Source organism: Streptomyces violens (assembly GCF_000717745.1).
GTDB lineage: Bacteria > Actinomycetota > Actinomycetes > Streptomycetales > Streptomycetaceae > Streptomyces > Streptomyces violens.
In genome coordinates, this window is the sequence record NZ_JOBH01000019.1 from 57,672 (window position 1) to 115,342 (window position 57,671).

The 57,671-nt window shown below is 69.9% G+C and carries 45 protein-coding genes and 2 pseudogenes (2 of these 47 cut by a window edge); 18 read left to right on the plus strand and 29 right to left on the minus strand.

The genetic code is table 11. The features are described from left to right. From IF04_RS0130170 to IF04_RS0130185, 4 genes are all read right to left on the minus strand, one after another. Positions 1 to 483: the 5' portion of a DUF4396 domain-containing protein gene (locus IF04_RS0130170; RefSeq protein ID WP_030264937.1), read on the minus strand. It extends 60 nt beyond the left edge of the window; only the first 483 of its 543 coding nucleotides appear in the window; it begins with the start codon at positions 481 to 483; the stop codon falls past the left edge of the window. Positions 484 to 915: 432 nt separating this feature from the next. After that, positions 916 to 1,044 (minus strand): hypothetical protein, encoded by a 129-nt coding sequence (locus IF04_RS40165; protein WP_281179729.1) that lies wholly within the window; start codon positions 1,042 to 1,044, stop codon positions 916 to 918. A gap of 259 nt (positions 1,045 to 1,303) precedes the next feature. After that, a complete protein-coding gene (locus tag IF04_RS0130180; RefSeq protein WP_106975698.1) occupies positions 1,304 to 3,559 on the minus strand; it encodes a heavy metal translocating P-type ATPase in 2,256 nt (751 codons plus the stop codon). A gap of 116 nt (positions 3,560 to 3,675) precedes the next feature. Continuing rightward, the gene (locus tag IF04_RS0130185; RefSeq protein WP_030264944.1) at positions 3,676 to 3,966 is read right to left on the minus strand and encodes a heavy-metal-associated domain-containing protein; all 291 of its coding nucleotides are present in this window, start codon (positions 3,964 to 3,966) and stop codon (positions 3,676 to 3,678) included. 252 nt (positions 3,967 to 4,218) lie between these two features. Here IF04_RS0130185 and IF04_RS0130190 point away from each other — a divergent pair, with 252 nt between their 5' ends. The 5 genes from IF04_RS0130190 to aspA all read left to right on the plus strand — a co-directional run bounded on the left by IF04_RS0130190 (position 4,219) and on the right by aspA (position 10,190). Then, entirely contained in the window at positions 4,219 to 5,223 is a 1,005-nt protein-coding gene (locus tag IF04_RS0130190) for a hypothetical protein (protein ID WP_037961221.1), read from the plus strand. A gap of 326 nt (positions 5,224 to 5,549) precedes the next feature. Beyond that, on the plus strand, positions 5,550 to 6,227 hold the full coding sequence (locus tag IF04_RS0130195) for a FadR/GntR family transcriptional regulator (RefSeq protein WP_030264950.1): 678 nt from the start codon (positions 5,550 to 5,552) through the stop codon (positions 6,225 to 6,227). Beyond that, positions 6,224 to 7,663: an amino acid permease gene (locus tag IF04_RS0130200; protein WP_030264954.1), complete on the plus strand. Its 1,440-nt coding sequence runs from the start codon at positions 6,224 to 6,226 to the stop codon at positions 7,661 to 7,663. Before IF04_RS0130195 ends, IF04_RS0130200 begins: the two co-directional genes overlap by 4 nt. A gap of 44 nt (positions 7,664 to 7,707) precedes the next feature. After that, a complete protein-coding gene (locus tag IF04_RS0130205; protein ID WP_030264958.1) occupies positions 7,708 to 8,724 on the plus strand; it encodes an asparaginase in 1,017 nt (338 codons plus the stop codon). Positions 8,725 to 8,780: 56 nt separating this feature from the next. Continuing rightward, entirely contained in the window at positions 8,781 to 10,190 is a 1,410-nt protein-coding gene (gene aspA / locus IF04_RS0130210; protein WP_030264961.1) for an aspartate ammonia-lyase, read from the plus strand. 354 nt (positions 10,191 to 10,544) lie between these two features. On the opposite strand, the gene IF04_RS0130215 is transcribed toward aspA, so the two are convergent. The 6 genes and pseudogenes from IF04_RS0130215 to IF04_RS0130235 form a co-directional block, all read right to left on the minus strand. Beyond that, positions 10,545 to 11,021: a hypothetical protein gene (locus tag IF04_RS0130215; RefSeq protein ID WP_078600981.1), complete on the minus strand. Its 477-nt coding sequence runs from the start codon at positions 11,019 to 11,021 to the stop codon at positions 10,545 to 10,547. A 197-nt stretch (positions 11,022 to 11,218) separates the two neighbouring features. Next, a pseudogene (locus IF04_RS40170) lies at positions 11,219 to 11,449 on the minus strand (RHS repeat-associated core domain-containing protein); the annotation flags it as partial. A gap of 68 nt (positions 11,450 to 11,517) precedes the next feature. After that, positions 11,518 to 12,864: an LCP family protein gene (locus tag IF04_RS0130220; protein WP_078600985.1), complete on the minus strand. Its 1,347-nt coding sequence runs from the start codon at positions 12,862 to 12,864 to the stop codon at positions 11,518 to 11,520. A 45-nt stretch (positions 12,865 to 12,909) separates the two neighbouring features. Then, a complete protein-coding gene (locus tag IF04_RS0130225) occupies positions 12,910 to 15,009 on the minus strand; it encodes a bifunctional polysaccharide deacetylase/glycosyltransferase family 2 protein (protein ID WP_037961230.1) in 2,100 nt (699 codons plus the stop codon). A gap of 11 nt (positions 15,010 to 15,020) precedes the next feature. Further along, on the minus strand, positions 15,021 to 15,350 hold the full coding sequence (locus tag IF04_RS0130230) for a hypothetical protein (RefSeq protein ID WP_030264977.1): 330 nt from the start codon (positions 15,348 to 15,350) through the stop codon (positions 15,021 to 15,023). 924 nt (positions 15,351 to 16,274) lie between these two features. Continuing rightward, a complete protein-coding gene (locus IF04_RS0130235; protein WP_051831674.1) occupies positions 16,275 to 18,404 on the minus strand; it encodes an ATP-binding protein in 2,130 nt (709 codons plus the stop codon). 400 nt (positions 18,405 to 18,804) lie between these two features. Between IF04_RS0130235 and IF04_RS0130240 the strand changes: the two genes are divergently transcribed. After that, a complete protein-coding gene (locus IF04_RS0130240) occupies positions 18,805 to 20,541 on the plus strand; it encodes a VanW family protein (protein ID WP_030264981.1) in 1,737 nt (578 codons plus the stop codon). A 91-nt stretch (positions 20,542 to 20,632) separates the two neighbouring features. Here the strand turns inward: IF04_RS0130240 and IF04_RS0130245 are convergent, their stop codons facing one another. Next, complete coding sequence (locus IF04_RS0130245; RefSeq protein ID WP_030264984.1) at positions 20,633 to 21,574, minus strand: LysR family transcriptional regulator; 942 nt, start codon at positions 21,572 to 21,574, stop codon at positions 20,633 to 20,635. Positions 21,575 to 21,648: 74 nt separating this feature from the next. Here IF04_RS0130245 and IF04_RS0130250 point away from each other — a divergent pair, with 74 nt between their 5' ends. Beyond that, the gene (locus IF04_RS0130250; protein WP_106975702.1) at positions 21,649 to 22,533 is read left to right on the plus strand and encodes an EamA family transporter; all 885 of its coding nucleotides are present in this window, start codon (positions 21,649 to 21,651) and stop codon (positions 22,531 to 22,533) included. Between the two features lie 24 nt (positions 22,534 to 22,557). Here the strand turns inward: IF04_RS0130250 and IF04_RS38475 are convergent. The 4 genes and pseudogenes from IF04_RS38475 to IF04_RS0130265 form a co-directional block, all read right to left on the minus strand. After that, a pseudogene (locus tag IF04_RS38475) lies at positions 22,558 to 22,668 on the minus strand (IS5/IS1182 family transposase); the annotation flags it as partial. 55 nt (positions 22,669 to 22,723) lie between these two features. Beyond that, positions 22,724 to 23,695, minus strand: coding sequence for an MASE1 domain-containing protein (locus IF04_RS0130255; RefSeq protein ID WP_245654557.1), 972 nt, complete (start codon positions 23,693 to 23,695; stop codon positions 22,724 to 22,726). 83 nt (positions 23,696 to 23,778) lie between these two features. After that, a complete protein-coding gene (locus IF04_RS0130260) occupies positions 23,779 to 24,594 on the minus strand; it encodes a PP2C family protein-serine/threonine phosphatase (protein WP_030264989.1) in 816 nt (271 codons plus the stop codon). A 367-nt stretch (positions 24,595 to 24,961) separates the two neighbouring features. After that, on the minus strand, positions 24,962 to 25,846 hold the full coding sequence (locus IF04_RS0130265; RefSeq protein ID WP_051831675.1) for an oxidoreductase: 885 nt from the start codon (positions 25,844 to 25,846) through the stop codon (positions 24,962 to 24,964). Between the two features lie 114 nt (positions 25,847 to 25,960). Here IF04_RS0130265 and IF04_RS0130270 point away from each other — a divergent pair, with 114 nt between their 5' ends. After that, positions 25,961 to 26,875: a LysR family transcriptional regulator gene (locus tag IF04_RS0130270; protein WP_030264993.1), complete on the plus strand. Its 915-nt coding sequence runs from the start codon at positions 25,961 to 25,963 to the stop codon at positions 26,873 to 26,875. Between the two features lie 102 nt (positions 26,876 to 26,977). Here IF04_RS0130270 and IF04_RS0130275 read toward each other — a convergent pair whose 3' ends face one another. From IF04_RS0130275 to IF04_RS0130305, 6 genes are all read right to left on the minus strand, one after another. Continuing rightward, entirely contained in the window at positions 26,978 to 27,868 is an 891-nt protein-coding gene (locus IF04_RS0130275) for a glycoside hydrolase family 18 protein (protein WP_245654558.1), read from the minus strand. A gap of 390 nt (positions 27,869 to 28,258) precedes the next feature. Continuing rightward, positions 28,259 to 31,180, minus strand: a complete 2,922-nt coding sequence (locus IF04_RS0130285; protein ID WP_030264997.1) for a M48 family metalloprotease — start codon at positions 31,178 to 31,180, stop codon at positions 28,259 to 28,261. Continuing rightward, a complete protein-coding gene (locus IF04_RS39370; RefSeq protein ID WP_063829546.1) occupies positions 31,177 to 31,740 on the minus strand; it encodes a hypothetical protein in 564 nt (187 codons plus the stop codon). Before IF04_RS39370 ends, IF04_RS0130285 begins: the two co-directional genes overlap by 4 nt. A gap of 162 nt (positions 31,741 to 31,902) precedes the next feature. Then, on the minus strand, positions 31,903 to 32,643 hold the full coding sequence (locus IF04_RS0130295; protein ID WP_030265003.1) for a hypothetical protein: 741 nt from the start codon (positions 32,641 to 32,643) through the stop codon (positions 31,903 to 31,905). A gap of 22 nt (positions 32,644 to 32,665) precedes the next feature. Continuing rightward, positions 32,666 to 37,321 carry a DUF6531 domain-containing protein gene (locus IF04_RS0130300; protein ID WP_030265007.1) on the minus strand — a complete coding sequence of 1,552 codons (4,656 nt, stop codon included), beginning with the start codon at positions 37,319 to 37,321 and terminating at the stop codon, positions 32,666 to 32,668. A gap of 181 nt (positions 37,322 to 37,502) precedes the next feature. After that, complete coding sequence (locus tag IF04_RS0130305; RefSeq protein ID WP_030265010.1) at positions 37,503 to 38,141, minus strand: hypothetical protein; 639 nt, start codon at positions 38,139 to 38,141, stop codon at positions 37,503 to 37,505. 153 nt (positions 38,142 to 38,294) lie between these two features. On the opposite strand from IF04_RS0130305, the gene IF04_RS0130310 reads away from it, so the two are divergent. Next, a complete protein-coding gene (locus tag IF04_RS0130310; RefSeq protein WP_030265012.1) occupies positions 38,295 to 38,603 on the plus strand; it encodes a hypothetical protein in 309 nt (102 codons plus the stop codon). 109 nt (positions 38,604 to 38,712) lie between these two features. On the opposite strand, the gene IF04_RS0130315 is transcribed toward IF04_RS0130310, so the two are convergent. The 6 genes from IF04_RS0130315 to IF04_RS0130340 form a co-directional block, all read right to left on the minus strand. Then, a complete protein-coding gene (locus tag IF04_RS0130315; protein WP_245654559.1) occupies positions 38,713 to 40,122 on the minus strand; it encodes a hypothetical protein in 1,410 nt (469 codons plus the stop codon). A gap of 87 nt (positions 40,123 to 40,209) precedes the next feature. Continuing rightward, on the minus strand, positions 40,210 to 41,508 hold the full coding sequence (locus IF04_RS0130320) for a glycoside hydrolase family 1 protein (RefSeq protein WP_051831677.1): 1,299 nt from the start codon (positions 41,506 to 41,508) through the stop codon (positions 40,210 to 40,212). A gap of 105 nt (positions 41,509 to 41,613) precedes the next feature. Beyond that, on the minus strand, positions 41,614 to 42,870 hold the full coding sequence (locus tag IF04_RS0130325) for an MFS transporter (RefSeq protein ID WP_078600989.1): 1,257 nt from the start codon (positions 42,868 to 42,870) through the stop codon (positions 41,614 to 41,616). Then, complete coding sequence (locus IF04_RS0130330) at positions 42,867 to 44,576, minus strand: FAD-dependent monooxygenase (protein WP_063829547.1); 1,710 nt, start codon at positions 44,574 to 44,576, stop codon at positions 42,867 to 42,869. Before IF04_RS0130330 ends, IF04_RS0130325 begins: the two co-directional genes overlap by 4 nt. After that, the gene (locus tag IF04_RS0130335; protein ID WP_030265027.1) at positions 44,573 to 45,439 is read right to left on the minus strand and encodes a fumarylacetoacetate hydrolase family protein; all 867 of its coding nucleotides are present in this window, start codon (positions 45,437 to 45,439) and stop codon (positions 44,573 to 44,575) included. The genes IF04_RS0130330 and IF04_RS0130335 overlap by 4 nt, the downstream gene beginning before the upstream one ends. Next, entirely contained in the window at positions 45,436 to 46,290 is an 855-nt protein-coding gene (locus IF04_RS0130340; RefSeq protein ID WP_245654560.1) for a dioxygenase family protein, read from the minus strand. The genes IF04_RS0130335 and IF04_RS0130340 overlap by 4 nt, the downstream gene beginning before the upstream one ends. Positions 46,291 to 46,473: 183 nt before the next feature. Between IF04_RS0130340 and IF04_RS0130345 the strand changes: the two genes are divergently transcribed. Further along, positions 46,474 to 47,256 carry an IclR family transcriptional regulator gene (locus tag IF04_RS0130345; RefSeq protein ID WP_051831679.1) on the plus strand — a complete coding sequence of 261 codons (783 nt, stop codon included), beginning with the start codon at positions 46,474 to 46,476 and terminating at the stop codon, positions 47,254 to 47,256. On the opposite strand, the gene IF04_RS0130350 is transcribed toward IF04_RS0130345, so the two are convergent. Next, on the minus strand, positions 47,253 to 48,422 hold the full coding sequence (locus IF04_RS0130350; protein WP_051831680.1) for an ROK family protein: 1,170 nt from the start codon (positions 48,420 to 48,422) through the stop codon (positions 47,253 to 47,255). The two genes, IF04_RS0130345 and IF04_RS0130350, sit on opposite strands and share 4 nt — an antisense overlap. A 173-nt stretch (positions 48,423 to 48,595) precedes the next feature. On the opposite strand from IF04_RS0130350, the gene IF04_RS0130355 reads away from it, so the two are divergent. The 8 genes from IF04_RS0130355 to IF04_RS0130390 all read left to right on the plus strand — a co-directional run bounded on the left by IF04_RS0130355 (position 48,596) and on the right by IF04_RS0130390 (position 57,241). Continuing rightward, complete coding sequence (locus IF04_RS0130355) at positions 48,596 to 50,272, plus strand: glycoside hydrolase family 13 protein (RefSeq protein ID WP_051831681.1); 1,677 nt, start codon at positions 48,596 to 48,598, stop codon at positions 50,270 to 50,272. Between the two features lie 11 nt (positions 50,273 to 50,283). Beyond that, positions 50,284 to 51,609, plus strand: a complete 1,326-nt coding sequence (locus IF04_RS0130360; RefSeq protein ID WP_211259873.1) for an ABC transporter substrate-binding protein — start codon at positions 50,284 to 50,286, stop codon at positions 51,607 to 51,609. Positions 51,610 to 51,634: 25 nt separating this feature from the next. After that, a complete protein-coding gene (locus tag IF04_RS0130365; RefSeq protein ID WP_030265047.1) occupies positions 51,635 to 52,570 on the plus strand; it encodes a carbohydrate ABC transporter permease in 936 nt (311 codons plus the stop codon). Further along, positions 52,567 to 53,448: a carbohydrate ABC transporter permease gene (locus IF04_RS0130370; RefSeq protein ID WP_030265050.1), complete on the plus strand. Its 882-nt coding sequence runs from the start codon at positions 52,567 to 52,569 to the stop codon at positions 53,446 to 53,448. Before IF04_RS0130365 ends, IF04_RS0130370 begins: the two co-directional genes overlap by 4 nt. A gap of 51 nt (positions 53,449 to 53,499) precedes the next feature. Then, positions 53,500 to 55,167, plus strand: a complete 1,668-nt coding sequence (locus tag IF04_RS0130375; protein ID WP_030265053.1) for a glycoside hydrolase family 13 protein — start codon at positions 53,500 to 53,502, stop codon at positions 55,165 to 55,167. Then, positions 55,164 to 56,420, plus strand: a complete 1,257-nt coding sequence (locus IF04_RS0130380; protein WP_030265055.1) for an MFS transporter — start codon at positions 55,164 to 55,166, stop codon at positions 56,418 to 56,420. Before IF04_RS0130375 ends, IF04_RS0130380 begins: the two co-directional genes overlap by 4 nt. Positions 56,421 to 56,709: 289 nt before the next feature. Next, positions 56,710 to 56,958 (plus strand): hypothetical protein, encoded by a 249-nt coding sequence (locus tag IF04_RS0130385; protein WP_030265057.1) that lies wholly within the window; start codon positions 56,710 to 56,712, stop codon positions 56,956 to 56,958. Positions 56,959 to 56,965: 7 nt separating this feature from the next. Next, on the plus strand, positions 56,966 to 57,241 hold the full coding sequence (locus IF04_RS0130390; protein ID WP_030265058.1) for a hypothetical protein: 276 nt from the start codon (positions 56,966 to 56,968) through the stop codon (positions 57,239 to 57,241). 70 nt (positions 57,242 to 57,311) lie between these two features. Here the strand turns inward: IF04_RS0130390 and IF04_RS0130395 are convergent, their stop codons facing one another. Beyond that, positions 57,312 to 57,671: the final stretch of a nitrilase-related carbon-nitrogen hydrolase gene (locus IF04_RS0130395; protein ID WP_030265060.1), read on the minus strand. 486 nt of this gene lie beyond the right edge of the window; only the last 360 of its 846 coding nucleotides appear in the window; its start codon lies off the right edge, out of view; the stop codon is at positions 57,312 to 57,314.

Below are 57,671 nucleotides of genomic sequence, written 5' to 3' on the forward strand. Positions count from 1 at the left end.
GGGTGTGGTGATCACGAATGCCACGGCGAACCCGCCCAGGAGCGCCGACCAGAACAGCCCGTCCGACAGGTGGGCGTCCATCGCTCCCGGGACCAGGGCGATGATGCCGTTGTCGACCAGCTCCATCACGGCGATGGAAACGGTGTCAGCGGCCAGCGCCACCTTGATCGCGGCCTTGAAGTCCAGGCCCGCCCGGCGGACCGCGAACAGGGTGAACGAGTAGCCGAAGAGGAACGCGAGCGTGATCGCCAGGACCATGGTCGGGACGTTGCCCCACATCAGGGCGGTACCGATGACCATGCCGAGGATCTCGCCGATGGCGCACCCGGTCAGGCAGTGCAACGTCGCCTTCGCTGCCATTGGCCAGGAGGCTCCACCGTGCGCGTGCTCGCCGTGGTGGGTGGCGTGGCCGCCGTGCCTGTGGTGGTCTTCGTGAGAGGCGTGGTCATGCGCGGTGCCGGTGTGGTGAGCGCTGTGATCCATGACCTTCATCCCCATTCTCGTCCGGTACGGTCCGCTTCCGAGCCCGCACCATGACTATATACCCCCGGGGGGTATAGCGCCAGAGGTGTCGACGGGAGGCCCGTTCGTGCGCCGGCGCCACGTCCAGCTGCCGCCGGCTCAGCGTACGGACAGTGCCCGAACTGACGACGATCTGCGGCGAAGGCCGGGCAGGCAGGCAGTACACGGTCGGCACCGCGTGCTCGATGACCACCGCGCCCAGTGGCGCGGAGCGTCGCCCCACCAGCCGCAGCAGATCGGCGTGGCGCCTCCGGGCCCGCCGGGTCCTGCGGTGTTCCCTGGCCAGGGCCTGTACGGGCCAGAGCGCCGCCGCGGCCAGCGAGGCACCCAGCAGGAGATACAGCCGGCCGTTGGGCTGCGCCGCGTGGCCCTCCGCGGTCGTGCAGGCCACGATCAGGGCCAGCGCGTCGTGGGCCCCGGCGAGCGGCAGGAGGACGCCCAGCGGGCGCGGGCCAGGAGACCGGGCGCGAGCAGGGCACTGCCGAGGGCGATCCCCAGCGGCAGTACCAGGTGAGGGAACATCGGCTAGTCCGGCTGCCGAGTGGTGCGGAGCGCGGCGTTCAGCGCTTCGACGTCCTCCGGGGGCATGTACTCGACGAAGTGCAGCAGTGCCGTACGCCGGTCCTCGGTGTGCGCATGATGTCGTCCTTGTGGTTCTGGTAACCGGTCACTGGCGCCTCATCTCATCTGAACGTGCCGGATGGGTGGTAGTGCCGGGCATGGCGTCTGGAACGCGGGAGGGGCCGGAGGGGAAAGTCTCCGGCCCCTCTTCGGTCGGGCGTCAGGACTGGGGGGTGAAGCCGCGCAGGCGCAGGGAGTTGCCGACCACGAAGACCGAGGAGAAGGCCATGGCGGCCCCCGCGATCATCGGGTTGAGCAGGCCGGCGGCGGCGAGGGGCAGGGCGGCCACGTTGTAGGCGAAGGCCCAGAAGAGGTTCGAGCGAATGGTGCCGAGCGTCTTGCGGGAGAGCCGGATGGCGTCGGCCGCGGCGCGCAGGTCCCCGCGTACGAGGGTGAGGTCACCGGCCTCGATCGCCGCATCCGTACCCGTGCCCATGGCCAGCCCCAGGTCGGCCTGGGCCAGTGCGGCGGCGTCGTTGACGCCGTCACCCACCATGGCCACCGACTTGCCCTCCGCCTGGAGGCGCTTGACGACGTCCACCTTGTCCTCCGGCATGACCTCGGCGATCACCTCGTCGATGCCGACCTCCGCGGCGACCGACTTGGCCACGGCCTCGTTGTCGCCGGTGAGGAGGATGGGGGTGAGACCGAGGGCGCGCAGCCGCCGGATCGCCTCGGGGCTGGTGTCCTTCACTGCATCGGCCACCTCCAGTACCGCGCGTGCCTCGCCGTCCCAGGCCACCGCGATGGCGGTGCGACCGCGCGCCTCTGCTTCGTTCTTGGCGCGGTCGAGCTCGGCGGGCAGGTCGATGGCCCACTCGGCGAGCAGCTTCTCGCGGCCGACGAGGACGGCGTGGCCGTCGACGACGCCCTGGACGCCGAGGCCCGCGATGTTGGCGAAGTCCTCGGGGGTGGGCAGGGTGCCCACCTTGGCGCTCGCACCGGCGGCGACGGCCTGGGCGATGGGGTGCTCGGAGGCGTGCTCCAACGCGCCGGCCAGCCGCAGCACCTCTTCCTCGGTCGTCGTGGCGGCCGTGTGCGTGACCAGCAGCGTCATACGGCCCGTCGTCACGGTGCCGGTCTTGTCCAGGACGATGGTGTCGACCTTGCGGGTGGTCTCCAGTACTTCGGGGCCCTTGATGAGGATGCCGAGCTGGGCGCCGCGGCCGGTGCCGACCATGAGGGCGGTCGGGGTGGCCAGGCCGAGGGCGCAGGGGCAGGCGATGATCAGTACGGCGACGGCGGCGGTGAATGCGGCGGTCAGTCCGGCGCCGTTGCCGAGCCAGAAGCCGAGGGTGGCCAGCGCGAGCGCAATGACGATCGGTACGAAGACGGCGGAGATCTTGTCGGCGAGGCGCTGGGCGGCGGCCTTGCCGTTTTGCGCGTCCTCCACCAGCTTTGCCATCCGGGCGAGTTGGGTGTCGGCACCGACGCGGGTGGCTTCGACGACGAGCCGGCCGCCGGCGTTGAGGGTGGCGCCGGTGACGTTGTCGCCGACCGTGACCTCGACGGGGACGGATTCGCCGGTGAGCATCGAGGCGTCCACGGCGGAAGCGCCCTCGACGACGGTTCCGTCCGTGGCGATCTTCTCGCCGGGGCGGACCAGGAAGCGATCGCCGACCTGCAACTCAGCTGTAGGAACGGTCACTTCGCGTCCGTCGCGCAGTACGGTGACTTCCTTGGCGCCGAGTTCCAGCAGCGCCTTCAGGGCGGCGCCCGCCTTCCGCTTCGAGCGCGCTTCGAAGTAGCGCCCGGCCAGGATGAAGGCGGTGACGCCGGCCGCGGCCTCCAGGTAGATGTTTCCGGCGCCGTCGGTGCGGGCGATGGTCAGCTCGAAGGGGTGCGTCATGCCAGGGGTACCGGCGGTCCCGAAGAACAACGCCCACAGCGACCACAGGAATGCGGCCGTCGTGCCGACCGAGATCAGTGTGTCCATGGTGGCCGCGCCGTGCTTGGCGTTGGTCCAGGCGGCGCGGTGGAAGGGCCAGGCGGCGTACGTGACGACGGGCGCCGCCAGCATCAGCGAGAGCCACTGCCAGTACTCGATCTGCAGGGCCGGGACCATCGCCATGGCGATCACGGGGACGGCGAGCGCGGCGGCGGTGATCAGGCGCTGGCGCAGCGGCCGCAGCTCGTCGGGCTCGTCCGCGGCTCCCTCGGTTTCCGCCGCGCTCTCCGTACGGGGCGGAGCCGGCTCCTGCGCGGTGTAACCGGTTGCCTCGACAGTGGCGATCAGGTCGCCCACGGAGACGTCCGTGCCCCGGTAGCTGACCTTCGCCTTCTCCGTGGCGTAATTGACGGTGGCCTCGACCCCGTCCATGCGATTGAGCTTCTTCTCGATACGGGCCGCGCACGAGGCGCACGTCATGCCACCGATGGCGAGCTCGACCTCGTGGGATTCCGCGATGGTAGTCATCACTGCTCCTCGAATGCGTCAGGTCCTCGAAAGGTCAGGTCCTGGGGTGCGACAGGTCCTGGGATGCGCCAGGCCGCCGGGCCCGCGCGGTCGCGGGGCCCGGCGACGGCGGCGGGTCAGGCGGCCCGGCCGGTCAGTTCGTAGCCGGCCTCGTCGACGACCTCGGCGATCTTCGCGTCGTCGAGCTCCGCCGCGCTCACGACGCTCGCGGTGCCGGCCTCGACGTCGACCTCGACGCTCAGCACGCCGTCGACCTCACCGATCGCCTTGGTGAGCGTCGCCTTGCAGTGGCCGCAGGTCATTCCGGCGATCGCGTAGACCGTGGTCCGGCTGTCGGCGACGGCGGTCGTGGTGCTCTGCGCGCCGTCGGTCTGGCAGCTGCCGTCGGGCGTACAGCAGTTGGACATGGTTCCTCCTGGGGACTGGGAAGCGATCGGACTCTGGAGACGTACCGGACCCCGATACCCGAGGGGGGTATCGGCGGCGACCCCGCTATGTATACCCCCGCCCCGTATCTATGGCAAGCTTTCGATCGAGGCTTGCATATACCCCGTGGGGGTATAAGCTCCGTGGCTACGTACGGCTCAGCCGCTCGAACGCGGTGACCGACGATTCGACGATTCAAGGCTTCAAAGATTCAAGGATTCGAGGAGAACCCGATGAATACCCCAGCGAAGATCACCGCCTTCGTCGCCGCGCTCGCCGCCTCCTTCGGGGCCGCGTACGGCGTGGGCAACGCCGTCACCCCCATCGCGGCACCCGAGCCTGCCGCGCACGCCGGCAAGCACGGCAGTGACGCGTCGGGGGGCGGCGGTGATCACCAGGAGGGCGGTGATCACGAGGAGGGCGGCGGTCATGACACGCCGCCCGGTGGTCTGCAGATCTCCCAGAACGGCTACTCGCTCGACCTCAAGACCCCGCGGGTTGCCGCGGGGGAGGAGTCCACGATCCGCTTCGCCGTCCGCGACAAGACCGGTCGGCAGATCACCGCGTACCAACGCGAGCACGGCAAGGAACTGCACCTGATCCTCGCCTCGCGGGACCTGGGTACGTACCGGCACCTGCACCCCACCCGCGCGGCCGACGGCACCTGGAGCACGGACACCGAGCTCCCGAAGGCCGGCGGCTACCGCCTCTTCGCCGACTTCAAGCCCGCCGCCAAGGGCGCCGAGAACCTCACACTGGGTGCCGACCTGGCCGTCACCGGCAGTTACCGTCCCACCGCACTCCCTGCCCCCTCCCGGACGGCGAAGGTCGACGGCTACACCGTCACCCTCGACGGGCGCCTGCGCCCGGGCGCGGAGGACGAGCTGAAGCTGAAGGTCACCAAGGACGGCCGCCCGGTCACCGACCTCCAGCCCTACCTCGGCGCCTACGGCCACCTGGTCGTCCTGCGCGCCGGCGACCTGGCCTACCTCCACGTCCACCCCAACGGCGCCCCCGGCGACGGCAGGACGAAGCCCGGCCCGGAGATCTCCTTCACCGCCACGGCCCCGAGCCCCGGCGCCTACCGCCTCTTCCTCGACTTCCAGCACCAGGGCGAGGTCCGCACCGCGGCCTTCACGGTGCGCGCCAACGGCACGGCGGATGACACGACGGGTGACACGTCGGCCAAGGGGGACGGGAAGCAGGAGTCGAAGTCACACGGCGGCCACCAGCACTGACGCCAGGGCTTGCGACTCTGAAGCGCAGAGCCGGCGCCACACCAGTGCGGTGCCGGCCGCCGCGACTGCTCCTCGGGAGGGCGGGTCACAGCGACCGGAACATACGCTCCCGGGCCTCGTAGCGGAACACTCCGCTGGCCGTGGGGGAGCCCGGAGGGGAAGGCCACGACCGCCAATCGGTCGTGCGACGGAGACGATGAACTCACTGTCGCTCGGTGAAGCTCTCCCCTGCACTCTCTTGACACCGCCGTCCCGCAGCCCGCAGGATCGCTCCCGTGAACCTGTCAGACAGCCAGACAGCCGGAATGCCGCGACGCGTCAGCGCGATGGAAGCGGTGCTCGCCCACCTCCGTGGCGCCATCGAACGCGGCGACTACGCCATCGGTGACAAGCTCCCCTCCGAGGCGGAGCTGTGCCGCACCCTTGAGGTCTCCCGGCCCGTTCTGCGGGAGGCGCTGCGCGCTCTGCAGACCATGGGCCTGACCGTCTCCAAGACCGGCAGGGGCACCTTCGTGGTCGCGACCACCGTCGAGGACCCCACCTTCGGCGACTACGCGGCCAGTGACCTGCTGGAGGTGCGCCGGCATGTCGAGATCCCGGTCGCCGGGTACGCCGCACTGCGCCGCACCCCGGAAAACCTGGACCACCTCTCCCACCTCCTCGACCGGATGGAGCGGGAGACGGACACCACCGCGTGGGTCGCGATGGACACCCTCTTCCACCTCGCCGTGGCCGAGGCCGCCCAGAACCCGGTCTTCCGCCGGGTCATCGAGGAGATCCGCGACGCACTGGCGCGTCAGTCGGCGTTCCTCAACGAGCTGGGCGGCCGGCGCGAGCGGTCCAACCAGGAGCACCGGGCGATTGTCGAGGCGTTGATCGACGGTTCCGAGCACGACGCGGTGGCGGCCATGTCCCACCATCTCGACCGCGTCGACACCACCCTCACCGACATCGTGCGCCCCACACGTACGGACATACCTACGGAAGGCAGACCCGAGGCGTGAGCGAACAGCATCTCAAAGACGAGACGCGCCCCTCGTCCGGTCACATCGACGCCGGAGACGCGGGTTACAGCAAGTCCCTCAAGGCCCGGCACGTCAACATGATCGCCGTCGGCGGTGCCATCGGCACCGGCCTCTTTCTCGGCGCCGGCGGCCGTCTTGCCGACGCCGGCCCCTCTCTGTTCATCGCGTACGCCGTCTGTGGTGCCTTCGCCTTTCTCGTCGTGCGCGCACTCGGCGAACTCGTTCTGTACCGCCCGTCCTCCGGCGCCTTCGTGTCGTACGCCCGGGAGTTCCTGGGGGAGAAGGGCGCGTACACAGCGGGCTGGATGTACTTCCTCAACTGGGCGACCACCGGCATCGCCGACATCACCGCGGTAGCCACGTACACCCACTACTGGGGCATGTTCTCCGACATCCCGCAGTGGGTGATCGCCCTCATGGCCCTGGCCGTGGTCCTCACCGTGAACCTCATATCGGTGCGGATCTTCGGCGAACTGGAGTTCTGGTTCGCCATCGTCAAGGTCGGCGCGCTGGTGATCTTCATGTGCATCGGCATCTTCCTGCTGGTCACCCAGCACCCGATCGACGGCGCCACGCCCGGACCGTCCCTGATCACCGACAACGGTGGCCTCTTCCCCAGCGGCCTGCTGCCCATGCTGCTGATCGTCCAAGGCGTCGTCTTCGCCTATGCCTCCGTCGAACTGGTCGGCGTCGCGGCCGGGGAGACCGAGAACCCCGAGAGGATCCTGCCGAAGGCGATCAACTCGATCATGTGGCGCGTGGGCATCTTCTACGTCGGCTCGGTCGCACTGCTGTCGATGCTGCTGCCCTGGAACACGTACAGCGCCGGCGAGAGCCCCTTCGTGACCGTGCTGTCCCGCATCGGCGTCCCGGCGGCCGGCGGCGTGATGAACCTCGTTGTCCTCACCGCGGCCATGTCCTCGCTCAACTCCGGCCTGTACTCCACAGGTCGCATCCTGCGCTCCATGGCCGTCAACGGCTCCGCCCCGCGGTTCACCGCCCGCATGAGCCGCAGCCACGTCCCGTACGGCGGCATCCTGCTCACCGGCGGCATCTGCGTCCTCGGCGTCGGCCTCAACTTCGTGGTTCCCGCCGACGCCTTCGAGATCGTGCTCAACTTCGCGGCGATCGGCATCCTCGCCACCTGGGGCATGATCATGATCTGTCACCTGCGCTTCTGGCAGAAGACCGAGAAGGGCGAGCTGACCCGTCCCGGCTACCGACTGCCGGGTTCTCCCTGGACCGAACTCGTGACGCTGGCCTTCCTCGTCTCCGTCCTGGTCCTCATGTACGCCGACGGCGGCGCCGGACGCACCACCGTGCTGTGCGTGCCGCTGGTCGTCGGAGCGCTGGTCGCGGGCTGGTACAGCCTCCGCGGCCGCCTCGCGCGCACCTCCACCACGACCGACGCGTGACCCGCGTACCGGTCCACGACAACCCAGCAATGATCGAGACAGTGATGTACAGCAGTTCCCTCGCGGACGCACCCGCGATCCGCGAACCCCTCCACGCCCCCGTCGCCCATGTCGTCCGAGGTGGCGTGGTCGAGGGCATCCACTACGGCTCCGCCGCCGTCCTCGGCGCCGACGGCGAGGTCCGGTTCCAGCTCGGCGACATCGAGGCCGCCTGCTACCCGCGCTCGGCGCTCAAGCCCGTCCAGGCCGTCGCCATGGTGCGGGCGGGGCTCCCGCTCGACGGCGAACTGCTCTCCCTCGCCGCGGCCAGCCACTCCGGCGAGGAACGCCACCTCGCCGGTGCCCGACGGATCCTCGATCTGGCCGGCGTCGCCGAGGACGACCTGCGCAACGTCCCGGACCTGCCGTACGATCCGGCCGTCCGGGACACCTGGATCCGCGAGAACCGCTCGCCCTCCCGGCTCGCCCAGAACTGCTCCGGCAAGCACGCCGCGATGCTCTACACCTGCATGCTCAACGGCTGGCCGCTGGAGAGCTATCTGGACCCTGCCCACCCGCTCCAGACGGCGATCGCCGAGGCCGTCGAGGACCTCACCGGTCAACGCGTCGCGCAGGTGACCGTCGACGGCTGCGGCGCTCCGCTGTTCGCCGTTTCCCTGCACGGCCTCGCCCGCGCCGCCGCCCGCCTCACCACCGCCGCGCCCGGCACCGCCGAGGCACGCGTGGCGCATGCGATGCGCGAGCACGCCGAGATGGCTTCCGGTACCGGACGGGACGTGGCCGCGCTGATGCGTGCGGTTCCCGGGCTGCTCGCCAAGGACGGCTTCGAGGGCGTCCAGGTCGCCGCGCTGCCGTCCGGCAGCGCCATCGCCGTGAAGATCGCCGACGGTGCGAACCGGGCGCGCATCCCGGTCGCCGCGGCCGCCCTGGCCCGGGCGGGCGTCGATCCGGAGCTGCTCACCGGGTTCGCGGGGGAACCGATGCTCGGCGGTGGTCGGCCCGTCGGCAGCGTACGGCCCGTACCTGCGCTGGACCTCCCGGCCGTGGCCACCCCCGCGTGACCCGACGCACCTCCAGAACCTCACTCACCCACCCCAGGAAGAGGACCCGCACACCCATGACCGGCGCCACCCGCAGCGAACACGACCTGCTCGGAGACCGTGAGGTCCCCGCCGACGCGTACTGGGGCGTCCACACCCTGCGCGCCACGGAGAACTTCCCCATCACGGGCACCCCGATCTCCGCCTACCCGCACCTGATCGACGCCCTGGCCGCCGTCAAGGAGGCCGCCGCCCTCGCCAACGAGGAACTCGGCCTCCTGGAGTCCAGGAAGGCGGCAGCGATTGTCGCCGCCTGCCGCGAGATACGCGAAGGCAAGCTGCACGATCAGTTCGTCGTCGACGTCATCCAGGGCGGCGCCGGCACCTCGACCAACATGAACGCCAACGAGGTCATCGCCAACCGCGCGCTGGAGCTGCTGGGGTACGCCAAGGGGCAGTACCAGCACCTGCACCCCAACGAGGACGTCAACCTCGGCCAGTCCACCAACGACGTCTACCCGACCGCTGTCAAGATCGCGACCGTCTTCGCGGTGCGCGGCCTGCTCCAGGCGATGGCCGTCCTCCAGGACGCCTTCGCCGACAAGGCCGTCGAGTTCCGCGACGTGCTGAAGATGGGCCGTACTCAGCTCCAGGACGCGGTACCCATGACCCTCGGGCAGGAGTTCTCGGCGTACGCCGTCATGCTCGACGAGGACCGCAGCCGCCTCGCCGAGGCCGTCGAGCTGATCCATGAGATCAACCTCGGGGCCACCGCGATCGGCACGGGCCTCAACGCCCACGCGGCATACGCGGAGTCGGCCCGCCGCCACCTCGCCGACATCACCGGGTTGCCCCTGGTCACCGCCGCCAACCTGGTCGAAGCCACCCAGGACTGCGGTGCGTTCGTCCAGATGTCCGGCGTGCTCAAGCGCATCGCCGTCAAGCTCTCCAAGAGCTGCAACGACCTGCGCCTGCTGTCCTCCGGGCCGCGCGCGGGCCTCGGCGAGATCAACCTTCCGCCGGTGCAGGCCGGTTCGAGCATCATGCCCGGCAAGGTCAACCCGGTGATCCCCGAGGTCGTCAACCAGGTCGCCTTCGAGGTGATCGGCAACGACGTCACTATCACCATGGCCGCCGAGGCCGGGCAGCTCCAGCTCAACGCCTTCGAACCGGTCATCCTGCACTCCCTGTCGGAATCCGTCACGCACCTGCGCGCCGCCTGCCTCACCCTTGCCGAGCGCTGCGTGGCCGGTATCACCGCCAACACGGAGGCGCTGCGCGCGACTGTCGAGAACTCCATCGGCCTGGTGACCGCCCTCAACCCGCACATCGGGTACACGGCCGCCACCGACATCGCCCAGGAGGCCCTCGCCAGCGGCCGGGGCGTGGCCGAGCTCGTCCTGGAGAAGGGCCTGCTCCCGGCCGACAAGCTCGCCGCGCTACTGCGGCCCGAGGTCGTGGCCGGCAACGGCGCACCCCTGGCCTGACCTGCCGCGCCGGGCTGCGGGCGGGGCGCCAGGTACTTCAACCGGCGGGCTGCCGGGGGCAGCTGGTGGGAGGCGTCGGCCACCTGGGGCAGGACGACCGGGCGCGAGTCGCGGATTCGGCCTGCTCACCGCGCTCAACGCCCGGGAAACCTGGAGCGGGCTGCGTGGCCGGTCGCGGGCGGACGGACCGGGGGTACCGTCGCGGGGCGGACCCTCGACGGTGGAGCGATCACGGCTCGCCCAGGGAGCGCCAGAACCAGCAGGCCAAGCCGATGTGCGAAGAATGGCATCCCTCACCTTGGTGCGAGCGGGGGCACGAGCTGTTCGGCCGGCGCTTGCCGAAGCGATCGGAGGTCAGTCGAAATACTCACTGGGCGCCGCAAGCGCGTAGTGGACATAGCGGGGATGCCCATCGTGGGGGTCGAGTGGCGCTTCGCGGCTGGTTTCGCGAGAAAGCAGCAACGCGAGACCTGGGTAGACGGTCACCTCGTCGTCGCTGGTGTCTGCCTCGTGCCCGGCTTCGCTGATTCGCTGAATGAGGTCATGTGCAGGAGTGCGGAAGACATCCATTCCATCGAACTCCACCTGCACATCGGCTTCTTCGTTTTCGAAGCGCCAGGTCTCCACCCCCGTGAGGGTCTCCCCGTCATCCGCCAGGAGGACTACTTCGAAATCGGGATGCACGATCAGCACCTTGAACGCCGTGCTCCCTTGTGCGGGTTGACCCACCCTCACCTCGCCCCACGCGGAAGCAACCTCCGCGGCGTCGGCGATCGCCATGCCGAAGCACAATGGGCCGACGCCGGTGGGCGGGTTGAGGTTCAGCTGCATTGTCATCCCTCGCTTGAGCAGGTCGTAGTTAATACTCCAGCCGTTGCTGCTGCTGCCATTGTCGGGCCTCGGCGCCGTAACCGGTGCTGGTCACCAGCCTGTGGTCCGGTTCTCCATGCGGATGGCAGGACCCGGGTGCGGAGCGAGCTTTGGGTCGACGAGATGCTTGTAGGCCGACTTGGTCGGTATGTGGTTGATGCGGGGGCGAGGCCGAGCGGATCGGGGTTGAGGTAGCGGCCCGTGGCAGGGTTGTAGTAGCGGTGGACGTTGTAGTGGAGACCGGTCTTGCGGTCGTCGTACTGGCCAGGGAAGCGCAGTGGTGTGTAAGCGCTGGCGCTGCGGTTCCAGGCGGTGGTGCCCCGCAGTGCGGATCGGCTGCGCCGGTTGATCTCGCCTGTCTTGTCGCGCAGTTCGGTGGGGGTGCCAACGCTTTCGAGCCGCCGCACCTGACGGCCCGCTCCACCGGCAGGCGGTACCGCTACTTCCTCTACGTCCGCTACTTCCTCGGGGGCTTCGTCGGCGTCGTGACTGGGCGGTCGTGTTGGAGTTCGGTGAAGAGTCTGCGGGACTGCTTCTCGTCCCATGTGATGACGCTGCCCTTGCGGGTGGGGATGCCGATGCCGGAGACGGGGACGTTGATCTGCTTTCCCTTGCCGGTGGAGACGCTCTGGACCGCGCGGAACAGGTTCGTGAGGTCCTGCAGGTTCATCCCCTTGTCGACGATGAGGGTGTCCAGACCTGCTTTGACGGCCGGGTAGATTTCGGACGGGTCGAAGACGGTGCCGGGCTTGGCGGCCTGGTGGGCGAGGGACGAGAGGAACTTCTGCTGGTTCTGCGTGCGCCCCAGGTCGCCCTCGGCTTCCTGGTGTCGCTGGCGGACGAAGGCGAGTGCCTGCTTGCCGTTGAGGGTCTGGCACCCTTTCTTGAGGTCGGCGCCGGACTTCTTGTCCTTGATGCCCCGCTCCAGGCACATCCGGACGCCACCGACGGCGTTGACGATGTTCACGAAGCCCGCGAAGCCGATCTCCGCGTAGTGGTCGATCCGCAACCCGGTGTTGTACTCGATGGTGCGGGTGAGGAGTTGGGGGCCGCCGTAGGAGAACGCGGCGTTCAGCTTGTCCCCGGTGGGCCGCGAGGTCTTGCCCGTGGCCGGGTTGGTGTGGCCGGGCACGGTGACCCAGGAGTCGCGTGGAAGGCTGACCATGCTGGTGCCGTTGGCGCCGGTGTGCAGCACGATCATCGAGTCCGTGCGGCGGCCGCCGCCTCCGCCCGCGTGCAGGTCCTTCTGGTCGTCCTGGGAGAGCCCGTCGCGGCTGTCGGAGCCGACGATCAGGTAGTTGGTGCCCTTGCCGTGCGGGGGGCGGTTCCCGTACGAGTCGAGGTCGACGTCACGGTTGAGCTCGGTGTCGGCCCAGCCGTAGGTGCCGACGGCGCCCGCGATGACGGCGGCGAGAAGGCCGAGCGCGGCCCGCCGCAGCCGGTGTCGCTTCTTGGGGTGGCGGGCGTGGGCGCGGCGTGGCCCGTAGTGGGATGAGGGGCGACCTGCATAGTTCGCGGGGACGACGGACACGGGGTGGCCGCCATGCCGGGTGGGGAGCACTCCGTTGAGTGCGTAACTCGTCACGTCCTGCGCCACGTCCCGCGTCACGTCCCGCGTCACGTCCTCGTACGCGCTTTGCTGCCACGTCCTGTCGTCGGCGTACAGCGTCTCCGGGTCGACGTGGACGGTTTCTCCGGAGGCGGGGCGTGCGCTCCAAGTGGCGTGGGGCCGCTGGGCGGTGTTGCCGCCGGGCGGGCCTTGGCACGGGACTTCCTCGGCCCACAGGTCGTGCGGGTCGCTCATGGTCCGACTCCTCGCTCGCTCCACTGCTTCGGTTCGGTTCGTCGGTCACTTCGACAACAGGTCCCGGTTCGGAGAAAGGTCCCGGTCCGGGGATGGGTCCCGGTTCGGGGACTCATCCAGCAGGTAGGGGTCCGCGGTGCCGGCGCGGTCCATGCTGTGCCACTTCAGCCGGGTGCCGAGCAGCGCGGTGATCACCGACTGGATGACCACGAGGTACAGCAGCTGCCGGTAGACGAAGAGCTGGAGCGGCAGCGTCCACATCGCGCGCAGCTTCTCCCGGTCGAGCCTCAGCGCGTAGGCGGCGGTGATCATCTGCACGGCGAGGCAGCCGAGCCAGACGAGGATCGCCTGCGTCGGGTCCCGGAACAGCACGCCGTACAGCGCGAACACGTCCACGACGGGCGCGAACAGCGGCAGCAGGACCTGGAACAGGCAGAGGTAGGAGAGTGCCCGGCGGCCGAAGCGCCCGGACGGCCCCATCTCGAAGACCGAGCGCCGGTGTTTCCACATGGACTGGAGCGTGCCGTAGCACCACCGGTAGCGCTGCCGCCACAACTGGCCGAGCGAGCCGGGCACTTCCGTCCAGGCAACGGCCGACTGCTCGTAGACGACGCGCCAGCCGGCCCGCCACAGCGACATCGTGAGATCGGTGTCCTCGGCCAGCGTGTCATCGCTGACGCCGCCGATGCCCATCAGCGCGTCCCTGCGGAAGGCGCCGATGGCTCCGGGCACCGTCGGCATGCACTCCAGGACCTCGAACATCCGCCGGTCGAGGTTGAAGCCGATGACGTACTCCAGGTGCTGCCACCTGCCCAGCAGCCGACGGCGGTTGCCGACCTTGGTATTGCCGCTGACGGCGCCGACGGCGGGGTGGGCGAGCGGTTGGACGAGTCGGGTCAGCGCTTCCGGTTCGAAGACGGTGTCGGCATCGACCATCACGACGATGTCGTGCCGGGTGTGCACCAGGCCGGTGTTGAGGGCTCTGGGCTTGCCACCGTTGGGCTGCCGCACCACCCTCACGCGGGGGTCGTCGATGCTTTCGGCGATGGCCGCTGTGCTGTCCGTCGACCCGTCGTCGATGACGACGATCTGCAGCTGCGGATGGGTGGAGGCCAGCAGCGAGTGGACGGTGGAGGCGATGCCCGCTTCCTCGTTGTACGCGGGCACCAGCACCGTCACCGGCTCGGTCACGGGCCTCAGCCGGGGTGTGCCGGGTCCGAACCGGTGCAGCCGCCGTACGTGTGCGCGGGCGAAGACGACGAGCATGAGCAACCGCACCACGCTGAGCGCGCCCGCGACACCGAGGGCCCAGGCCATGACGGTGGTGAACATGTGTCCCAGATCCTGCGCCCACAACAGCCCTTTGCCCTCCAGTCGCTGGGTGAGGGAAGCCCGCGTGTTGGGGAAGGGACGGCCGAGCCCGGCGGAGACAGTGGTGAACCGATGTACGCTCCGGTCCCGCAGCAACGCCTCCGCCTCCCGGTAGCCGAGATCCGTCTGGCTGTACTGCCTCACCACCCCCTGCCACGGCTTCCGCGACTTGCGGTCGGAGGCCACCAACAAGTAGCCCTGCGAGGCGGCCCGTTCCGCAGCCGCCCATTCGGCGCCGCAGAGGGTGTCGGCCGCGGTGGTGTGCGGCAGCCGCAGCAGCCGGGTGTTGACGCCCGCCGTACCCGCCAGCGCGGTCTGCGTGAGGGACAGCTCCATGCGGGCTCGCAGAGGTGAGGCCGCGCCGAGATCGCCGCCGGTGTAGGTGTACGAGCCGACCTCGTGGCCCTCGTCGTGGATCCGCTTCATCAGCTCCGGGTGCCGGGCCGCGCGCGAGCCGTGGACGAAGAACGTGGCCTTCACGTGGTGCTTGCGCAGCAGGCCGAGCACGCGCGGCGTCCACTCGGGATCGGGCCCTCCGTCGAACGTGAGCGCCGCGGTGCCGGCCGGCATGCGCGCCGTCTCGATCCGGCCGTCGCTGAGCCGGAGCACCGGGCTCCCGTCGTCCGCCTCGCGCGGGATGGGCGTGCTGCACGGGCGCTTCGAGCGTGCCGAGTCGACTTCGTGCGTGGTCCACCCCTCGAAGGCGAGGGCGGTGATGACCACGGTGAGGACGAGCAGCAGCAGCGCCCAGTGCCCGCGCGGGGGCCGGCGCATCGCATGCCGACTCACTTCTCAGCGCCCCCGCGCGGGGCCCCGGCTTCGGCTTTGGCGGACGGTGGGGTCCGGCTGTGCCGGGTGCCAGGGTGTTCGGCGGAGCCCGGCACGCGGGGGGCGTCGATGCGCTGCGCCCCGCCGGGGCGCGGACTCGGCTCTCCGGCGATCGGCCGGTGGGGACCCGCGCCGGGCTTGCCGGCGACAGGCTGGTCGGGGCCGGCCCGCAGCGGACCTGTGGTGCTGGGCGGCTGCGACCCGATGGGCTGCCACAGCCCGCCGATCAGCATGCCGACGAGCATCAGGTACCCGATGCACGCGCATCCGACAGCGACCGCCAGCAAGCGCGAAAGCCTCCTGCGCCAGCCTGAATTGTCGATGAACACCGGGCGAGGCAACTGTTCCTCGCGTCGCGAGCGGTGTGTCATGGGAAGGTCCCACCGCGCAGGCGCGCCGTGCCCGGCCGCGTCCGCGTGAGAGGTATGAGGGAAGCCCTCGGCTTCCGGAATGTTTGGTATGTGGGGAGTGCCTCGCACTCAGTACTCCTGATCTGCGGCCACGCGCGGGCCAATATCGTGGGGGTATCGAGCTCACAAGCCCGGTTTGCACTGGAACGCGATGCTCCGGAATTCCGGACAAGGTCGAACTCCATGGAAAAAGTCCGTAATTCGGCATGCATGCGATAGTGGCCTCCCCGGTAGGCCGGGAAGGCCACGTCAGTACGCTCCTGGCGACGCGTCGGCGGCTACGTCCAGTGGCTATCCGTTGATGGGGCCTTTGGCACCGCGTCTGACGCGATGACACCCGGCGAAGGGCGCACGGACCGCGCTCCGGGCTCTGGTGATTGCCGCAGATATGGAGGTGTGGGGGGTGGTGCCTAGCACTGGGTTCTCCTCGTTCCCGGCCGTGTGGGGTACAGCCGTACGCGTGGGGGTCCCGGGCCGAACCGCACCCGGGTCGTACTGGAACGGGCATGCGCTTCATGGAACGTGAGCGCACACCTGCGCCAGACGGTGCCAGTAAAAGGCTTAATGGGGGAGGGGGATCGGCAGAGCGTTACCGCAGCTTTACTTCTCCTCATCCATGTTCTGCGTGCCACCCGCCTCTTTCCGCCGGGTAAGTCATGGCAGTTCGAGTTCGCCGGTTACCCGCATCTGCGTGGTGAATGGGGCAACTCATCCCTTGGACACGTCGACTCACGGAGCGCTGTACCAGCTGGTGCCAGCGGAGGTTCTTTGGCCGAGGAGGTCGCGCCGCAGGGGCCGCACTCAGCGTTGCCTGATCGATTCATGCGCGGCATCGGGCGTATTCAGGGCGTAGGCGATGCCGGTATCGGGATCGGTGTCGTATCCGGAGTGGAAGGCGGTTTTGTAGGCGTCGCCCCCGATGAGGCGGCGGGCCTCTGTCTCGCACGCCTGGCGGGCGGCGACGAGTTCGGGCATGCCCATCTGAGGGGTGCCGAGGGTGTGCCAGATCCGCTCGGCGATGCCGAGGAGACGGGCGGCCCGCTCGGCGTGCCCGGAGGCGGCAGTCGCGGAGGCGAGCAGGTCGATGGCCATGGCGATGCCGAGGCTGTCGTGCAGGCGGTGCTTGCCCTTGACGGCGGTACGGGCATGGGCCATGGCTTCCCCCGGCCGTCCCAACCCGAGCGCTGCGAGGGCGCGCATGTAGTCGCCCCACGCATGGGCCCAGGTTTCACCGCGGCGGGCGCACTCGGTGCGCAGGTCGTCGGCGACGGCCGCGGCGTCGGCGAACTGCCCGAGGTGGACGTGGACGAAGGCCCGGGCTGCCCGCACCAGGAACCACGCCGCGTCATAACGTCCACGGACCGGACGCCCGGACCGTGACGCATCGAGTACCTGCGCGGCCCGCTCCTGCTCACCACTGACCGTGAGGCTGCCGCCTTCCAGATAGGCGGCGGCGACCAGGGCGGTCTCGTCGGTCTCCGATTCCCCCGCGGCCGGTCGGAAGGCGCCGGCGAGGCGGAGCCCGGCCTCCGCCTCACCCTGAGCGATGGCGGCGACACCGCAGGCCCACAGGGCCTTTGCCCGGACCGGTCCCGGGGCCGGGTCCAGGGCCAGGGCCTGGTCCAGATAGTGCCGGCCGTCCCGGGCGAAGCCGCAGGCGAACCAGAAGAACCACAAGGCGCCGCCGATATCGAGCGCGGTGTGTCCGTCCCCTTCGGAGAGGCAGAAGTCGAGCGCGGCGCGGAGGTTGGCGTGCTCGGCGAGCACGTTCTCGTAGCAGGTGATCTGGTCGGGCCCCATCCACCTGGCATCCGCGTGGTGGGCCAGCGACTGGTAATACAGCAGGTGCCGATGGCGCAGTGTGTGCTCCTCGCCCAGATTGCGCAGCCAGCCGGCACCGTATTCGCGGATGGTGTCCAGCATCCGGTAGCGCAGTCGGAGGCCGTCCGCCGGTGTGGGGGTGAGAAGGGACTTGTCGGCCAGCGCGTCCAGCACACCCGGGATCTCGTGCCGCGGAAGGTGTGCGTCGGCACAGACCGCCCGGGCCGCCTCGGTGTCGAAACCGTCGGCGAAGACCGACAGCCGGGCCCAGGCCAACCGCTCAAGGGGGGTGCACAGTTCATGGCTCCAGCCGATCGCGGTGCGCAGCGCCTGGTGCCAGGGAGGCTCGGTCTCCGCCACCAGATCGTCGGTGTCACCCAGGGCGGCGAAACGGTCCTCCAGCCGCTCGGTCAGCTCGGCCACGGTCAGCTCCCGCAGGCGGGCGGCGGCGAGTTCGATCGCGAGTGGCAGGCCGTCCAGGCGGCGGCACAGGCGTACGAGGCCGGGGCGGTTGGCGTCGGTGACGGCGAAACCGGGCGCCGCCTCGGCGGCCCGGGCAGCGAGCAGGGCGACCGCGTCCGCCTTCCCGGCCGCCTCGTTCTCGTACTCGTTCTCGGGAACGGGCAGCGGCGCGACGGTCAGCAGCCGCTCCACGTACATACCAAGAGGCCGGCGACTGGTCACCAAGATCCGTAGCCCGGGCGCCGCCGCCAGCAGCGCCTCGGCCACCAACGCGCACTCGGCCACCAGGTGCTCACAGGTATCCAGCACCAACAGCAGCTCACGGCCCGCCAGATAGTCCGCCAGCACCTCGATCATCGGACGGGTGGACTGGTCCGCCAAGGGGAGCGCCTCGGCGATGGTGTGCGTCAGCAGGGCACCGTGCCGCAGCGGGGAGAGCTCCACCCACCACGCCCCGTCGCGGAGTTGCGGCTGCGCCTCGGTCGCCGTCCGCAGCGCCAGCCGGGTCTTGCCCACGCCTCCGACCCCGGTCAGCGTCACCAGCCGGGAGCCCCCGAGCAGCCGCCGCACCTGCGTCAGCTCCGCCCGGCGCCCGATCAGCTCGGTCGTCTCTGCAGGTAGATTCCCCACCCGCGGCCGCTTGGTCACGACCGCCCCCTCTTCCGCCCCGTACGGGCCTTGCGCTCCGTACGGGCCTTCAGCTCCGTACGGGAGCAGCCTGCCGACTCCTGCCACGCGGCGTAGCCGTTAGCAGAAAAGCGACTGCATGTGACGGCTGGAGATCACGATCGACCAGGACAAGCAAGAATGTGATTTCACCATGGAGGTCGTCTACGAGGACCGGAGCTCCGTCGCCCGGTAAAAACACAACGCGCGGCGCTATTCGAAATGCGTTGGCTCGCTGACAGACGCGAAGCAATTATCCGGGAGCGGCTGGCGTGAGCTGGGCCATATGAACCTATTGCCCGTTATGGGAGCGTGGTCTACTCCCATGTACACACCGTTGTGTCATTGGGTGCGCTCTGATCCCCGACCCCCAGGGAGCCCCATGCCCCGCCGCGTACGCTCCGTCCCGCCCGTCGTCCTGGCGGGCGGTGCGCTGACCCTTGGTGTCGGTGGTCTGTATGCCGCCGGGATGCTCACGGGCGGTGACATCGACGCGGGTACGTCCGTGCACGGAGTAGATATCGGGGGCCTGAGCCGGGCGGAGGCCGCTCAGAAGCTGGATACGAGCCTGTCGGCGGCCGGATCGAAGGCTCTGGTCGTGAAGATCGGCGACCGCGTCGGCAAGGTGGACCCGCGGCAGGCCGGGCTCTCCGTCGACGTACAGAAGAGCGTCGACCGGGCGGCGCACACCGGCGCCGATCCGGTCACCGTGATCGGCGGGCTCTTCCGCTCGGGCGGCGACATCGAGCCAGTGGTCCGTACGGACGAGGACAAGGCCCGTGCCGCCCTGGAGAAGCTGGCGAAGACCCACGACCAGAAGGTCCGCGACGGCGCCGTGACCTTCGACGACGGCGAGGCCAGGGAGGTCGCGCCGCGCAGCGGGTACGCCCTGGACGTGGGCGCGGCGGTCGGTGCCCTGCGTACCGCCTTCGCCGGCGGCGATACGGCCGGTGACAAGACCGCCACTGCGGGCAGCGCGGCCGGCTCCGCCACGGCCCTGCCCACCCGCGAGACCAAGCCGAAGATCACCGCCGAAGAGACGCGGCGGGCGGTGCGCGAGTTCGCGCGCCCGGCCATGTCGGCGCCGGTCACGCTCATCCTGGGTGGCAAGCGGCTCACGATCAGCCAGGGCACTCTGGGTGAGCACCTGAAGATGCGGCCGGACGACGCCGGCAAGCTGACCCCGAAGCTCGACGTCAAGGGCCTGCGCGCCGACCCCGCGGTGGCCCGCCCCCTGGCCAGGATCGCCGGTCCGGCCCGGGATGCCGAGCTGAACCTCGATGGAGACCGGGTCGTGGTGGGCGCCGACGCCAGGACCGGCCAGAAGTTCACGGACAAGGCGCTGGGCAAGGCCGTGATGCCGCTGCTCACCCGCTCGGGCGCGGCCGCCCGTACCGGCGAGGTGGATACGGAGAAGACCCGGCCGAAGGTGACCCGGGAGAACGCCGCACAGCTGGGCCTGAAGGAGAAGATGTCCTCCTTCACCGTGAATTTCGAACCGGCCCCTTACCGTACGAAGAACATCGGCCGTGCGGTGCAGCTCATCAACGGCTCGCTCGTCCGGCCCGGCGAGACCTGGAGCCTCAACAAGACCGTCGGCGAGCGCACCAAGGCCAATGGCTTCACCGACGGCACCATCATCCTCGACGGCCAGTACACCAAGGCGGCCGGCGGCGGTGTGTCGACCGTGGCCACCACCACGTACAACGCGTTGTTCTTCGCCGGGCTGAAGCCCGTGGAGCACGGCGCCCACTCCTTCTACATCGAGCGCTACCCCGAGGGCCGCGAGGCGACGGTCGCGTGGGGAAGCCTGGACCTGAAGTTCAACAACGACTCCGGCAAGGCCGTCTACATCCAGGCGAAGGCCACCGATACCTCCGTGACGGTCACCTTCCTCGGCACCAAGAAGTACGACGACGTGAAGGCGATCAAGGGGCCGCGCACCAATGTGCAGAAGCCGGGGGAGCGGCCGGGTGCCGAGAAGGACTGTGAGCCGCAGACCCCGCTCGAAGGCTTCGACGTCACCGTGCAGCGGGTCTTCTACCAACGCGGCGAGGAAGTGAAGCGCGAGCCGTTCCGTACCCACTACATCCCGCGGGACCGGGTGACCTGCGACTGATCGCACCTTCGGGCGCCCCGCTGCCACAGGGCGGGACACCGGCGTGATCGCACGTCCAGGCCGGCCGAACGAAGGCGGTGAGCAGGCTTGCTCACCTCCGCACCCCACGCTGGCCCCGCTGGTAGCCGTCACCAGCGGGGCCCGACGCCGCATCGCGCAGCGCGTCCAGTGCGGCCGCTACGAGGGGATGCTCGGCACTGCCACGCCGTATGGCGGTCAAGTACCGCCGCACAGGCACCGGTTCGCCCCGCAGCGGGACCCGCGTGACCGCATGCGCGGGAAGCGGCACGATCCTGGGCACGAGGCAGACGCCGAACCCCTCGGCGACGAGAGCTGAGACGGCGTACCACTCTTTGACCTCATGGGCGATGTGAGGGGTGAATCCGGCCGCCGCGCACGCCGCCGTCACCAGCGGGTAGGTGTCGTTGTTCCGTTCCTTGACGATCCAGAACTCTCCGGCGGCCTCGGCGAGTTCGACCCCCTCGGGCCGGGCGAGCCGGTGCCCCTCGGGGACAAGCAGGTCCTGACGGTCGGTCAGCAACGGTGCCTGCTCGAAACGGGCGTCGGTGACGGGCGGCGCGTCAGGGCCGGGCAGTACCAGGGCCACGTCCGCCTCGTCGGCGAGCAGGAGCCGGTAGCATTCCGCGCTCTCCTCCTCGAGGATCCGCGGCTCCACCTGCGGGTGTGTGCTCCGTAGCCGGGCGAGGGCCGGGGCGGCGAGCGCGGCCAGCGCGGAAGAGACCCCGCACAATCGCAGCGTGCCCCGGGGGGTCTCGCTCTGCTGCGCGAGCTCTGCCTGGGCGACCTCCCACTGCGCCTGCAACACGTCGGCGTGCCGAAGCAGGGTGAGCGCGGCCGGTGTCAGCCGTACGCGCCGGCCCTCCGGCCGCAACAGCTGCACCCCCAGATCGCGGCCCAGCAGGCGCAATTGCTGGGAGACGGCAGAGGGGGTGAGGTGCAGCGCGGCGGCCGTCGCGGTCACCGTGCCGTGCTCGGCGAGGGTACGCAGGACGTGCAGCCGGTGGTCGATCATGTAGGCCAGCCTAAACAAATACGTGCGAAAAGGTTTGCTGGACGTGCATGCTCGCGGTCACCGAGTCTGGGGCCATGACGAAGCCTCCCGCCCCCGCATTGATGCTCGGAAGCGTCCTGAGCATTCAGTTCGGGCAGGCGCTGGGCAAGCAGCTCTCCGGCTCGGTCGGCGCGCCGGGAGCCGTGGCGCTGCGCCTCGGCCTGGCCGCGGTGCTCCTGCTTCTCCTGTACCGGCCGCCGCTGCCGCGCAGCCGTACTGACCTGCTCCTCGTCCTCGGCTTCGGGACGGCCATCGCGGGGATGAACCTGATCTACCCCGCGCTGCTCTTCCTGCCCCTGGGCCTGGCGAGCGCCCTCCAGCTCCTCGGGCCGATCACGCTCGCACTGCTCACCTCACGCCGCCTCCGTGACGTGGGATGCGCCGCGTTGGCCGGATGCGGGGTCTGGCTGTTCCACGCCCCGGACGGCAGCGGCGTCCCGCTCGCCGGAGTGCTTCTCGCCCTGGCCGCGGGGGCCTCCATGGCCGCGTATCTCGTGCTGAGCAGGAAGGCGGGATCCCGAAGCGCCGGAGGCGGTCCGCTGGCACTGGCGGTGACCTGGGCGGCCGTGCTCACAGTGCCGCTGGGCATAGCAGACCGAGGGGCGGAGCTGCTCGCCCCTCGGGTGCTGGTGACCGGGGTCGCGGTGGCGGTGCTCTCGGCAGTGCTCCCGTACTCGCTGGAACTGGCAGCCCTGAGACGCCTGCCGACGCGCACGGTGGGCGTCCTGACCAGCCTGGAACCCGCGAGCGCGGGCCTCGCAGGAGTGCTGGTCCTGGACGAACACCTGAACCTTGCTCAGTGGTCGGCGCTGGCATGCGTAGGCGCAGCGAGCGCCGGGGCGGTGGTCCGCCGGGAGAAGAGCGACAGCGGGCCACGTCTCGGCACCAACGCGGTCTCGTGCCGCACTGGCCGTCGCTGACACGGACCGCCCAGTGGTCGCCACCGAGTAGCGATGCTTCCTCGATGAGGCGGACACCTCGCGGTCGCGCGTGGGCACAAGGGTGCCGTCGACGATTACCACCTGCTGCCGCTGATGACCGCACCGGCGACACGGCGGCCGCACGCTCCGCCGCGTCGTCCTCCGTGTGCCCCGCCCTCCGGGCATACCGTCACTCGCGGGTCTGCTCGCCGGGTGGTGGGTGGAGGTCGGGGGTTCGGGATGGGGCGAGGCTGGAGACCACCTCGGTGAGGACGGTGCAGGCCTGTTCGATTTTCTGGTACGTGTTCTCCCGCTCGGCTACGACGGCCGCCAACAGCAGGGTGGTCAGTGAGGCTGCGCCGTTGAGCGCCTGCAGGGTGACCATGTTCTCGACGATGCTCTGGTCCGCGAACGGCCCGCGGCGCTGGGCCATCGCCACCACGGTGAGTACGGACAGCAGCAGTACGCACGGCGCTGCGCCGACCAGGCGGGTGCGCAGCGCAGCCCAGATCAGCAGTGGGAAGACCAGGAACAGGAGATGAAGCGAGATGTTGGTTACGGCGGTGGTGACGGCCGCCGTGGCGGCCAGCAGTACCGCGGGTTCGGCCCACTCCCGCAGGTCCCCCTCCTTGAGCGGCCGGGCGGCGTGCAGGCTGAGCAGCACCGGTGTGACCACCAGTACGCCCATCGCATCCCCGGTCCACCACGCGGACCAAGCGCGCCAGAATTCGATCGCGGAAACCTCGCCGGTGAGCAGCAGCGTTCCGCTCCCTACCCCGGAGCTGATCAGCGTCCCGGCGAGGCCGCCGAAGACCAGTATCAGGCCGTCGCTCAACCGGTCGAGCCCGGTCCGGATGCCTGCGCGCCGCAGCAGCAGATAGGAGCAGAGCGGGCCCGCCGTGTTGCCGAAGGCGATCGCGAGGGCGGCGGGGGTCAGCGGCCCGAGGGTCGCCATGATCAGCAGCGCGCCCAGGGCGATCCCGGGCCAGACGCGGATGCCGGCGAGCAGCAGGCAGGCCAGGGCCACGCCGGTGGGCGGCCACAATGGCGTGACGCGTGCGCCCGCGATGACGACCTGTTCCAGCAGGCCGAGTTTCCCCGTCGCGGCGTACGCAACGGCGACGACGAGGATCATCAGCCCCGTCGCTGCCGGGCGTCGCAAGCCCTCGGATCGCACCACGTCGCCATGAGACAACGGTCCGTGCCCGCGGCGGGCCGTGACACGCGGGGCCGCGTCCCGGTCGCTCACCCGTCGTAGCGCAGGACCAGCACCGCCGCGTCGTCGGTGTGCCCGGTCAGGTCGGCCACAGTGAGGACCTCGGCCGCCAGTTCGTCCGGGGGACCGTCCGCGCCGGCCGTGACGATCCCCAGTACGTGTTCCAGCCCGGCCTCTATGGGGAAGGCCGGTCCCTCCAGTACTCCGTCCGTGACCAGGACGCACGCTCCCGGCGCGGACAGCGGGTGACGGGTGACCGGGAAGTTCTCACCGGGCGTGATGCCCAGGGGGATGCCTCCGTCGTCCGGGGTGATGCCTCCTTGCCCGTCGACTGTTGCCCACAGGGTGGGCACGTGGCCGGCTCGGGCGCCCGACAGTTCCCGGGTGGCCGGGTCGAAGCGGAGGAAGGTGCAGGTCGCGAAGAGGCTGCTGTCCAACGCCGAGAGCAGGTCGTTTGTACGGCTGAGCACCTCGCCCGGGTCGGTGGTGAACGCGGCCACCGCGCGCAGACCGATGCGTACCTGCCCCATGAAGGCCGCCGCCTCCACGTCGTGGCCCTGGACGTCGCCCACCGAGAACCCGAGCGATCCGTCCGGCAGCCGGAAGCCGTCGTACCAGTCGCCGCCGATGTCCAGGCCGTCCCGGGCGGGTGCGTAACGGGCGGCCGCCCGCAGCCCGGGCAGTTCGGGGAGGGAGTCCGGCAGCATCTCGCGCTGCAGGGCCTCGGCCAGCTCGATCCTGGCCCGCTGCAGCTCCGCCCGTTCCAGCGCCTGGGTCGTGAGCCGCCCGAGTTCCGCCAGCAGGTCGTCGGCGTTCGCGGGCCGATGGGAACGATGCCGGGACATTGACCCTCCGAGGTACCTCGGGCCATAGCCGCCACGCGAGACCGCACGACATGATGCGAGACCGCACGACATGATGCGAGACCGCACGGCACGATACGAGAACGCACGAGATCATGCGAGAACGCACGAGACCACGCGAAGTCACGCGAACGGCGGAACATCGCCTTTCTCCCGGGCTCGGGCGTCGTGTCCCTTTGCCGGTCAGGGGCCCCGCCCGGGGTGGAGAAGGCCCTGAGCAGCTCTCACGCTCGATCGTAATCAGGTTCCCCGCCGGGCGCCTGCCGGTGTGGCCTTGGGGTCGTTGCCGGCGGGCCTGGTACTGGCCGGTTACTGGCCGGTCCCGCGCCGCACAGGACTGTCACGACTGTCACTGTGTGTCGAAGTCCGTCCCACGGGAGACCTTCTCCCATGCGGCGAGTTCGGTGCGTACCGAGTCGAGGTGCCCGAGGAGGGAGTCCACCGCGTCGCCGCCGAGGGCGAGTCGCAGTGGGGTGTGCTCGGCGTCCAGGGCCAGCCGGATCGCCGCAGCGGCCTTTGCCGGGTCCCCGGGCTGGGTGCCGTCGCCGCCCTGCACCAGCTTCCGGGTGGCGCCGACCTTCTCCGCGTACGCCGGGTGCTCCTGGGAGAAGTAGGCCGCGCCCGTGCCGAACAGGTTGGTGCGGAACGCGCCGGGTTCCACGATCAGTACCTTGATGCCGAACGGCGCCACCTCGTCGGCCAGTCCCTCCGACAACTGCTCCAGCGCCGCCTTTGTCGCGCTGTACGCGGAGAAGCCGGCGAAGGACATCTGTCCGCCGAAACTGCTGATGTTCACGATCGAGCCGCTGCCCCGCTCCCGCATCTGCGGCAGCAACGCCCTCGTCAGTCGCGCCGGGCCGAATACGTGCAGCTCGAACAGGTCGCGCAGCTCCTGGTCCGTGGTTTCCTCGAACGCCCCGACCTGCGTGCGTCCGGCGTTGTTCACCAGTACGTCCACCCGGCCGTACCGGGCCAGGACGTCCGTGGCCACCTCGTCGATCCGCTCGCCGTCGGTGACGTCCAGGCCGATCGCCTCCACCCGGTCGGGGTGCGCGGCGACCAGGTCGGCCAGCGCCTCGGTGCGTCGAGCGGTGCCGATCACCGTGTCACCGGCGGCGACGGCGGCCTCGGCGATGGCTCGCCCGAAACCACTGCTCGCTCCGGTGACCAGCCAGACGTTGCCGTTGCCGTTGTCGCTACTGCTGCTGCTGTTGTCGTTGACCTTGTCCGTCATTGTTCGTCTCCCTCGTCAGCTGTCCTTCTGCCGTCCGGGGCCTCCCCACCGGCAGCACTGATCCTTCCCGCGCCTCGGGACCATGTCCAAGACCTGTTGTGATAGCCATGCGTTATGGATGTCCACGGGCGCGATCTGCGCTACTTCGTAGCCCTCGCCGAGGAGTTGAGCTTTACGCGGGCCGCCGAGCGGCTGTTCATCTCCCAGCCGGCGCTGAGCAAGCAGATACGGATGCTGGAGAAGCAGGTCGGCGCGGAACTGTTCCATCGGGACCGGCGGGTGGTGCGATTGACGGTGGTGGGGGAGGCCCTGCTGCCGCACGCCCGCACGATGCTGGCCGCCTGGCAGGCCGCCGAGGCGGCGGTGGAGGAGGTGCGGGACGCCGAGCGGCACGCCCTGGTGATCGGCATGTCCACCAGCCCGGGCCGCGGGCTGCTGCCCGCCTTGCGGACCCGGCTCCTCTCCCGGCACCCGGAGGCGAGGCCCGTTCTGCGGCAGGTCAACTGGGCTGATCCCAGCGCAGGGTTGGCGGACGGAACCAGCGATGTCGCCTTCGTCTGGCTGCCGTTGCCGGGCGGCGATCGCTACCGGTACGCAGTAGTGGCGCACGAGCCGCTCCTCGTGGCGCTGCCGTATGGACACCCTCTGGCGGCGCGGGCCGCAGCCGACAGCGAGGGGGCGGTGGACTTCACCGATCTCCTCGACGAGCCGTTCCTCGCCCTGCCTCCCGAGGCCGGCCCGCTGCGGGACTACTGGCTGGCCCTGGACGCCCGGGGCGGCCGCGCGCCGCGGATAGGCGCGGTGGTGGCCAGTGCGGAGGAGGCCCACGAGGCGGTCGCCAACGGGCAGGGCGTGGTGCTGCTGGCCAGTGGCAACGCCTCGCTGGTCGCCCGGGACGAGGTGATCGCGGTGCCTGTCCGGGGCGCGGCCCCATCACAACTGGCGGTGGCTGCCCGTCGGGACGACGAGCGGCCCTTGGTGGTGGCCTACCTGGCCGCGGCGGCGAAGCTGGGAGCCGGCGCGTTGTGAACCGGGCCGCCCGAGGGACCGGGCTGCCCCGAGGGACCGGGCTGCCCCGAGGGGCCGGGCCGCCCCGATGGCTCTCCACGCGGCCGAGGAAGCTCCGGCACCTCACCCGGACAGCGCGTCGGAGACCTCCGCCACCCACTCCCAAGGCGCTGCCGTGCCGCCCGGTTGTGCGTTGAAGTACTCCCAGCCGGCGACCCCGGCGAAGCCCGGGTGCCTGTCGACCAGCTTGCCGAGCGTGGACTTCAGGGTGGTGATGTCGACGTAGCCGCTGCCGCCGTTGGCGGGATCGGTGAGCGAGCCGGCCACCACCTTCTGCTCCGGCACGACGCCCCGGGCGATGATGTCGTCGAAACTGCGGGTGTCGGCCATGCTGCCCCAGCCGTTGTAGAACTGGGCGTTGAACCACGCGATGTCGTCACCGCGGTCCCGGTAGAGCTGCTCGTAGTCGAAGCCCGACAGATTGCCGCCGCCGCTGAGCGCGGTGCCCACCGGAGCGAGCGTGATGAGGAAACGCGGACCGAAGTCGGCACGCAGCGCGTCGATCACCCGCTCGATGCCGGCGAACGACATGTCCTCCTCGACATCGAGGTCCACGCCGTTCAGCCCGTACTCCTCGATGAAGTCCCGCAAGAGCGGGTAGTAGGTGTCGAATTCGGTGTCGAGACGGGTGTGACTGCCAGGTGCGGCACCGCCGACCATGGCCAGTACGTTGACACCTTGGCCCTGCATGGCCTTGAGGTCCCGCCACATCTGGTCGAACTTCGCCGCGCTCGGCGGGTCGTCGTTCAAGTGCACCGGCGCGTAGGGCCCGTTGACGTCATTGAGGTGCACGGCCGACACCAGTACGTCCGTCACGCCCGTCCGGTGCTCGGTCAGCGCCAGCGGCGAGACGTATGTCCCGTTGTTGTACTGCGTCTGGTAGTACACGACCACCCGCCGCCCCGCCTCGTCCTTGCGCCGCACCGCCCAGGCACCGCCGGTCGACGTTCCCACGGACACACCCACTGCCAACGCCCCGACAACAAAACTCCGCCTCTTTACACTCACGACTCGACTCCCACTCCTCGCACCACAATGGCCACACCCAAGTCGCCGCAATTCTGACGACAAGGCTCCGTGCACGGCTAGTGACGAGAGCCAACTAATGCGTATTTGTTGGCTGTTGCGGGCCACCGGGCAGAGAGAAGGAACGGCTAAACGCTCTGGCCGTCCCGCGCCCACGGCCGCAGTTTCTCCGGGTTGCGGGACCATCGTGCTCGGCATCGCACACGTCCCGTCGGTCCATCTCCCGCTGGGAGTCCTGATGTTCGGCATGAGCGTGCTGGCGCCGGCCCGGCGCTGAGGGGTGCGATCCGACACGATTCCTCGGCTCCCGAGACCGCTTCAGCCGTGCCGCGGTTCCAGGATTCCGGCGCGCTTGACGATGCTCCGGTTGCGGGCGCTCGTGGCGCCCATGGATTTCATGGCTTCAGTGAATTCGTTGAGGGCGGTGGCGAAAAGGTGACCACTGGCGCGGTCCAGGGCGCGGTCGCAGTTCGCGGCGCCGCGGGTGGCGTAGGTCTGGGCGCGGCGCCAGGAGGCCTGGGACCGCGGGTCGGGTACGGGAAAGTACCGGGCGGCGTCGTCGGCGAAGCGGCGGAACTTGGCGCACTGGGCGCGGGTGCGGGACTCGTCGATGGCGTGCGGGTCCTGGATGAGCGGGTCGAGCCCGCGGCTGATGGTGATCAAGCGGCGTTCCAGGCGGAGCCCGCCGTACGTCTCCCAGGCGTACACCTGCAGGGCATGGGTCCTGGGGGACGGGGCAGCGGCGGTCCGCTTCTGGCCGGGTGTGGCGGCGTGCGCTGTTGAGCGGCTCGCGACCGGGTTGAACAAGTCGGTCGCGGTGAGGGCCAGCGCCGCGGCGCACAGTATGCCCACGCACAGGCGGCGGGCCGGCAGGCGGTCCCGTACGGGATGTCGCCGCCCCGGAACGGAGGCCGCGGCCGTACGGGTCCGGCGGGCGGTGAGCACCTTGTGCAGGAGGCTCACCACGGCGGCCGCGACAGTGGCGGTGAGCGCAGCGAGTATGGGGGTGGGGCCCATGATGAGGCGGAAGCCGCGGCGTACGGCGGCGTCGGGGTGGAGCGAACAGGAGGACTGCAAGGCGTTCAGTGGCGTGATGCAGCCGTCCAGGGAGGCGAGCACGAACGCCCCGGCGAAACCGGCCAGCACCGTGGTCTGGGCGGCAATGAGGGCGCACAGCAGCCGGTAGCGGTCGGTCAGGGCCGCCGCGGCTGCCGCGGCGGCAGTCGCCGCAGCGACCAGGAGCATCAGCACCCAGGCCAGCTGGATCCACAGGTGCGGGCGGCCGCGCTCGGCGGGCGGCGGCTGCCAGGTGTGCATGTACGCCATCACCACCGCGACGGCGATGGTGGCCAGCGCCGCGCCCAGCAGGCTGGGCAGCAGTACCCGGCGCAGTGGCGGAAGTGCTGCCCGAAGCGGCGCAGTGCCGTGGTCCGCGGTGGAGCGGAGGACCCAAGCCGTCAACGGCAGCAGCCACAGGGCCGTGACCGCGGTCAGGGAAAGCGCCCAGTGGTTCAGGGCCGTCATCGCGGGCCACAGTGCGGCCATCCCGTCCAGGATGCCGTCCTGCTCCGCGATCTGCCCGGGCGACAGCCCGTGTACCAGCACGGCACGCATCGCCGCGGCCGAGGGCAACCCCGCGTGCGCGTAGGCCACACCGAACACCTGCCACCAGGCGAACCACGACGTCAACACCGTCGCACCGGCCACCGCCCCCACCAACAGCAGCGGCCGAATGCGCTCTGGCCGCGCCCCGGTCCACAATCGGGCGCACTGGGTGGTCCACCAGCCGAAGGCCGCACCTGCGGCGAGCGGGAACAGCAGCATCACGGGGTTGCCGGGCAGCCAGGTGTTGGTCCCGGACTGGTAGGCCACCAGCTCGCCGGCGGTCATGCCGACGCCCAGCCACAACCCGGCGCGTACACCGGTGGGTTCGCGTCGCATGGTAAGCACAGCGTGCGCGGCCGCCCGCCACAGGGCGACCCCGGCCACCCCGGCGACCAGCGCGGCAGTCACCACCCAGAATGCCTTCGTCAGCAGCGGGATGCTGTGCGCACCGGCGGCATAGAACCACACCTGGGCGTTGATCACCGGGACGGTCACCCCGGTGAGGAACATGGGCAGCGCCCGTACGCCGAACAACTCCGCGGGATCGGCCAGCGCGTCCCGGCGCAGGTCCCACCGTGGATGAGTGCGCAACAGCTCTGCGAAGGAGGCACGTAGCCGCCGCACCGCACCGCGTGGCGCAGCAGCCGCGCCGTGGCCGACCGCGTGCGCCGCCCAGTGGTGCGGCGCCGCGCCCCAGCGCACCGCGGTCAGGTCGGCGTGGATCTCCCGACTGCGCAGTACGTCCGCTCGCGCGAGGTGGACCAGCAGCACCAGTACGCCCGCAAGGCCGAGCAGCCGGGCCATGAGCGGCCAGGTGCTGTCGATTCCCACCATCTTCTCGGGCGACAGCGGCGCACGTAGCCCCAGAGCGAACAGTCCCATCCACACGCTCAGTCCGAGCATCAGCGCCACATACGGCAGCAGCACCACGCCGAGGAATGCCCGCCACAGTGCCACGGTGAGATAGGTGAGGGTGACATCGCCGTTACGGATATGCGCGAACTCGTGCAGCAGCACCGCACGGAAGCCCTCCGGATCGGTACGCGCGCGTACCAGCAGACCGCCGTGCAGACACAGCACCGGCCGCCTGTTGCTGCCGAACACCACCGCACCGGCCGAGGCCGCCGCCGGGTCGACGACCACCTGCGGCGCCCGCTCCAGGCCCGCCGTCGCGGCCAGTTCGGTCAGTGCGCCCCGTACCGAGCCGTCGCCGTCCACGGCCTCCAGCGGGACGACCCGCCCACGCCGCGCCTTCCAGGCCGGTATCGCCCACATCAGCACGGCGGCCACGATCACCATCAGAACCGGCCACACCTCGGACGGCCACCAGAGCGTGGTGTCCTTCGGGCCGTAGCGATCCATGCACTCCCGGTAGGCGCTGGTGTCCGCCTGCGGGGCCACCTCGCCGAGACGGGACGGGTCTCCTCCTGCGGCCAGTACGCAGCCGTCTTTGCTGCCCGTGCGCGGGGCCGAAGACCCCGGATCGGGTCCGGCGCCCAGGGTGAGGATCATCATCGAGGCGCTGCTGACCACGATCAGCACTACCAGCAGGACGAAGCGCAGCGCGGTGCCCGAGGGCATCGAGCGCTCGTCCACGCGCGGCGGGGTGAGGTGCCCGGTGGCCGCCACGGTCACGGCCTCTCCGGTGCGCTGCCCTCGCTGCCGCCGGGCGTGTCCGATGGCGGCCCGCCATCCGCGCTGCCGCCCGTACCGCTCTCGGCGCTCAGGCCTGTGCGGCTCTCTGCGCTCAGGCCGGTGCCACTGTCCGCGGCTCCGTGCGACTCGCCCTGTGACGCCGGCGGCACTTCTTCCGCCGGGCCCAGCGCCAGCCGGGCCACCACCGCGTCGGCGACCGTCTCGGCACGCTCCCGCTCCAAGCCGCGCCGGGCCGCCACCTCCAGTACCCGATGCCGCACCTCGGCAAGTTGCTCGGGGGTCAGCGGGGGCATCGTCGCCGGCTCCTCGGGTCTGCGGAGGGCCCTGCGCAGCAGGCCCCCCGCCCGACGGAGCGCACTGTCCGCCGCCCGTTCGCCCAGGTGCCGCACGGTCTGGTCCAGCGCCAGCCACACCACCCCCGTCACCAACGCGGCGATCTCACCCGCCCCGAAGCCCAATGGCTCCCGCCGCCGCCCACCCCGGTACTCCAATCTCCGCACGACCGTGGCATCACCGAACCGCGCCAGCCCCTCCACCACGGGCAGCTCTTCCCACGCAACTCCCGTGTGTACAAGCTAACTTGAACAAGGCCGTCAGCATCAGACCCCAACCGTCACGCCGCTCGCTCCGGTCGGGCCGACGCCGACCCGCCCCTGCCAGGGCGGACCTCCGTCGGGTGCTCGTTGTCCTGGGGGCTGGGCCTACTCCGTCAACCGCGCCCGGCTGAATTCGAGGAGTTCGTCGAGGCCGATTTCCGAGGGCTCGCCGGATTGTGTGGTCCAGTCGGCGATGTGCCAGCCGTCGTACCACATCACGCGCCAGACCTTGCCGTGCCGGTTCTCGAACTCGACGATGCTCTCGTAGCCGCCTTCGATGTCGCGAAGCTCCTGGAACAGCCGGCTGGGCTCCGCGAACCCACGGTCGGTTCCTTCGCTCCTGCCACGAGTCTTCGTATTGATGAAGCGCATCTTGAGGTACGGCTGCGGCTGCCTGTCGAAGTGGTTCAGCCGCACCATGCGATAACGCGTCTCCGCCTCTGCGAGATCTTCCTTGCCGGAGAACTCACAAGCATACGCCGGGAAAGCAAGGGTTACGTACGGGGTGAGGTCCGGCATCTCGAACCGGTAGTGATTGTGCACCTCGGGTCGCAGGGCCACGACCGTGTCGAACGAATAGCCGTCGGGAGCCGTGAATCCGCCGAGGGTGCCGAGGTAGGGGTTATCGGAGAAAAGCTCCTCCTCGTGCGACCGGGCGAACTGCAGGACCGCGGTTGCCAGACCCTCGTCATAATTGCGGGCGCTCAGCTGGAGCAGTCGCTTGCGATCAGCGGAGAGGGCACCGGCGAAGTCGAGGCCGGGAGCGGGAGACCAGTGCCAGGCATCCTCCAGCCCGGGGAGGGGAGTCGAATCGCGGAAGCTGCCAACTGTCTCTCGAATATCCATAGTGTCTCCGTGTTCGGCAGCCTCAGCTGCACGAATATCCGTTCCCGACTTGCTGGATGTACGTGGTATTCATGCGTGCACCACCACTGGAATTCTCGCTCCAGTGCATCGGTTCCATGTGTCGCACGTCGTTGTAGAAATCGTTCCTGGTGGCGCGGTCAGTGAACCTGCCGTTGTTGTTCCAGTGGTCCACCACGGGATCTCGGTGCTCGTAGGTGACGGTTCGGTGGAATGGCTTCGGGTTGTTGGCCTGCGGATTCCAGATCACCTCGTCCCGCCCGTTGTACCAGGTCAGCTGGTCCCGGGGGATGCGGTTCCCGTTGGCGTCCAGCGGTGCCCTTCCCTGGGCGCGGCCTTCGGCGGTGTAGTGCTGGGTCATGTGATCGTGAGTGGTCTGACGGTACCCGCCAGGGTACTGGTTCTCGCGTGTGTACTGGCGGGGGCCCGGCGGAAGGCTCGGATCCCGCCCGAAGCGCATGCCGTTGTTCGGATCCTGCCAGACCAGACCGAGGGGATCGATCCAGCTGTACGGGTTGGCGACATACGCGGAGTCGTTCGCGCTGGGCGCCAGGCCGAGTGGGTCCGGCGAGGTGTACTGCCCGGTCCCGGGGTCGTAATGGCGGTGGAAGTTGTAATGCCAGCCCGTTTCCGCATCCGCGTACTGGCCGGGGAAGCGGAGCGGGCAGTGGACTCCATCTGCTGCGGTGTTCTCCTGCAATGCCTCCGGCAGCGGGGCGCCCCAGAGCGTTGCACGATGCTTCCAGGCCACCTCGCCGGTAGCGGAAATGAGCTCCGAAGGCGTTCCCGACAGATCCGAGATGATGGCGTGGAATTCGGCGTCGAGGTCGGAATCGTTGCCATCGGTGACATTGCCACCGGTGTCATTGCCGCCGGAGCGGTGGTCGAGCTGTGTCAGCGGGAAGTGGCTTCCCGGCGAGTAGTCCCACGACGTGGTGCGGCCCGATCGCGTCGTCTGCTCGATGAGACGGGCTCCGTCCCAGACGAAGAGCACTTCGTCGCAGACACCGCCGTGCTCGTCGAGCCGCTGCTTCGCTATTCGGCGGCCGGCGGGATCGTACGCGTACCGCCATTGCGTGCCGTCCGGCGTGGTCGTGCCGACGAGCTGATTCTGACTGTTCCAGGTATAGGACCGGATTCGCTTCTGTCCGTTGAGCAGCCGGCGGACCGTGCGGATGATGCGGCCTTCGCCGTCGCGCTCGTACACGGTCCGGCCGGTGCGCTGGATCCGGGTGCCGGAGAAGGCGCGTTCCTGATCGCCGTCGTCCATGCCCGGGGCCTGGGCCCGGGTGATGTTGCCGATGCCGTCGTAGGTGTACCGCTCCGTCCACCTGCCGCCGTCAACGGCCGTCACCCGGCCGAGCGGGTCGAGCGTGAAGCGGCGGGTGCCGGTGGCGAGATCAGACACCGAGGTGGGGGTGCCGTCGGCCCGGTAGGAGTACGTGCGGTGCTGGAGCAGGGTGGCGGTCTCTCCGGCGCCCCGGCTGGCCCGTTGTTCGGTGAGGCGGTCCGCCCCGTCCCAGGCGTGAGTCAGGGTGACGTCGCCCGGGAGGCGGCGCGAGATCTCCCGGTGTGCGGCGTCGTAGGAGAAGGCGATGCGGTGGCCGGCCGTCTCCAGTGCGTCGGGCTGACCGGCAGGGTCGTACGACCAGGTGGACGCGATCCCCGTGGGCGTCACGCGGCTGATGCGGCGGCCGAGGGCGTCGTAGCGGTAACGCGTGACGCGTCCGTTGATGCTCTCGGCAAGGAGAAGGCCGAGCGGGCTGAACTCGCGCTCGACGGTGACTCCTTCGCCGTCCTCCCGGACGACGTTGTCGAGGGCGTCGTACGTGAAGTGCGCCGACTGCCCGTCGTGCGCCATCTCGACCGTGCGGCCGAGCTCGTCCCGCCGGAAGTGGATGGACTCACCCGCGCCATTGGTACGGGACACCAGCCCGCCCATGGCGTCCACCTCGAAGGTGAGAGTCCGGCCGGAGAAGTCGCGTTCCGAGGTCACCCGGTTCGCGGCGTCGTAGGTGTACTCCCAGCTCTGGCCGTGGGGGTCTGTCACCCGCAGCAGATTCAGCTCGGTGTCGTAGGTGGAGGCATACGCGGTGCCGTCCGGCTGGATGCGCTGCGCCACCTGCCCGAAAGGACCGACCAGGTACCGGTACACATTGCCGGCCGGATCCGTCTCCGCCGTCAGATTGCCTTCGGCATCCCAGTCCCAGGACTCCACGCGGCCGTCCGGATGCCGGCGCCACGCCATCTTGCCCTCGACGGTCCAGGCCAGCTCCGTCGACCGGCCTTGCGCGTCGGTGAACTTGGCGGCGCGGCCGAAGGCGTCGCGGACCAGCCGGCTGCCGGCTCCGTGCGCGTCGGTGAACTCCATCGGAAGACCGGCGGCGTTGCACCGGGCCCGGCTGGTGTTGCCGGCCGCGTCGGTCACGGCGACGAGGGCGCCGGTGGAGTCGTACTCGTACTGGACCGCCGTGCCCGAGGGGTCGACGGTGGCGGTGTGGTTGCCGCGGTCGTCGTAGGTGTGCTCCCAGACCTGGCCGCCGGGGGTGACGGCGTGCACGAGCTGGTGGAGGTCGTTGTAGGCGGCCTCGGCGGTGCTGCCGTCGGCACGGATGATCCGCGTGATGTTGCCGGCCGCGTCATAGGTGTAGCTGACCGTGTTGCCGAGGGCGTCGGTCTGGGACAGCAGCCGGTCGTTGTCGTCCCACTCGTTGGTCAGCGACGCACCGAGTGCGTTGGTACTGGAGACGAGCTGCAGCCGGTCGTTGTAGTGGTAGGTGAGGGTGTGGCCGAGGGAGTTCGTGTACCGGGTGACATTGTTGTCGGTGTCGAAGACGAGCGCGCAGCTCAGGATGCCGTTGATGCCCTCGCCGCGTATGCAGCGGTCTTCCGCGTCGTAGGTGAAGCGGTACCAGGAGCCGTTGCGGTCGGTCCAGGAGGTGATGCGCGCGTCGTCGTCGTAGGTGAGCTGGAACGGCCGGCCGGAGGAGTTGTAGATCCCGGTGAGGTTGCCGTTGCCGTCGTAGGCGTAGCGCAGGATCCGGGTGCCGTCGGGTCCCTCGTCCGTGCCGAGCAGGCGAAGGCCGGTGATGCGGTTGGCGGCGGTGTCGACGGCGATGTGGTAGCCGCCGGTGTGTCGGATCGCGGTCGGCAGGCCGGTGCCGTCGTACTCGAAGGTGACCTCGTTGCCGTTCCGGTCGGTGATGGAGTGGAGCGGCAGAACCAGCTGCTCGGAGGAGTGTTGCGGACTCGCCGCAGGCGGGGCGAAACGACGGGTGAGGCCGGAGCGCGGGTCGGAGATCGAGATCAGGCCGTTGGCGGTCCCGTCCCATTCCAGCGGCCACTGCGGGCCGGCCGCAGGCAGCACGGGCCGGCCGGGTTGGGGTACGGGGTAGGCCAGGAGCATCCCGTCCTCGTTGGCGAAGACGGCGCCCTCTCCGTCGAGTTCCAGGCGCTGGTCGAGTGTGGAGGCCCAGGATTCACCGAAGCAGCGGCCCCAGCGGTAGGTCGACAGGTGAGTGCGCTGCAGGACGAGCGGCAGTACGCCCGGCAGGACGACGTCGGTCTGCTCCATGAGCATTTCGCCGGAGACCATGTCGATCGGGTCGCCGTTCTTGCACCGGCCCTTGGCCGGCTTGGCCTTGCCGAGAAGCTCCTTGCCGCCCACGCGCACGGCATTGCGCAGCTCGCCGGAGCGCAGCCCCTTGGCCGCGGACTTGATGCCCTTGGCCGCTCCGGCGAGTGTGGTGAGCCCCTTGACGCCGGGGATGCAGTCGAGGGCGGCCAGCCCGACGTCGAAGAGACTGGCTTTCCCGTCCTTGAATTTCATGAGGGTGTCGGCGAGCACGACCACCGCCGCGACGACCACGATGGCGGCGAGGATCGGACCACCGACGATCATCGCGATGACACCGACGACGGCGACGATGACCTTGCAGACCGAGACGATCGCGTCCCAGCTGTCGGTGAAGAATTTGGCGACCTCTTCCCACCAGTGGCGGTTCTGGATGCCGGCGTCGGAGGCTTCGTCGAGTTTGTTCTGGCATTCCCGGGCGGCGTCCTCGCGCAGCTCCTTGGCCTCGGCAGCCATCGCCTTCGCGGCGTCCAGGGCGGATTGGGCGGAGTCGACCGATCCCTGGGCGTCGCTGCGGGCGGAGTTGGCCTGCTGGGCGTTGCGGGTCGCGGCGCGCACCTTGGACTCGTCCGGGGCCTCGGGGCCCTTGGCGTTGTCGTAGGCCTTGGTCCGGTCGGTGGCGGTCTTGACCCAGTCGGTGGCCGAGTCCAGCCGGCCCTGCGCGGCGGTCAGATCGGCGCGCGCTTCACGGCCCTTTCGCAACGCTCGGTCGGCCAGGGACTGGGCGCGCTCGAGCTTGGGCCAGTAGGCGGCGATGGCGTCGCCGGCCATGTCGTAGGAGGTCCGCAGCTTCCGGAGATTCCCCGGGACGCCGTCGAACTCCTCCTTGAACTTCTTCGCGGAGCGGCCGGACCACTTCAGGACCGCGTCCTCGGAGGCCATGCTGTTGACCTGCCGCAGTGCGGTCCCGACGTCCTCGGCGAACTCGTGTAATTCGCGGGCGAGTTCCCTTACCCGGTCCGGGTCGCCGGGGGTCGGGTCCTTCTCCAGGTCCAGCACGTGCCAGTCCGTCGGCCGGTGGCCCACGTCAACTCCCCCGTAACACACTCAACTGCAGTCCGCGCGATCTTGCAGACCACCCTAACTCTCGTCACTCACACGGGTGAAGGGAGGCTCGGCGAGGCCCGCGGGTTCGGGCTGGTCAGCGAGGTGCGGGACGGCCGCGGTGCTGCGGAGTCGTCAGACGGCTGCGGCGCTGCGGAAGTCGTCACACAAAGCGGAACGTGGAGGTGATGGCGTCGAACATGTCGAAGAAGGAGTCCGCCAGGTCCAGTACCTGGCTGCTGCCGGACACCAGCGCCACCGTGCCGTGCTGGTCGGGTACGGGAATGAAGGTCTGCATCAGCACCGCCCGCACGGTGCGCTCGTCGCCGGGGATGGTGATGTCCTCGATCCCGCGGGTCCGCGCCACGGGGCCCACCTGCGGGATCTCGACGGTGGTGACCTCGCGCCACGCATCGCCCTCGCGCTTCGCCTTCCGGGGGCTGATCTGCTGGGCGATGAGCTGGGGGTCGGTGGGCAGGATCTCGCCGTCGTCGGTTTGCGCGCCGATGACCGACACGGTCACCGAGGCGGTGACGGGGGCCGCGCCGCCGAAGGACTCCGCCATACAACCGCAGTACAGCGCGCCGGACTGCCAGGCATCGCGGGCGGCCTTCCGGAGAAACGAGGAGAAGGCGTCCCGGTGCTCGGCCAACTCCGGGCGCTGCCGCACGCGTTCGTTGACGAGCTGTCGGATGGTGTCGTCCCGCGATGCGGGGCGGATGTCGAACTCCCACCAGGACTTCGGCACCTTGATGTGGAATCCGCTGCGCTCGATGGTCTGCGCTTCGCTTCTACGGCTCATCGTTCTACTCCCCTCCCGCGGCCCGATCTTGTTGCCGGGGTCGCCGCCCACCTTACGGGCGGGCAGAACCGCGGTGGCGCGATGGTGGGTGCATGCGCCTACGCTGGCTGTTCGCGTGACCGTGTGAGGGCGTTACTACAGGGGAGGTGCCGGGTGAGCGGCGACGAGGGGCGACTGGCGATACCGCTGAGCGAGCTCGAAGGCTTCGGTGGCCGGCTGCGGTCCATCAAGAGCCGGATGAACGCCACCAAGAAGATGTTCGACTCCTACGCGGACGACATCGGCGACGACGGCGTCGTGGACAAGATGGAGAGCTTCGAGGCGAACTGGGAAGACGGCCGCGGCGACATCGACAAGCAGCTGTCCGGCCTGGCGGACATGGCCGACACGGTGTACCGCGAAGCGACGAAAGCCGACTTGGACCTTGCAAAGCAACTCGAGAAGGGGACCAAGAACTCCTGACGCGGGGCTGGTCGCGTATCTCGGGTTCCGACGGGCCGCCGGGATCGGAGCTGCGATCCCGGCGGCCCTTGCGCTGACGTACGGCCCAACGGCCTCGCGGACAGCTACCTCACGGGTTCACCACGATGCGGGACTCGCTGTTGGTGAGGTCCGGGTCGAAGGCGCGGACGGGCGGCTCGTAGGCGTCGTTCCAGATGGCCGCGGTGGCGCCGGCGCCGGGGAGCACCTCGTCGATGCGGAGGCCGAAGGTGAAGCGGTGGGTGGATTCCGTACCGGCCTCGGTCAGGTAGATGGGGGATGAGCAGCGGTAGCGCGGCGCGCCCAGTTGTTCGTCGCGGTAGCCGCCGGAGGCGGTACGGGGCTCGCAGTTGTCCGGCTTCGCAGTAACCGTGGTCCCTGCCGGGATGTTCACGTCGACCGTCGCGGCCGGGTCACCGGCCGACAGGGAGGCGACCCAGGCCGGTCCGTGGTTCCGCACCGTCACCGACGCCTGCACGGTCTCGCCCGCGGCGCCGGAGACCTGCGAGCCGGTCAGCCGGTAGTCGGCGGTGTTCTTCGCCCGCACGGAGAACATGCGGTACGGGTTGGTCTCCTCGTCCGTCGCGGGTGCCGGGGAGAGGTTCAGTTCGGTGCCGGCTCCGGGGGTGAAGACCTGCCCGCGGCGCTGCTCGGCCAGGGCCTGCTCGGACCAGGGCTGCACCGAGTAGTCGATGCGGTCGAAGAGCGCGTTGTCCTTGGCGCGGAAGCCCAGCGGAAGCGTGTGGTACGAGCCGGGCGCCGCCTTCTCGTCCAGGGTGCAGAGCAGGGTACGGCCGGTGGGAGCGTCGTTGTACTCGCAGTTGGACGGTACCGGGCCGCGCAGCTTCACCCCGCGGGAGGCGAACAGGGTGAGGAGGGTGCGGTCGGCGGTGCGGTTGCCGTTGTTGGCGAGCGTGACCGGGGCGTCGAAGGCCGTGCCAGGGGCCAGGCCGGTGACGGACGCGGCCTGGGTCAGGCCGAGTGCGGGGCCGTTGCCGACGGCGACCCGCGTCTCGCCCGGCCAGGACGTCATGCCGCCGGCCTCGGCGGTGTACCGCACGTACCCCTCACTCGCGTCCGGCGCGTCGGCTTTCGCGGTCAGCCCGATCGCGGCGGCCGGCGCGTAGCCGCCCCCGGGCAGCTCGGGGGTGTCGCAGACGGCGGTGGTGGCCGTCTCGGGCCGGCAGTTCGCCGGCCAGCTGACGTCGGCGAACGCGGCGATCCCGGAGACGTCCACGGAGAGCGTGCCGGCGGGCACGGTGGTGCTGGTGTTGTCATGGCTGACGATGATCGTCAGCGTCTGCGAGGGCGCCGCCGAGCCGTCCTCGTACGGCCCGAGCAGCGTCATCTCGTACGGGTCGGAGTAGACCCACAGCATGTCGGAGGCGGCCGCCGCGGGCAGCGCGCCGGGACCGAGCACCGCGGCGAAGGCGGCGGTGGACGCCAGCACGGGCGCGAGCAGGACGCGACGGGTGCGGCGGGAGGGGAACAATTTCTTCACGCGAACATGACATACATGCAGGCCGAAAGGTTGCACGGGTGATGCGGGAGATTGCCGCACGGTTCGGCGCGGGCGTGTGCGGGCGGTTCATGTGGCCCGGCGGTCGGAGGCGAGAGAGGCTCCGTTTGTGCGGGCCAGCTCGCCGAGCCAGTGGGCGCTGGGTTTCGGGGTACGGGCCTGGGTCGTGCGGTCGACGGCGATGAGGCCGAACTTCGGGCGGTAGCCGAATACCCACTCGTAGTTGTCGAACGCCGACCAGGCGTAGTAGCCGCGTACGTCGATACCGTCGGCGAGGCATGCGGCGACTCCGGCGAGCGCGGTACGGAGGTAGGCCAGCCGCTGCGAGTCGTCCTCGGTGGCGAGTCCGTTCTCGGTGACGACGACCGGGACACCGGCGATCTCCGCCGCCTCGCGGATCGTCGCCTCCAGCCCCTCCGGGTAGATCTCCTCGCCCATCTGGTTCGTCCGCGCGCCGGCCGGGGCCGGGGCGATGCCGTCGGGCCCGAAGACCGTGCGGCCGTACGTCTGGATCCCGACGAAGTCGTCCTCGCGGGAGGCCAGCAGGAAGCGCTCGTTGACCTCTCGCCGCACCGCTTCGGCGCGGTCCTCGCCGCCCGGAGCCGCCTGGATGTCCGAGTTCGCGAGGGTCCAGCCGACCATCAGATCCGGGCGGTGCGCCTTGATGGCTGCCGTTCCCCGGCGGTGCGCCGCGAGCTTCACCTCGAAACCGGCCTCGGAAGCGGTGAATTGGAAGGGGGCCACCCGTCGCGGTTCGATGCCGAGGTGTTCGGCGGCGGCCGCCCAGACGGGTACGTCCGCCCGCTGTTCGGGGGCCTCGCCGCCGATGCCCATGGCGGCGAGGAGCGGCGGGAGGTTCGGTTCGTTGAGTGTGCAGGCGATGTCGATGAGGTCGCCGAGATGGACGGTGACCGCGTCGCAGTAGCGTGCGAACCGCTCGGGCGTTCCCGGGTCCTCCCAGCCTCCGGCGGCGAGGAGCCAGCGGGGCGAGGTGAAGTGGTGGTAGGTGACGACCGTCTTGAGGCCGTGCTCCCGGCACGTTTCGAGAACGCGACGGTAGTGGTCCAGCGCCGCGGGTGAGAAGCGCCCCTCCTCGGGCTCGATGCGCGCCCATTCGAGGGAGAAGCGGTAGCTCGTGAGGCCGAGGGACGCGAGGAGTGCGATGTCCTCCCGGTACCGGTGGTAGTGGTCGATCGCATCACCCGAGGGCTCGGTGAAGAGCGTGTGGGGCAGGTGCTCCAGCAGCCAGGCGTCGCTGTTGACGTTGTTTCCCTCGACCTGGTGCGCGGCGGTGGCGGCGCCCCACAGGAAGCCGTCGGGGAAGGGAGCGGGGGAGGGAGTGGCGGAGGGAGTGGCGGAGGTGGTCATGGGTTCCTCTCTGCGCCCGCGTCGGCGGACGCGCTTGATGAAGTCAGCAACGCGCTGGATGAATCAGCGAACGCCTTTGATATGTCAGCGAACGTCCTTGATGTATCAGCGCACGCCTTTGACGAAGGTGACGGTGAAGCTGCCCAGCGCGCAGATCGCGGCGGCGCCGAACCACAGCAGCGGGTAGTTGTGTCCGCCGCCGGTCGCGAGGAGCGTCGGCGCGGCGGCGGGAACGATGATGTTCGGAATGCTGAGCGCGAGTGCGATGACCGCCACGTCCTTGCCCGTGTCGCGGACGTCGGGCAGAACGGCGGCGCAGAGCGCCATGTCAACGGTCAGATACATGGCCTGGCCCATGGAGAAGACGACCCATGCGGTGGTGAACTGCGCGAAGGTCGACGCGGTACCTCCGATGGCGAGTCCGGCCGCCATGAGCAGCGCGGCGGCGATGACGAACGGCTTGCGGCGGCCGATCTTGTCCGAGACCCACCCGGAGGCGGTGAAGAACAGCACGCTCACGGGGGCGGAGATGAGCGAGAGGGTGCCCGCCTTCTGCCCGGCCTCCCCGATCGACATGTGCAGGCCGTCCATCAGGAAGAAGACGAAGTACGAAAACATCGCCGTCATCGCGATGCCCGCGAGGAACCGTGACAACCAGGCCCAGCCGAAGTCCGGGTGCTTGCGCGGGTTGACGACGAACGTCCTCGCGATGCCCTTGAGGTCGAGCGGCGGAAGCTCGCTGCGGTCGCGCACGGGGTCCTTGTAAAGGAGCAGGAGCGGCAGGCTGAGGGCGAGGGCCAACAGGACGGGCGCCACCATCATGACCAGTGGTACGTCGACGAAGGCAGCGGCCAGATAGGAGCCGCCCGACATGGCGAAGGCGCCGAACATGCCCATGACCCCCATCACGCGGCCGCGCTTCGCGTCCGGGAGGCCCTCGACGGGGATCGTGCTGTACGCGTTGAAGGCGGCCTGTGCGGCGATGATCGCGACCACGTAGGCCATGACGATCACGGGGATCGACGAGACGGCGCCGATGACGGCGGTGCCCAGCAGCGCCGCGACGAGACAGCCGAGAATCCATGGGCGCCGCCGGCCGAACCTGCTGGTCGTCCGGTCCGAGAGGGCGCCGGCCAGCGGGACGGCGACGAGCAGCGCAAACGCACTGACCGAGACGGCGAGGCTGTAACTGCTCTCCTTCGCGTCCGGGTCGATGCTCGCCAGACGCAGCGACAGGGAGGTGCTCAGCGTGAGCACCATGATGTACATCCCTGCCGCCGCCACAAGGACGAGGGCGATCGTTCGGCGGGTGGCTCCTGCGGGTGCCGGAGCGTGTGCGGGACGCTTCACAACCAGACTCATGGATTACTCCTTCGGGTCAGAGCCGCCGTTGGCTCTGCAGGTCGCTGCCCATGTCCGCGTCCGGGGGACGAGGTGCCACGCGCCGCGTCGAGAACCGCTTCGCCGTCGGCGGCGTCCGTTCCGCGCCAGGCGATGTGCTGGTCCGGCCGGACCAGGAGCAGCGCGGCCCCGTACGAGGCGGCGTCGGGGAGGTGGGGGAGGTCCAGCACGGTGAGCGGGACGCCACGCTCGGCCGCTGCTCGTACGAACGGTGTGGTGTCGGCGGTACCGTCCAGGCGCAGCAGGGTGAAGCCGGGCCCGAGGTGGTCGTAGAGCGAGGTCCCGTCGGCCAGCCAGCGGTGCGGCAGCCGGGTGCCGGGGCGGGCCGAGCCGTGGTACGCCAGTGGCTCGTGCGCGGGCACGGCGGAACCGTCGTCCACGACGATGGGGGAGCCCGCATAGTGGTAGCCGAGCACCAACCCGAGGCTGTGGAACTCCCCGCGCTTGCAGTCCAGTTGACGTGTCACGGTGGCCCGGCCAGCGGCTCCGGCCGGGGTATCGGCGTCGAGGCCGTCATGAGCGAAGGCGTGGGCCAGCCGGGACTCCTGGGCCGCCGCGTCGGCGATGGTGCGCTCGGCGACCGGCCGCCGCTCCGGCTCGTAACTGTCCAGCAGTGCGGGCCCGGCCCAGCCCTGCACCACCGCGACCAGCTTCCACGCCAGGTTCACCGCGTCACCGATGCAGGTGTTGTAACCGTGCCCGCCCCAGGGCGGGTTGAGGTGAGCCGCGTCGCCGACCAGGAAGACGCGCTCGCCGCGATAGCGGTCGACCAGCAGCATACGGGCCGACCAGGGGTCGGTTGCGTGGACGTGTACCTCCAGGTCCGCACCGACCAACTCGCGTACCAGAGCGGCCGGATCGACGCTGCCGGTCGTCGCGTCCACACCGTGGGCGATGGCCCACCAGGTGCCGTCGAGGTCCATCCGGCCGACGATCCCGCCGACCTCCTTGCCCAGCACCCAGTAATGCACCGCGCGAGCGCACAGGTCCCGCTCGGTCAGCCCTGGAGCGGTGAACGTGATGTTGAGATTGGGCAGTTGTCCGCTGCGGCCCGCGTACCGCGCTCCGATCGCGGCACGGGTCACCCCGCTCGCGCCGTCGCATCCGACCAGGTAATCGGCGGTGAGAGTGCGGGTCCGGCCGTCGGGGCCGGTGACCTTCGCCCGTACTCCGTGTGGCCCGTCCTCGGCCGCCAACAGGCGGTACCCACCCAGAAATTCGACGGACGGAAGCTCGGCCACCGCCTCGCGCAGCACCGCTTCGACCGCGGGCTGCGGGATCTGCTGACCGCACTCGGCGAACTCGTCCCGCCGCTCCGCATGCAGTGCGAAGGCATTGCGGAACCGGGTGATCTCCCGGCCGGTGAGCCCGGTGCAGAACACCACGTCCTGGGCGTACGACACCGGCAGCGGTGCCGCCGCCCGCACCCGGTCCGCCAGGCCCCAGCGACGGAGCAGCTCCATCGTCCGCGCGCTGGTGGTCTTGGCCCGGGGGCGGTCCGTGGCCACGTCCTGCCGCGGCTCCAGGACGCAACACCGGACGCCCGCCCGCCCCAGCTCGATCGCCACGGCCAGCCCGCTCGGCCCGCCACCCGCGATGAGTACGGGGTAGTGGTCGGGCCGCCGCCCGGAGTACGGGACGGTCGTCTCGGAGTACGGGACGCTCATCGCTGCTCCGCTCCGACGACGGGGGTGCGCAGGGTGCCCAGCCGGTCGACCGTCACCTCGACCACGTCGCCGGGCGTCAGGAAGCGCGGCGGCGTGCGGGTGTAGCCGACACCCGAAGGTGTACCGGTGACCAGTACGTCCCCCGGCTGGAGCGTGAACGTGCGGCTGGCCAGCGACAGCACCTCACCGACCGGGAAGATCAGGTCGCGGGTGTTGCCCTCCTGGACGAGTTCGCCGTTCACCCGGGTGGTGAGCCGCAGCCCGTCGGACAGGCGGCCGGCCTCGTCGGCGGTGACGAGCGGCCCCATCGGACCGCTGCGGTCGGCGTTCTTGCCGAGCGTCCACTGCGCGGTGAGCTTCTGCGCCGTGCGCGCGGTGAGGTCGTTGAAGACGGCGTACCCGAGCACGGCCGACTCCGCCGTCACCGGGTCGACGTCCGCGAGCGGTGCGCCGACCACGGCGGCGACTTCGCCCTCCCAGTCCAGCCCGGGCTCGTTGGCGGGCACCGGTACGGGCACGTCGCCCACCGACAGCGAGGCCGTCCAGCGACCGAAGAGGGTCGGCTGGTCCGGCACGCCGTAGACGCCTTCCTCGGCGTGCGCGCGGTAGTTGAGGCCGAGGCACAGGACGCGGGCCGACGGCGGGATCGGCGGGACCTGTGTCACGTCGGCGAGTGGCCTCACGTCAGCGAGTGGGCTCACGTCGGCGAGTGGGCTCTCGCCCGATGACACCTCGGCCGCCCGGGTGACCCACGCCTCCAACTCCCCGTAGAACTCCCGTACTTCAGTCAGCGGCGCGACCCGCTCCCCGACCACGACCCCGACAACCGTGTCCCGGCCCTCCCGCAGCCCGATGAGCTTCACCGCGCCACCTCAGCCAACGCCACGAGCCGGACGTCGAACGCGAAGTCGAGGAAGGGTCCCTTCATCGACCACCGCTCGGCGGCAGCGGGTTCGTCGCACTCCACGGGAGCGACCACCAGTGCGTCCTTCACCGCGAAGGCGGCGTCGGAGTCGAGGTAAGGGTCACCGGCAACGAACACGTGCGTGGTGACCGGCCGGTGCCCCGCGGCCTCCACTCGCAGATGAATATGGGCCGGACGCATCGGATGCCGGCCCAGTGCCGTGAGCAATTCCCCGACGGGCCCGTCGGTGGGTACGGGGTAACTGCTCGGCAGCACACTGCGGAACCAGTACGAGCCGTCCTGGTCGGTGGTGAGCAACGCCCGTAGATTCCCCGGCGGTTGGTCCGGATCCTGGCTGTCGTAGTGTCCGGCGTCATCGGCCTGCCACACGTCCACGGTGGCCCCCGCGAGTGGTGTGCCCGCACAGTCCGTCACCCGGCCATGTACGACCATCGGGCGCCCTCGCTCGCGCTCCGGTCCTTCGGCGAGCCACGCGCCGAGCGGGCGCGGCGGCGCGGGGGAGTGGAAGGGGCCCTCGACCGATGACGGAGTGGCCTCCGGCGGTCCTGCGTGGTTCACCTCGTCGACCGCAGAGGTCAGCCCGAGCATGTCGGAGAGCAGAATGAATTCATTGCGGGTGTCCGTGCAGGTGTGTCCGGTACGGACGAGAAAGTCCAGACCGGCCAGCCACTCCTCCTCGGTGGGGCGGACCTCCCGCACGAAGGCGTGCAGATGGGTCACGGCGGCGCGGACGACTTCGGCGAGCCGCGGGTCCGCGGCCTGGATCCGGTCCAGTACGGCGGTACGCAAGCGGTCGAGCTCGGCTTCCTCCGCGGACGACAGAGACGGCAGAGAGGATGGAGAGGATGGAGAGGGCAGCGCCATGCTCACTCCTTGGGAGTAGGGGCGTGGTGGTGCCCCTCATCATGCGAAGGCAGATCCGCCGCGTCCGCAGGTGTTCCATTGGTTGGGGCGGTCGGTCACACTCATCCGATGGATCAAGGCAATGGCGCCTCCCGACGCGGCAAACGCCCCAAGAGCGGAGAGCCGGTCGTCGACCGCGCGCTCTCCCTGCTCGCGGCGTTCGGTTCCGAACACCGGGCGTTGGGACTCAACGAGCTGAGCCGCCGGGCCGGCCTGCCGCCCAGCACCGCCTCCCGGCTCACCGCGCGACTGCTCCGCTGGGGCGCGCTGGAACGCGATGACCAGGGGCGTTACGTCATCGGACTGCGGCTGTTCGAGGTGGCCTCACTCGCGCCGCGCAGCCACGGCCTGCGCGAGGCCGCCCTCCCGTATCTGGAGGATCTGCACGAGATCACCCGCCAGCATGTACTGCTGGCGGTGCGGGACGGCGACGAGGCCCTGCTCGTGGAGCGGCTCTCGGCCCACGGCGCGGTGGAGATCGCCTACCGGGTGGGAGGGCGGCTGCCGCTGCACGAGACCGGCGTCGGCCTGGTGCTGCTGGCCGCCGCCGATCCCGGTTTCCGCGCCGAGTGGATCGACCGGCTGGAGCCGTCCTCGGCCGCACTCCGGCTCCGCCGACGGCTGGCCGAGGTACACAACGCGGGCCTGGCCGTGTTCGAGCGGCAGCGCCCCGCGCCCGTCTGTTCCATCGCGGTACCGATCCGCGGCCGCGGCGAGCAGGTCGTCGCCGCGGTCTCCATCGTCGTCCCCGCCGGCGCCCGCACGGCGCGCGCCTACGAGCAGGTGGTCAGAGCCACCGCCATGGCCATCTCCCGCGGCTTGGGGGCACGTGGGACACGGTCACACACCTAACGGGGCAGAGGCTGGGCACTCATAGCGCCCGGCAGCCCGATCTCCAGTGCATGTTCGCGGACGTGATCCAGGGCCCGCCCCAGTGCGCCCACGGAGACGATCTCGTCGCCGAATTTCGAGGCGACGACCTCGGGGAGGGGCGGGTGTGCGTACTGCGACAGGTCGCGTTCGATGACTCGCAGGACCGGGGCGCAGGAGGGGGCGGGGGCGCCGGCGAGGATTACTCGTTCGGTGTCGAGGAGGGCGGCCAGGGCGCTGATGATGCGGGCGAAGCGGGTGCCGAGGCGGTCGACCACTTCGGTGGCGAGGGGGTCGGCGGCGGCTGCGGCCGTGAAGACGGCCTCGGCGTCGATGTCCTCGGGGGCGAGCTGGCGGAGGAACGATGAGGGGTGGGACTTGGGGTCGCGTACCGCTTCCCTGGCCCACTGCCGGGCCAGTTTGGCCAGGCCGTCCGCGCTGCCCACGCCTTCCAGCAGGTCGAGGAAGCGCATCTCGCCGGCGCCGCCGCGGGCGCCGCGCAGGAGGTGGCCCTCCTCCACGATGCCGGCGCCGATGCGCTCACCGGTGAGCACGGCGACGTAGTTCTTGAGGCCGTGGCCGGCGCCCTGCCAGCCCTCGGCCAGGGCTGCGAGGTTGGCGTCGTTGTCGACGAGCACGGTCCAGCCGTGACGTTGCGTCAGGTACTCGGCGATGTCCGGGTTCATCCGCTCCCAGAACTCGTTGACCGTGCCGACCGTGCGTCCTTCGGCGTCGACGGGGGCCGGGACGCCCACGGCCACGGCCAGTACCCGGTCGGGCGTGAGCGAGGCCGCCGTCAGCGCCTCGTCGATCGTCCGGCCGAGTACATCGAGACGTTCTTCGGGGGTGTGCTCGGGGCCGGAGAAGGCGCTGTCGTGCCGGGTGAGCGGGTGGCCGTGCAGGTCCGCGACCGTGACCCTGGCCATCCGCTGGCCGCAGTCGACGCCCACGAGCACACCGGCCATCGGCTGGAAGGAGTAGCGCCGCGCCGGGCGGCCCAGGCGGTAGCCGCCGTGCTCGCGTTGGTTCTCCACCTCGTGGATCCAGCCGCGGTGGGTCAGGTCCTCGCACACGTCGTGGACCGTGGCGCGGGTCAGGCCCGTGGAGGCGATCAGGTCGGAGCCCGTGACGGGCTCGGAGTCCCACATGCGGTGCAGTACGGCCCGGAGGTTCGCCTCCCGGATCTGCCGTGTCGACGTCCCTGCCGACGCCGACGACTTTGTGTCAACCAACCCCTTGACCCCCTCTGGATGCCCGCCTAGCTTACAGCCAGTTAATAAATCTAGTACCTAGATTTAATACCCATCGAAAGGGATTCGCGATGGTGGACACGGCTGCGGAGCGGCCCATGACGGACGCGGAGCAGTGGTGGCGGCAGGCGGTCGTCTACCAGATCTATCCGCGCAGCTTCGCCGACGCCAACGGCGACGGCATCGGCGACCTCCCCGGGATCACCTCTCGCGTGGACCACCTGCGCGACCTGGGCGTCGACGCGGTCTGGCTCAGCCCGTTCTATCCCTCGGCGCTCGCCGACGGCGGGTACGACGTCGACGACTACCGGGACGTCGACCCGCGTATCGGCACCCTCGCCCAGTTCGACGAGCTCGTCACCGCCCTGCACGACGTGGGCATCCGCGTCATCGTCGACATCGTCCCCAACCACACCTCCAACCGGCACCGGTGGTTCCGCGAGGCGCTCGCCGCCGGGCCCGGCTCCCCGGCCCGCGACCGCTACATCTTCCGTCGCGGCAACGGCCCGGACGGCGCGGAGCCGCCGACCGACTGGACCGCCGCCTTCGGCGGATCCGCCTGGGAGCCGGTGGGCGACGGCCACTGGTACCTGCACCTGTTCGCCCCCGAGCAGCCGGACCTCAACTGGGACAACGACGAGGTACGCGAGGACTTCCTGACGACCCTGCGCTTCTGGGCCGACCGCGGCGTCGACGGCTTCCGGGTCGATGTGGCCCATATGCTCGTCAAGGACCTCTCCGAGCCACTGCCCGGCCAGGACCAGCTCGACTCCGAAGACGTCCCCGACGGCGCCCACCGCCTGCGGGACCGCGACGAGGTGCACGAGATCTACCGCCAATGGCGCGCGGTGTTCAACGAGTACGACCCGCCGCGCACCGCCGTCGCCGAGGCCTGGGTGCCCACCCACCGCCGCCCGCGGTACGCCTCACCGGACGGGCTCGGCCAGTCCTTCAACTTCGACCTGCTGCGCTCGGAGTGGGACCCGGCCGCGTTCCGCCGGATCATCGAGCAGAACCTCGACCTCGTCCGGACGTCCGGCTCCTCGTCCACCTGGGTCTTCTCCAACCACGACGTCGTACGCCACGCCACCCGCTACGCCCTGCCGAACGGCACCGACCTGCGCGCCTGGCTGCTCAGCGGGGGCACGGACCCGCTGCCGGACCTGGCGCAGGGGCTGCGGCGCGCCCGCGCCGTCACCCTGCTCGCCCTCGCACTGCCCGGCTCGACCTACCTCTACCAGGGCGAGGAACTGGGGCTCTACGAGGTCGCCGACCTGCCGGCCGAGGCCCTGCAGGACCCCACCTGGAAGCGCTCGCAGGGCACCGAGAAAGGCCGGGACGGCTGCCGGGTGCCGCTGCCGTGGACGGCGGACGGACCGTCGTACGGATTCGGCGCCGGCGGCGCGCATCTGCCCCAGCCGGACGGCTTCGCCGAGCTCTCCGTCGAAACCCAACAGGCCGACCCCGACTCGACGTTGGCCTTCTATCAGCGCGCGCTCGCGGAGCGCCGGCGACTGCAGACCACCGAGTCGCTGACCTGGGTGGACGACAAGCCGGACGTCGTCCACTTCCGGCGCCCCGGCGGCTGGTCCTGTGTCACCAACTTCGGCACCTCGCCGGCACCCCTCCCGCCGGGCCGCACCGTCCTCGCCAGCGGACCGCTCGACGGGCCGCTGCTCCCGCCCGACACGACTGCCTGGCTGGTGCCGTCCGCCGGGGCGGAAACCCACTCGGACATCACCGACTGAGGAGAACGGCCATGCGCTCCAGAACAGCCATGCGCTCCACAACGGTGTCGCAGCACTCCCTTTCCCGCTCCCTTTCCCGCCGCGGCCTCCTGCGGCTCGGCGGCGCCCTCGCGGGTGCCGCCGCGGGCGGCGCACTGCTCGCCGGATATGCCTCGTCCGACGACCGCCGCACGACCATCCGCTTCCTCCAGAACAAGCCCGAGGCCATCCCGTACTTCGACAAGCTGATCGAGGAGTTCCACCGCGCGCAGTCCGAGGTGTACGTCGTGCACGACTCCACGCCCGCGGCGCTGACCCCGCAGTTCGCCCGGGGCACCCCGCCGGACCTGGGCTGCTACAACTACAACCTGGAGACCTCGAACTTCCTGGCCCGCGGCGAGCTGTCGGACCTAGGGAGGCTCCCGGAGGCCCGGCGGATCGATGCCCAGGTCCAGGACCTCGTAGGGCAGTACGCCCAGTACAAGTCCGAGACCAGCGTGCTGCCGTACTCCGTCACCGCGGCGGGCGTCATCTACAACAAGGACCTCTTCGAGAAGGCCGGCGTGGCGATTCCACGGACCTGGACCGAACTGCTGAAGGCGTGCAGGACGTTCAAGGCGCAGGGCATCGTTCCCGTACTCCAGACGTACAAGGAAACGTGGACTCTCTCCCAGGGCCTCTTCGACTACGTCTCCGGCAGTGCCCTCGATGTCGCCGGGTTCTTCACCCGGCTCAAGGAGCTCGGGCCGAAGGCCGGCCCCGGGGCCGAGGTGTCCTTCGGGAAGGACTTCAAGGACGCCGTCGAGAAGATGCTCGTCCTCGCCTCGTACACCAACGCCGATGCCCCGAGCCGTACTTACTACGACGGCAATGTCGCCTTCGCCCACGGCAAGGCGGCGATGTACCTCCAAGGACCGTGGGCCATCGGGGAGATCGAGAAGATCAACCCGAAAGCGCGGCTGGGCACCTTCGCGCTGCCGGCGACCGAGGACCCCGAGGACGTCAAGGTCAGAGTCAACCTCGACCTGGCCCTGTGGATCCCCGACGCCTCCGAGGAACGCAACGCGGCCACGGCGTTCCTGCGGTACCTGATGCGGCCCGAGGTGATGGACGCCTACAACGCGAAGCACCTCGCCTGGTCCCCGACCAGAAACGCACCCGCGATGCGCGACGGACGGGTGGCCGGCATCCAGTCCTATGTCGACGCGGGCCGCTTCTACCAGGGCGCCGGGACCTACTTCCCGGGCGCCATCCCCTTGGGCAACTACCTGCAGGAACTGCTGATCGGCGGGAACGCCGACGCGTTCCTGCGCAAGCTCGACGACGACTGGGCCCGCTACGCCCAGCGCAGCCTGTGAGTGGTGACCCGGAAGGAAACGGACGATGAGCGCACCGGCAGCGATAAAGACCCGCCCTGCCAGATCCACCGCACCACCGGGCCCGGCCACCGCGCGGCGCCGCAAGGCCGACCGGACCTACTACCTGATGCTCGTCCCCGCCGTCCTGCTGTTCACCGTGTTCATCTCGCTGACCGGCCTGGTGGGCATGTTCTACAGCCTGACCAACTACGCGGGCTTCGGTGACTGGAAATTCATCGGCCTGCGGAACTACACCTCGATGCTGGGTGACCCGCGCATCCTGGAGTCGTACGGGTTCACCATCTGGTTCGCGGTGGTCACCACGGTGGTGGTCAACGCCGTCGCCCTGCTGCTGGCCATCGGCCTCAACGGCCGTATCAAATGGAAGACGGGCCTGCGCGGGATCTACTTCATCCCGATGGTGATCTCCGGCATCGTCATCGCCTACGTCTTCAACTACCTCTTCTCCACCGCGGCCCCGGCACTCGCGACCCAACTGGGCTGGACGGCCGGACAGAGCAGCATCCTCGCCAACGAGAACTGGGCGTGGCTCGCGGTGGTCATCGTGACGGCCTGGCAGGCCACACCGAGCGCACTCATCATCTATCTGGCCGGCCTCATGGCCATCCCGAAGGAGGTGTACGAGGCGGCCGAGCTCGACGGCGCGGGCGGCTGGCGACGGTTCCGCAGTATCACCTTTCCGCTGCTCATCGGCTATGTAGTGATCAACACCATCCTGGGCTTCAAGGGCTTCCTCAACGCCTACGACATCATCGTCGGACTCACCAACGGCGGCCCCGGCACCGCCACGATGAGCGTCGCCATGACCATCTTCAGTGGTTTCGACGGCGGTGAGTACGCCTTCCAGATGGCCAACGCCGTGGTCTTCTTCGTCTTCACCCTCGCCGTCTCCCTGCTCCAGCTGCTGTTCGTGCGCAACCGCGAGGTGAACCTGTCATGACGACGATCGACCCCACGATCACCCCGCGCGCGGCCGAGCACATCAAGGCCCCGAAGGAAGAGCACCGGATCAACTGGGTGCAGACCGGGCTGCTGGTCCTGGGCACCCTGGCGGTGCTGGTCCCGATCTACTTCGCGATCACGATGTCGCTGAAGACCGGCCGGCAGGCGGCGTCGGGAACCGGGCTCGACTGGCCCTCGCCCTTCGAATTCGGCAACTTCGGGGCCGCCTGGGAACTCACCCACTTCCCCAGAGCCTTCGCCGTCTCGCTGACGATCAGCGCCCTGGCGGTGGCCGGCCAGCTCATCGTCTCCTCGCTCGCGGCCTACGCCATCGCGCGCAACTGGCACCGCAGGCTGTTCCGTTGGTCGTACTTCTACCTGCTGGCGGCGATGTTCATCCCGTTCCCCGTCGTGGCGCTGCCGCAGGTGAAGCTGACGTCCATGGTGGGCCTGGACAACCCACTGGGCGTTGCGGTGCTGCACATCCTGTTCGGCATCTCGTTCAACCTCCTCCTCTACACCGCGTTCCTGCGCTCGGTCCCGTACGAACTGGAGGAGAGCGCACGCATCGACGGCTGCACCACCTGGCAGACCTTCTGGAAGATCATCTTTCCGCTGCTGGCCCCGATGAACGCCACCGTCGGCATCTTCGCCTTCCTGATGTCGTGGAACGACTTCATGATGCCGTCACTGATCATCGGTGACCCCTCATTGCAGACCATCCCGGTGGTACAGAAGATCTTCCAGCTCAAGTTCTCCTCGGACTACAACGTGGCCTTCGCCTCGTACCTGATGGCCATGGCGCCGACACTTATCGCGTACCTCTTCGCACAGCGTTGGGTCATGTCGGGTGTCACCCGCGGTGCCATCAAGTAGCGCCCCGGTTCTGCCTCTTGCCCCTCGCCCCTCATCTCTCAGGAGTTCGGCATGCCCGATACGCCCACCGATGCCGCCGCCCGCGACTGGTGGAAGAACGCCGTCGTCTACCAGATCTATCCCCGCAGCTTCGCGGACACCGACGGGGACGGCATCGGGAACATCTCCGGTATCACCTCCCGCGTGCCGTACCTCGCGCAGCTGGGCATCGACGCCGTCTGGCTGAGCCCGTTCTACCCGTCCGCGCTGGCCGACGGCGGGTACGACGTCGACGACTACCGGGACGTCGACCCGCGCCTGGGCACGCTCGACGACTTCGACACCATGGTCGAGGCTCTGCACGGGGCAGGCATCAAGGTCATCGTCGACATCGTGCCCAACCACACCTCCGACCGGCACGAGTGGTTCCGCGCTGCCCTCGCGGCCGGGCCCGGCTCGCCCGAGCGACAGCGCTACATCTTCCGCGACGGCCTCGGGCCCGACGGCGAACTGCCGCCGAACGACTGGGAATCCGGCTTCGGCGGCCCCGCCTGGGAGCCGGCCGGCGACGGACAGTGGTACTTCCACCACTTCGCCAAGGAGCAGCCGGACCTCAACTGGGACAACGACGAGGTGCGCGAGGACTTCCTGAAGACGTTGCGCTTCTGGTCCGACCGGGGCGTCGACGGCTTCCGGGTCGATGTCGCTCACGGCCTGGTCAAGGACATGTCCGAGCCCTTCGCCCCCTGGACGGAGGTCGCGGCGGTGGACCAGCACACGGACGGCTCGCACCCCCTGTGGGACCGCGACGCGGTGCACGAGATCTACGCCGAATGGCGCCGGGTCTTCGACGAGTACGACCCACCGCGCTTCGCCGTCGCCGAGGCATGCGTCCATCCCTCCCGGCGGGCCCGCTACGCCTCGGCGAAGGGCCTCGGGCAGGCGTTCAACTTCGAGATGCAGGACGCGGGTTGGCGGTCCCCGGACTTCCGCAAGGCCATCGACTCGGGGCTGGCCCAGACCCGGGAGAGCGGTTCGACCACGACCTGGCTCCTGGGCTGCCACGACTCCCCGCGGGCGGCCACGCGGTACGGGCTGCCCGCGGACCCGCGGCGGACGGCCGTGCAGGTCGCCCATCAGTGGCTGCTGACGGACGGTACCGAGCCGGCCCTCGACCGCGCCCTCGGCGAGCGCCGCGCCAGAGCGGCGGTGCTGATCAGCCTGGCGCTGCCCGGCTCGACGTATGTCTACCAGGGCGACGAGCTGGGGCTGCACGAGGTCGGGGACCTGCCACTGGAGGTACTGGAGGACCCGATTGCCACCCGGTCCGGCGGGCGCGAGAAGGGCCGCGACGGGTGCCGGGTACCACTGCCGTGGACGGCCGACGGGCCGTCCTTCGGCTTCGGGCCCGGCCCTGCACGCCCGCCGCAGCCCGCGTGGTTCGCACGGCACGCCGCCGCGCTCCAGGCCGCCGACCCGGACTCCACCCTGGGCCTCTACCGCCGGGCCATCCACCTGCGGGCCACGCTGAACACCGGCGCGGACTTCACCTGGATCGAGACCGACTCGGCGGACGTCCTGCACTTCCGACGGGCCGACCAGTGGCACTGCATCGCCAACTTCGGCAGCGAGCCCGTTGCGTTGCCGGCAGGCGAGCTCGTGATCAGCAGTGCGCCCGTGGAAGGGGAGCTGCTTCCCGGAAACGCAACGGCGTGGCTGCGCGGCCGGTCCCGCTCATGACCGTTGACGTACTGAGCCGACCCGCGCGGGCCGAACGGCGGGCTCGCGCCGCGGTTGCCGTGCTGTTCTTCACCAACGGGGCGTTGTTCGCCAATCTCCTTCCGAGGTATCCGCAGATCAAGGCGGATCTCGGCATGGGCAATTCCGCTTACGGGCTGGCCGTCGCGGCTTTCCCGACGGGCGCCATCGCGGCCGGACTGGCGGCGGGGGTACTCATCCGCCGGCTGGGCTCGGCGCGGGTGGCGGTCGCCGGCACACTGCTCACCGGCGTGGGCATCCTGGCCGCGGGCCTGGCGAACTCGGCGGTGCTGTTCGCGGGAGTGTTGTTCCTGGCCGGAGCGATGGACGCGATCACTGATGTCGCGCAGAACGCCCATGGCCTTCGGGTACAGCGCCGCTACGGCCGCTCCATCATCAACTCCTTCCACGCTATTTGGTCCATCGGAGCCGTCACCGGCGGCACCATGGCCGCAGGCGCGATCGCACTCGGCCTCTCGCTGGGGCAGCACCTGTTGATTTCGGCAGTGGTGTTCGCCATCGCCGCGTGCGTCGCCCTGCGGTTCTGTCTGCCCGGCCCCGAGACCGAGCCGCCCGCGGAACCGGAGACGGAGTCGCCCGCGGAACCGGAGACCCAGTCGTCCGCGGGGCCGGAGACCGACCGCCGCGCACCGCAGCCGGCACAGCGCGCGCCAACGGGTCTGCGCACCGGTTACGTACTGGCCGCCCTCGTCCTCATCGCGACCGCCGGTGCGCTCGTCGAGGACGCGGGCAATTCCTGGGCGGCCCTCTACCTCTCCCACTCGCTGCACGCGTCGGCGGCCCTGGCGGCCTCCGGCTATATCGCCCTGGTGGGAGCCCAGTTCATCGGCCGTCTCATCGGTGACAGGCTCGTCGACCGGTTCGGCCAGCGTGCCGTGGCCCGCGGCGGCGGCCTCATCGCCGCGGCCGGCATGGCACTGGCGTTGGCCGTGCCCACGGTGCCCGGGACGATCCTCGGTTTCGCCACGGCCGGACTCGGGGTGGCCACCCTGGTCCCCGCAGCGATGCACGAAGCCGATGAACTGCCCGGCCTCAAGCCCGGCTCGGGGCTGACCATCGTCTCCTGGCTCATGCGCCTGGGCTTCCTGCTCTCCCCGCCGATCGTGGGACAGGTCGCCGATGCGACAAGCCTGCGGGCCGGCCTTCTCGTGGTGCCCTTCGCCGGACTTCTCGTACTCGCACTCGCCGGAGTGCTGCAGACCCGACGACGGTGACCCAGGGGGCGGCGAAACCGGCCAACCTCCGCTTCACTCACGAGCCGGCGGCCCGCCCGGTCCCCGCCCCCTTACCCCGCACCAACGGGGCCTGCGTAAATCCATGGACATTTTCCGGACAGCTGACGGACACACTGGACGACTTCTCGTAGCAGACTTATTCGGGATCTTTAGGGCGTCCGAATCCACCCGGTCCGGAGCTTTGCATTCTTGACGGGAATCAGTAAGGGCGGGTACCCAGTTAGGCGAGAAGAAGCAGAAAAGCCGAGAATCACAGGAGGCACCCCCCATGGCTGGTCCTTTTCGTGTCGCCCCGCAGGAAGTGCAGGCACACATTCCCACCTGGGCCTTCGGCAGGCAGACCAAGGTGATCGTCGACTGCAAGGCCGATGGAAACTTCGAGATGACGGCCGGCGGGTCCGCGACCGAGGTCAACGTGCTCAGGGTGGGGCGAAATGAGTTCCAGCGCTCCTTCGGTGGCGTCGAATTAGCAGTCAAGAACCTGACCCTCGAGGACATCACCGTCACGACGGAATAGGCGCGCCATGCCTTGGACGTTCGATAAGAGCCGGATGGATGTCGTCGGCCAGCTCACCAATTCCGAGCAGGACACGTTCGACATATTCCAGAACGCGATCCAGAGCGAGGGACTCCACCCTGCTCAGGCGGCCGCGCGGGCCGGAGACACGAACTACAAGAGGCTGCTGGGCGATCAGTTCCAGATCCGCCTGAGCCAGAGCTCACGCGCCACATTCCTGGTCCTGGACGACGGAGGAGGCAACGGAAGGGTGGAAATGCTCCAGCTCGCCGGCCACACGTAACAGGTCTTGAGAGCCAGGACGAGACCTCGCCCCTGCCCCGAGCCGGGCAGGGGCGCACTCGTACTCCGGGTCAGCTGTCGCCGCCCTCGTTGATGAGGCGTTGGACCTCGCGGGCGATGAGGCCGAGGCGGGCTTCGGCGACCAGGGGGACGGCGCGGCGCTGGCGGCGGGCCTCGGAGAGGTCGATGTCGACCGTGACCAGGGACGGCTCCCACTTCGGGGCCTGGGCCACGACCGTGCCGCGCGGATCCACGACGCGTGAGCCGCCCCAGAACGTGGCGCCGTTCTCGTTGCCGACGCGGTTGACGAAGACCACCCAGCACTGGAGCATCCGCGCCGTATAGGAGAGCAGTGTGTCCCAGTACGACGTGGTGTCCATGGCCTCCGGGTCCAGGCTCGCCGCGCTGTTCGTCGGTACGAAGAGGACCTC

Excerpts from the sequence above, each read along its gene's own strand:
- IF04_RS0130260 (WP_030264989.1), bottom strand. The coding sequence starts at position 24,594 with ATGTCCCGGCATCGTTCCCATCGGCCCGCGAACGCCGACGACCTGCTG.
- IF04_RS0130270 (WP_030264993.1), top strand. The coding sequence starts at position 25,961 with ATGGATGTCCACGGGCGCGATCTGCGCTACTTCGTAGCCCTCGCCGAG.
- IF04_RS0130380 (WP_030265055.1), top strand. The coding sequence starts at position 55,164 with ATGACCGTTGACGTACTGAGCCGACCCGCGCGGGCCGAACGGCGGGCT.
- IF04_RS0130205 (WP_030264958.1), top strand. The coding sequence starts at position 7,708 with ATGTACAGCAGTTCCCTCGCGGACGCACCCGCGATCCGCGAACCCCTC.
- IF04_RS0130195 (WP_030264950.1), top strand. The coding sequence starts at position 5,550 with ATGGAAGCGGTGCTCGCCCACCTCCGTGGCGCCATCGAACGCGGCGAC.
- IF04_RS0130190 (WP_037961221.1), top strand. The coding sequence starts at position 4,219 with ATGAATACCCCAGCGAAGATCACCGCCTTCGTCGCCGCGCTCGCCGCC.
- IF04_RS0130370 (WP_030265050.1), top strand. The coding sequence starts at position 52,567 with ATGACGACGATCGACCCCACGATCACCCCGCGCGCGGCCGAGCACATC.
- IF04_RS0130375 (WP_030265053.1), top strand. The coding sequence starts at position 53,500 with ATGCCCGATACGCCCACCGATGCCGCCGCCCGCGACTGGTGGAAGAAC.
- IF04_RS0130390 (WP_030265058.1), top strand. The coding sequence starts at position 56,966 with ATGCCTTGGACGTTCGATAAGAGCCGGATGGATGTCGTCGGCCAGCTC.
- IF04_RS0130360 (WP_211259873.1), top strand. The coding sequence starts at position 50,284 with ATGCGCTCCAGAACAGCCATGCGCTCCACAACGGTGTCGCAGCACTCC.
- IF04_RS0130180 (WP_106975698.1), bottom strand. The coding sequence starts at position 3,559 with ATGACTACCATCGCGGAATCCCACGAGGTCGAGCTCGCCATCGGTGGC.
- IF04_RS0130325 (WP_078600989.1), bottom strand. The coding sequence starts at position 42,870 with ATGAGTCTGGTTGTGAAGCGTCCCGCACACGCTCCGGCACCCGCAGGA.
- IF04_RS0130215 (WP_078600981.1), bottom strand. The coding sequence starts at position 11,021 with ATGCAGCTGAACCTCAACCCGCCCACCGGCGTCGGCCCATTGTGCTTC.
- IF04_RS0130245 (WP_030264984.1), bottom strand. The coding sequence starts at position 21,574 with ATGATCGACCACCGGCTGCACGTCCTGCGTACCCTCGCCGAGCACGGC.
- IF04_RS0130185 (WP_030264944.1), bottom strand. The coding sequence starts at position 3,966 with ATGTCCAACTGCTGTACGCCCGACGGCAGCTGCCAGACCGACGGCGCG.
- IF04_RS0130345 (WP_051831679.1), top strand. The coding sequence starts at position 46,474 with ATGGATCAAGGCAATGGCGCCTCCCGACGCGGCAAACGCCCCAAGAGC.
- IF04_RS0130220 (WP_078600985.1), bottom strand. The coding sequence starts at position 12,864 with ATGAGCGACCCGCACGACCTGTGGGCCGAGGAAGTCCCGTGCCAAGGC.
- IF04_RS40165 (WP_281179729.1), bottom strand. The coding sequence starts at position 1,044 with ATGTTCCCTCACCTGGTACTGCCGCTGGGGATCGCCCTCGGCAGTGCC.
- IF04_RS0130250 (WP_106975702.1), top strand. The coding sequence starts at position 21,649 with ATGACGAAGCCTCCCGCCCCCGCATTGATGCTCGGAAGCGTCCTGAGC.
- IF04_RS0130305 (WP_030265010.1), bottom strand. The coding sequence starts at position 38,141 with ATGAGCCGTAGAAGCGAAGCGCAGACCATCGAGCGCAGCGGATTCCAC.
- IF04_RS0130240 (WP_030264981.1), top strand. The coding sequence starts at position 18,805 with ATGCCCCGCCGCGTACGCTCCGTCCCGCCCGTCGTCCTGGCGGGCGGT.
- IF04_RS0130350 (WP_051831680.1), bottom strand. The coding sequence starts at position 48,422 with ATGTGGGACTCCGAGCCCGTCACGGGCTCCGACCTGATCGCCTCCACG.
- IF04_RS0130265 (WP_051831675.1), bottom strand. The coding sequence starts at position 25,846 with ATGACGGACAAGGTCAACGACAACAGCAGCAGCAGTAGCGACAACGGC.
- IF04_RS0130355 (WP_051831681.1), top strand. The coding sequence starts at position 48,596 with ATGGTGGACACGGCTGCGGAGCGGCCCATGACGGACGCGGAGCAGTGG.
- IF04_RS0130320 (WP_051831677.1), bottom strand. The coding sequence starts at position 41,508 with ATGACCACCTCCGCCACTCCCTCCGCCACTCCCTCCCCCGCTCCCTTC.
- IF04_RS0130365 (WP_030265047.1), top strand. The coding sequence starts at position 51,635 with ATGAGCGCACCGGCAGCGATAAAGACCCGCCCTGCCAGATCCACCGCA.
- aspA (WP_030264961.1), top strand. The coding sequence starts at position 8,781 with ATGACCGGCGCCACCCGCAGCGAACACGACCTGCTCGGAGACCGTGAG.
- IF04_RS0130330 (WP_063829547.1), bottom strand. The coding sequence starts at position 44,576 with ATGAGCGTCCCGTACTCCGAGACGACCGTCCCGTACTCCGGGCGGCGG.
- IF04_RS0130225 (WP_037961230.1), bottom strand. The coding sequence starts at position 15,009 with ATGCGCCGGCCCCCGCGCGGGCACTGGGCGCTGCTGCTGCTCGTCCTC.
- IF04_RS0130295 (WP_030265003.1), bottom strand. The coding sequence starts at position 32,643 with ATGGATATTCGAGAGACAGTTGGCAGCTTCCGCGATTCGACTCCCCTC.
- IF04_RS0130385 (WP_030265057.1), top strand. The coding sequence starts at position 56,710 with ATGGCTGGTCCTTTTCGTGTCGCCCCGCAGGAAGTGCAGGCACACATT.